A 57,535-nucleotide genomic window follows, 5' to 3' on the forward strand; every position below is an offset into this window, starting at 1 on the left:
GGTGATGGTGGGGAAGTACATTGCGCTGCTGGAATCACAGCTTGGCACCCGTTTGCTGGAGCGCAATACGCGGCGTCAAAGCCTGACCGACGCCGGACGGGTCTATTATGACGAGGCGAAGCGGGTGCTGGAGCAGGTGTCGATTGCCGAAAGCGCGGTGGAACGCCTGCGTGCCGCGCCGGCCGGCACCCTGCGCGTGACGGCACCCACCTCGTTTGGCGGCTGCGTTATCGCGCCGCTGACCGCCACCTTTTTGCAGCGCTACCCGGCAGTGCGTATCGAACTGGATCTCACCAACCGAATGGTGGATCTGGTGGAAGAGGGGGTCGATCTGGCCATTCGCATTGGTGATATCCGCAATGACGATCTGGTGGCGAAATACCTGTGCCCTTACAACATGGTGATCTGCGCGTCGCCGGATTATCTGGCGCGCCACGGTACGCCGCAAACGCCTGCCGATCTGGTGGACCATCTCTGTCTTTCCCACACGGTATGGACCGCGCGTAACGAATGGCGGCTGCCGGGTGTGGAGGGCGAGGTGCGCTGGAAGCGTGATGCCGTTTTACGCTGCAACGACGGCTACGGCTTACGTATGGCGGCGCGCGCCGGGGCGGGGCTGCTGCTGCAGCCGGAGGTGCTGGTGGCGGAAGAGCTGGCAAGCGGCAGACTGGTTCGGGTTCTGGAGCCGTTTACACCCGCGCCGAGACCGGTGCATTTACTGTGGCGTCAGGATTTACGTCCCCTCCCGAAGCTAACGGAATTTATTGCTCATATTCTGCTAAGATTGGGCACAATATAAAAAAGAAGGTAATCAAAGAATGTCTGCAAACAAACTCGCCAGCAGCGCGCAGGGCCTGCAATCTTCCGCCATCCGTGAATTATTAAAACATAGCAAAATGGCAGGCGTCATTTCGCTGGGTGGGGGTATTCCTAACCCGGCCTTGTTCGATCACGAAGGTCTGAAAATGGCCGCTGATGCCGTACTGTCGCAGCATTTTGGTGAAGCCTTCCAGTATGGTCTGACCGAGGGTGTGCCGGGACTGCGGGAAGAGATTCTGCGCATCTGCGAAGGGCGCGGGATCCGCTGTAAAGCGGATGACGTGGTCGTGACCTCCGGTTCACAACAATCCCTCGACGTGCTGGCGCGCGCGTTAATTAATCCAGGCGATACCGTCGTCGTCGAACGCCCAACCTATCTTGCCGCGCTGCAGGTCTTTGGTCTGGCGCAGGCGAATTTCGAATCCGTTGGCACCGATGGCGACGGCATGAAAGTGGATGAACTCGAAGCCCTGGTGGCAAATAAACCCATCAAAGCGGTTTATATTGTGCCGACATTCGGTAATCCAGGTGGCGTTACGCTGTCTGAGGCGCGCCGTAAACAGCTGGTGGAACTCTCGAAGCGCTATGACTTCGTGATTATCGAAGACGATCCGTACAGTGAAATTAATTACACCGATGAAGTTTTCCGCCCGTTAATTGCCCATGCCAACGATATCGGCAACGAAGAGAACGTGGTGTATACCTCAACCTTCTCTAAAATTCTCGCGCCGGGCACCCGTGTGGGCTGGGTGCTGGTACCGGAGTGGCTGAAGCGCGCGGTGGTGAACCTGAAGCAAACCACCGATCTGCACACCAGCACGCTGTCGCAGCTGATGACTTACGAATACCTGAAAACCGGGCGTCTGGCCGGGCAGATCAAAATGATCCGCGAAGCCTACCGTCAGAAGTATCAGACGTTCGCCAACGAACTGGAAGCCGAGCTGGGCGATGTGATGTCGTTCCACAAGCCGAAGGGCGGCATGTTCCTGTGGGCGAATATGAAAAAGGGTAGTAATACCACGCGCTGGCTGGAAAAGACGTTAAGCAACGGCGTAGTATTTGTGCCGGGCGAATTTTTCTACTGCAGTGAGCCAGACCACTCGACGCTGCGTATGTCGTTTGTCACGCCAACGGATGAAGAGCTGAAAGAAGCGGTTCGTCGCCTGAAAAAATCGCTGTAAAAGACCTGCGCATAATGGCGCTCCTGCCGTTATGCGCAATACACGTTTTGTTGAGGTGTATAACCGTACTGGGCCCGGCGGAGTGACGTTATTCCGTCGCATGAGCCAGCGTGCGATCTGAAGCATCGCCGCTGAGGGCCCGCGTGACTTCATGGATCCGCCAGATTTTCCCTTCACGCAGCGTCGCAAACAGGTAAACCTCGATCTCTGCCTGACGACCGTCAGGATACGTGACCGTCACGATATGCCGGTCAGCCAGAAGTTCGTGATGACAGGCTATTTCCGCCACGGTAAAGGCGATCGTGCGAGTCTGCGAGCTGACGTGGCTCAGATGCTGGATAAATCCCCGGTAATCAAGCGTGTGACCGTCCGTAACCTGCTGGTAATCGGGCGTAAAGACCTCTGCCGGATCGATATCGCCGTTGAATAAGCGGGTTAACAGGCACGCCATCTTTTCGCGCTGCGCGGCGTTGTCGGCGTCAGCTATCAGGGATGTGATTATGCTCATTAGGGGCTCCTTATGTGGTTAAGTCGCCATTATCCTTGACAGCAGAAGACGCAGTTTCTGTAATACGCCGATGAATAACGATTTTCGGTCAACATGACATGGTCAGTACTGAAACGCTCCTTCACCCTGGCGGGTACCGAACCCCCTGGCACAGCCACCGTGCAGGCCAGCTGTGGCGCATTACAACGGGTCTGCTGGTGATTGAGTCGCAGCGGGGGCGCTCGGTCGTACCGGCAAAACACATCGGCTGGATCCCGCCTGGTAATCAGCACGCCGCCTTTTCTGAAAGCGCGATAGAAGGCTGCGCCATCTATCTTGACCCCGCCTGCTGTGCAAGGCTTCCCGATGTGCCCGCCCTGTTCGAGCCTGACGATCTTACCCATGCACTGTTTTCCCGCTTAAGCGTTGCAGAAAGCGAGTACGATCCGCGAAAGCTCACCCTGCTGCTGGATGAGCTTGCCGTGGCGCGCCAGGTTCACTTTTCTCTGCCCGTGCCAACGGATCCGCGTCTGAAGAACGTGGTCAGGCATTTGCTGCAGTTTGTCGATGATAACCAGACGGTTGAGGACCATGCCCGCCAGGCGGGGATGAGCGTGCGTACGTTCAACCGTCGGTTTCGTGCCGGGACCGGCATGAACTTCGTTAACTGGCGGCAGCTGGCACGCGTGATGCAGGCAATGGAGTGGCTGGCCGCAGGGAAGCCGGTGGGGTGGATTGCGCTGTCGTGCGGCTACAGCAGCGTCAGCGCATTTATTGAGGTTTTCAGAGCATGGACCGGTAAAACGCCGGGGCAGTGGGCGGTTAAAGAAGTCCCTTTTGGGCGAAGGTAATGCGCGTGGCGAGGCTATGTCAGGGATATTCGATTCTCCTTCTCCCGATTTCTACGTTTTGTTGTAGATTCATCCAGCATTCAGTGCTGGTAGTGGTGTGATCGGTGTTTATTCTCTCTGCCAGTTCTGAGAGACGTAATTTTTCCTGGTTATTCATCATTAACGTTCTGTTTATAAATATAAAATAGGTGCGGTATGATGCCCTCATCCCGGCCCTCTCCCACAGGGAGAGGGAGAAAACCACCTCAACCCAGCAACGCGATTCCAGCCTCCGTCCTCAGCCAGCGCGGGGCTTTTAGCTGGTCGGCAAAATATCCAGTGAGTTCAAAGAGCAAATCCCCCATCACGCGTGCGGATTCGGGCGTGAGCGCGCCACTAATCAACAGTTGGGTAATTTCCTCGCAGTAGCGGCAGAGTTGGTCGGATTCGATGTTGAATACAGGCTCACGTTCGGGAAACCGATCGACGGTGAGACGTTCCTGTAGATGCTCAGGGATAGGCTCCAGCAGCATTGGGCGGAGCAGGGCAAACGTCGAGGCAAGACGACCGCAGAGGGCTATTTTTCTGGCGGGATTGGTCTCTTCCACCAGCGCTTCGCAATAGCGTTGGCAATTGTCGGCAAGATCGATGAAGTCGGTGTGGCAGTCGAAAGGGGTCGTGAAAAGTGCGTTACTGGTGGTCATATGACAGTTTCCATTAAGTGATTATGACACTGCCAGAGAAATGCCAATTTCCCGGGTGGCAGGACTGAACGGAGTTGGCATTACCGGCCTTAATGGACACCGGCGCGTCTTGCGACGCCCCCGCCCAGCCCACCATTGGAATGTAGCCAGACGCACGGCGCAACAAGAGCTGACGCCGCCATTAAGTTTAACCGGGATGCCAATCCCGACGCCAGATTTTGCTGGCGTGGGAGGAACATACGCCCGGTTAACCATAAAAAGAACAAGGTTATCCAGGAGAAATCCAATCCTGCGAGGCGGCTCCAGGAAATGATGTAAGGCGTTTCATCACCGCTCCCTCAGCGCTTCCTTCGCCCGGTTAAACGGCTTAATCATATAATCCAGCACCGTTTTCTCCCCGGTCTTGATATCCACCGTCGCAATCATCCCCGGCACAATTGAGAAGTGCCTGCCTGCTTTATTCACCAGGTAATCCTGGCTGGTGCGGATAAACACCCGGTAATAGAACACTTCCGGCTTGGCTTCGTCCTGGATGGTGTCCGGGGAGATGGTCTCTACCACCCCGTGCAGCCCGCCGTAAATGGCGTAGTCGTAGGCGGTAATTTTGACCAGCGCCTCCTGGTTCGGATGGATAAAGGCGATATCGCGCGGCGAGAGGCGGGTTTCGATCAGCAGGTGATCGTCCACCGGCACGATCTCCATCAGCTCGCCGTTGGGCGGGATCACGCCGCCGATGGTGGTGACCTTGATGTTTTTCACGATCCCGCGCACCGGCGATTTCACCGTCAGGCGCGTGACGGAATCCTGACGGCCTTTCAGGATCGCCGAGACCATATCCACCTCCGCGTTGGCTTTCGAGAGCGCCTCGCGCGCCTGAACGTAATACTGCGAGCGCACGTCGGTAAGCTTCAGCTCCAGGTCACTTTTCTGCCGCTGCAGGCGCAGCACCTCTACGTGGCTGGCGGCCCCGGTTTTAACCAGCCGCTGGGTGATCGCCAGCTCCTTATTGGCGAGATCGAGCGCGGCGCGCAGCTCCCGCTGGGTATCCTCAAGCTGCGCGCGGCGGGAGTTGTAGAGCCGCGTTTCGTCGGCAATCAGCTCCGGCCATTCCTTCAGCGAAGGGGGGAACTTCAACGGCAGATCGTTCACCTCGGCATACAGGCGCGCGCTGGAGGCCAGCGAGGCGCGGTAGCGTGCCGCACTTTCGCCGACGTTTGATTCTGAACGCGTGGGATCAAGGCGCGCCAGCACCTGTCCGGCCTGCACCTGATCGCCCTCGTGAACGTTCAGCTCGGTGAGGATCCCCCCGTCCAGCGACTGTAAAACCTGCTCGCGCGAGCTGGGGATCACTTTGCCGGTACCGGTTGAGACCTCATCCAGCATGCCAAACCAGGCCCAGATCCCGAGGACAATAAACAGCAGCAGAGAGAGGATCACGATTCGTCGCGCGCCGCTGTAGCCGCTTTCGGAACCGAGCGCATTATCCAGATCGTCCATTGCCGCGGCATCACGCTGACTGATTTTCATTTTTCCACTCCCTTGCGGCGGCTGCCTGCTGTTGTTGCATGCGGCTGTTGTTCAGCGCCTGCGCTTTCGGGGCATCCATCACCAGCATGCCCTCCTTGAGCACCACCACCCGCTCGACCAGTTCCAGCACCGGCACGCGATGGGTCGCGACGATCAGCGTACGGTGGCCGAGCCAGGCGCTCAGACGCTGGATAAATTCCCGTTCGGTATGCTCATCCAGCGAGGCGGTGGGTTCGTCCATCAGCACGATATTCGGGTCGCGCAGCAGCATGCGCGCCAGCAGGATCGACTGCCGCTGGCCGCCGGAGAGCCCCACGCCGTTCTCCATGATCGGATAGTCCAGCCCCTTCGGCAGCTTCTGCACAAAGCTCGCCGCGCCGGTTAACTCCAGCGCGGCGAAAATCTCGTCGTCGGTGGCGCGCGGCATGCCGAGGGTGATGTTTTCCCGCAGGGTGCCGTAAAACAGCCGCGCGTTCTGGGTCATAAAGCCGACGTTGCGCCGGACGTCGGCGACATCGAGGTGCGGCAGGCTGAGGTTGTCGAGCCGCAGCTCGCCGCCGGCCAGATCCATCCCGCCCGCCATCGCCTGCAGCAGGGTTGATTTGCCCGCGCCGTTACGCCCGAGGATCGCCACTTTCTCGCCCGGCTTGATCTCCAGACGGTTGATGCGCAGCGCCATGCGCGGATCCTCCGGGTGATAGCGAAACTGCGCCTGCTCGAACAGGTAGTGACCGCGCAGCACATCCTGGCGGATCGGCGTCTCCTCGCGCTGGTTCTCGGTCGGCAACTGCATAATGCTGTCCAGCCCCTCTTTTGCCGCTTTCACCTGCTGCCAGCGGGCCAGCACGCCGCACAGCGTCGCCATGGGGGCGATCATGCGCGAGGCCAGCATCGAGGCGGCGACCACCGAACCGGTGGTCAGCGTGCCGTCGATCACCATCGGCGCGCCGACCACGATCACGGCGGCGTAAACCAGACTCTGGATGGTCATCCCCCAGCTGATCAGGTTCTGTGTCAGCTCGCGGGTGCGCAGGCCAGATTCCGCGGTGATCTGGATATAGCTGTTCCACTGCTGCAAAAAGCGGTTTTCCGCCTGCATCAGCTTGATGTCTTCCAGCCCCTGCACGCTCTCCACCAGCACCGCGTTGCGCAGGGTCGATTCATGGGCGGATTGTTTCGCCAGCTCCGCCAGCTTCTTCTGCAGCAGCAGACCGGGCAGAACCATGATCACCGCCGCCACCGGGGCGATCCACGCCAGCTGCGGGGCGATAATCGCCAGCACCACCACAAACAGTAAGAAGAAGGGCAGATCGACAATCGTCGAGATGGTGGAGGAGGTGACCATCTCGCGGATCTGCTCCAGCTCGCGCAGCTGGGAGATAAAGCTCCCGGTAGAGCGCGGGATGGCGCTGTTGCGCAGCCGCAGGGCGTGGCCGAACACGCGATCCGAGACGCGCAGATCCGAGCGCTTGCCCAGCAGATCCATAATGTGCCCGCGCGCCACGCGCAGCACGAAGCCGAACAGGGTGGCGATCAGCACCCCGATGGTCAGCACGTACAGCGTCGGGTAGGACTGGGCGGGGATCACCCGGTCGTACACCTGCATGGAAAAGACAATCCCGGAGAGCGACAGCACGTTGATAAACAGCGCGGCGAGCATCACCCAGCTGTAGGGGCGCAGGTCGCGCATCACCAGCCTGTAGAGCCAGTCCGGGCGGTATTTTGAGATATAGGCGTCCACGCGGCTGTCCTTCAGCGCTGCCAGCGGACGCAGGGCGATGACGTGGCGGATGGCGGGCAGCATCGCCGTCATCGACAAACGGTTGGTGTAGGTCTGCTCGTCAAAGAAGCTGACCTCCAGCGTATCGTCGCCGTCGAAATGTTCGATTACCCCGACCCTGCCGTCGTTTAGCGCCACCACCACCGGCAGACGCCAGCTGTTGATCGACTGCTGGCTGGCGGTAAGCAGCTGAAACGACAGCCCCGCCTCGCGGGCGAGCTGGGTGAGGGCGGGCACCATCGGTTTGCCTTTCAGCCACGGTGCGCCTGCCAGCAGCGCGCCGGGAGAGCAGGCGACGCGGTAGCGCGTGGCAATAAAGCCAAAGGCCTGCGCCCACTGGGCCAGGGCGTCATCCGTCATGGGTTCAGCTTGCGGCATATCACGCTCTTTCATGGCTGGATCTCCACGGTCTGGATGGTGCGGTTATCAAGATCGAACGCATGGCGCAACTGCCCGGTGTTGTAGAGGCAGTTGAGCTGCAGCTGATGCAGCTGGCCAAGGGTCTGTTGCTGGGTGAAACGCGCCTGGTAGACCTCCTGCTCGGCGTTGAGCACATCGAGCAGCGGGCGTGAGCCCAGGTCAAGATACTGCTGCTGATAGAGCTCGCGGGTGCGGGCGCTGAGCGCCTCCTGACGACCCTGGATCTGCAGGGTGCTGAGCAGGCTCATCACCTGGCTGCGCGCCTCCAGCAGCTTCTGGCGAACCTCAAGGCGGGTGCGCTGAATGGTGGACTGCGCCGCTTCCACGGCGTGCCCGGCGGCGTTGCGCCGGGCGGTGAGGCCACCACCCTGATAGAGCGGCATCTGCACTTTCACCCACGCGGAGTATTGCGTGCGATCCCGCGTTTCGTTACCCGCGTAGTGGTCGTTGAGGTAGTGACGCACTTCCGGCTCCAGCGAGACGGTCGGGGTCATCTGGGCGTTGGCGTAGTCGAGGTTGGCCTGGGCGACGTTCGCCTGCGCCCAGGCCGCTAACACCGCTGGCACCAGACGATCGTCCGGCTCGGCGATGTCACAGCTGCGGGCCAGCTTTTGCGGAAAATCGTTCCCCACCTCGTTGAGGGAGTTCCAGCCGAGAAAACTCATCAGCGTGGCGCGGGCGCTGTCGAGGCTGGCCTGGTACTGCATCAGCTGGGCGCGGGCGCCTTCGATACGGGCATCGGTCTGCACCACGTCAGAGAGCGAGGTGGCCCCTTCGTCGTTACGCAGTCGGGTCAGCTTGCCAATCGAGGAGAGGGCGTCGAGCTGCTCTTTGGCGGTGTCGACCATCTGCTGCCAGGTTTGCACTTCCACCATGGCGATGGCGGTATCGTGGGCGATGGTGTCGATGCTCACCAGTACGTTGGCCTGCTGCTGGGCAACCCCGGCGTTTTCGGCACGCACCTGGCTTGCCACCTTGCCAAAGTCGTACAGCATCTGGGAGAGGGAGAGCACCAGCGATGGCGTGAAGCCGTTATCATCGCCGTCATGGGTATAGCCGTTGTCCATTCCGGCGTTAATTTGCGGGTAGTATTTCGATTTGGCGACGTCCACCTCTTCGCTCTGCTGGTAGAGCTTTCCCACCGCTTCACTGATGGCCGGGTGCCAGGTGACGGCGCGGTTGACGGCATCGCCAAGCTGCAGCGTGCCGGGGGCGGCATTGCCCACCACAGGCGCCACGCGGCCATTCAGGGAGGGGAGTTCCTGCGTTTCGCGAAGTTGTCCGGTATTGATCATCGCCGCCGGATTAGCGGAGAGTGCGGGCACAGATATCAGGCAGCACGAGAGCCACCAGTAAGGCATCATCTTTCCCATGTCATGTCCCTAATAAAAAATAAGTACAGCTTTATTGTTTATGCCCGGGCGCAGTGCGCCCGGGTCAGGTACTGCAGGTGCTATCAGGTCACGATGTGTTGCTGGTTAACTAACTCGTCGTAGGTGGTCTGGACGTTATCCAGCGTCACGAGCGTGGTATTGGTATAGGTACTTCCTGTACCGTCACGGTCGATGGAGATCACGGTACTGCCATTGCTGTTCGTCACATGCAGGTAATTACCAAGCGTTGACGCACTGCCGTTCCAGCCCACCAGCAGATCGCCGATGTCAATTTTGTCTCCCTGGGCCAGCGAGAAGTTGGTCCAGTGATCGCCGGCGGTACTGCTGACGTTACCCGCGGTGGCGTTGCCTGCGGTGCTGTTCAGCACCTGATAAATCAGCGTATCGCCGTACGCGGTGCCGGTAATGACATCGTTATGCTCAGAACTGACGAACTGCGGCGCCATATTGATGGTCAGCGTGGCGTTGTCCGTATTGCCGTTGGCATCGGTGAGGGTGTAGTTGAAGACCTCCTTCGACGTGATGGTTGAGAGCGACACCCCGCTGTTGAGGGTGTAGGTGTAGTGGCCGTCTGCGCCAATCGCCAGCGTGCCGTAATGACCCGTGACGTTGACCAGCGTGCTGCCGGTGTAAGGATCCAGCGTGGTGATGGTGCCGTCGTAGCCGGTAATGGTCACGCGGGTATCAACCGACTGCAGCTGATCCATCGCCCCGGCGGAATCTGTGCCGTCGAAGATATTGCCGTCAACGGTGTGGCCGCTGGTGGAGTCGAACTGGGTCAGCGAGTAGGTGGTACCGTTCACGCTCGGGGTGATGGTGATATTGCCCACGCTCAGCCCCGGTACGCTGCCGGTATAGCTCAGCGTATAGGTCCCGGCGTTCAGATCCAGCCCGGTCAGGGGAACGTCAATACTGCCGCCCAGCAGTGAGCCACCGCTGAAGGAGCCGGTGCGGATAACACCGTTGGCATCACTGATCGTCCAGTTCACCGTCAGCCCGCCCAGCGCCAGCAGTGAAGCAACGTCAAAGTGCAGCGACGCGCTATGCAGGGCGGTGTTCGGATCCACCACAAAGGTCCCGCTTCCGCTGCCCGTGGTGGTACCTAACAACGAGGTGGTCCAGCTGGCGCTGCCGACGGTGGTGTCAGAGTAGGCCGAGGTATGGTGTACCGACGTGACACTCATCTCGGTGCTGACATCGTTCACCGCATCCATTGCCCGCGCGGTTGGGGTAATGTTGAGCGATCCCGTATCTTTCGCGCCGTTTGGTCCAGTGATGGTATAGACGAATGTATCCGGCGTGCTGATATGGTCCGCACCCACGCCGCTTCGCAGGGTGTAGGTGTACTGGCCGGACGAATCAATGGTCAGCGTGCCGTATTCTCCCTGAATGTCGGTTGTTCCACTGCTGTTAACCGCCACACCGTTCACTTCCGTCACCACCGTGCCATCCGGCACCGGATCGTTCGCCAGCACATCCCCCGTGGTGCTCTCTCCGATACTGGAGACGCTGTAGACATGATCCTCCAGCACGCTCAGGGTGTAGGCCGTCAGCGCGGTGATCCCTGCCGCCGTATTGAGCAGGAACAAGTACTCCCCGCCAGGCAGGTTCAGCGTCAGCTGGGAGGAGGTGCCGCCCAGCAGCGGCGCACGCAGCCAGCCCGGCTCAACGCGCATCTGCTCGAAGGTCTGGGTCGCATTGTTGAACTTATAGACGTACAGGTCGAACACCGAGGCCAGGGCTACGCCCCCCACGGAGGCCTGAATCGTCATGGTGCGGGTCGTCCCTTCCTCCACAGTGTAGATGATCGGGTTGGTCATATCGTCCAGCAGGTTCAGCCCCAGCGTGTTGCCGAGATTGATCCCCACCAGGGTAAAGCCGCTTTGCGACGAGGTGCCGTTGTCGATGGCCTGGACGGTGGTGTCGAAGGTCAGGGAAGCCGCGTCGTCTACGGCGACAATGCCATTCGCCACGCTGCCCGCACCGAGCGACAGCACGAGGTTCGCCGACGCGCTGACACCGTTATGGGTGATGGTGTAGGTGAAGCTCTCCGTGCGGCCAATGACGGCTGCACTGGTGTCGGTGAGGTTGTAGGTGTAGCTGCCGTCGCGGTTGATGGTTAGCGTACCGTACTGCCCCTGAATCACCGTGCCGTCGGCGTTGACGCTGGTGGTGACCCCCAGCGCGTTGGTGACGGCGGAGACGGTGGTACCTGCCGGGGCGTTGTCGCTGCCTGCGGTAGGATCGGTATCCAGGATCACGTTACCGTCCAGGCTGGTGTCGCCCGTGACGGTACCGGCACTGGTCTCTTTCACCGCCACATCCAGACTGGTGTACGAGCCGGTTGCCAGCAGGTTGGTGTTGTAGCTCAGCACGCGATACTGGCCATCAGCCAGCCCGGTCAGGTTCAGCGACACGCCGGTGGCCCCAAGGGTCAGCAGGTCGGCGAACTGCGGTTGTCCGGTATCCACGACGGTGGTCCAGGTGCCGTTGACGCTGTCGAAACGCTGCACCACCAGCTCCAGGGTGTTGAGCAGCGAAAGCACGGCCCCCGTGGCGTTGGCATTCACCACAATATCCGCACTGCCGCCACTGCCCACGTTGAACTCAACCTGGGCAGTATCGTTGCCCAGCAGGGTCAGCACGTTGCCCACGGCGCCCACCAGCAGGAAGCCGTAGTCGCTGTACTGGCTGTTGGTGACGGTGGCGGTGGTGCTGAGCTCCAGCTCTTCAACGTTATTGCTGGCAGAGAGCGGCACTACCGGCGCAAGGACCGAGCCCGGCTGCGAGGTGTTACCCGCCGCATCGGTGGCGGTGATCTGCAGGGTCTGGCCTTCGGTCTGCTTGTTGAGGAAGGTGTAGCTGTAGGCGCCATTGCTGTCTGCGGTGGTGGTCACCGTTGACCCGTCCGCGAGGCGGATGGTGACGGTGCTGCCCGCTTCGGCCGTACCGGTCAATACGCTGCCGTCAGCGTTAAAGGTCCCGGCAGGCGCGGTTGGTGCCGTCACGTCGACGATAACGGTTGTCGGGAGCGAGATCGGGCTGGTGCCGGCTGAGTTGGTTGCCGTGGCGGTAAAGGCGTGTGAGCCCTCGCTTAATGCCGGGGTCGTAAAACTCCAGTTACCGCTGGCATCGGCCACAACCGTACCCATCGACACGCCGTTGTTATACAGCGTGACGGTGGCGTTCGGCTGTGCGGTGCCGCTCAGGGTTGGCGTGGTGTCATCGGTGGTTTTGCCGTTGGTCAGCCCTCCGGTAACGCTACCGACGTTATCGTCAATGTTGGCGATAACCGGTGCGTTCGGAATGTTGGTTGATGGCGCAACCACCGAGGCGCTGACGCCAGCGTTACCGGCCTTATCGGTCGCGTAGACCAGCAGCGCTTCACCGTTGGTCTGCGCCGGGGTGAGGGTAGCGCTAAAGTTGCCGTTACCGTCTGCCGTCGCGGTACCGAGCACCGTGCCGGTACCGCTGGTGATGGTGACGGTGCTGCCCGCTTCCGCGGTACCGGTGACCTGGGTTCCGTTAGCGATCACCTGCAGGCTGGTCGGTGCACCCGGTGCCGTCAGGTCAACCAGGATTGTGGTCACGGTTGATGGCGCGCTGGTATTGCCCGCGGCATCGGTGGCGGTGGCGGTGAAGCTGTGCGAACCTTCCGTCAGCGTGGTGGTGGTCTGCGTCAGCGTCCAGTTGCCGTTGGCATCGGCGGTGACCGTGCCCACCAGCGTGGTACCGTCGTAGATACGCACCGTCGCATTGGCTTCGGCGGTACCGCTCAACGTTGGTCGGGTGTCGTTGGTCGGGTTATTGCCCGTCACCGGCCCGGTAACGCTGCCCACGTCGTCTACAATCGCGCTGATGACCGGTGCGGCTGGCGCGGTGGCATCCACGTTGATCACATACCCGGTGGTAGGTGCGCTGGCGTTGCCCGCCGCATCGGTGGCGGTGAACGTCAGGCTGTGCTGACCATCGCTGAGCGCCGGTGACGGAGTAAAGCTCCAGTTACCGCCGGTGGCGACAACGCTGCCAATCTGCACGCCATTATCGAAGATTTTCACCGTCGCGCCCGCTTCCGCCGTCCCGGTGAGGGTTGGCTGCGCGTCGTTGGTCAATCCACCATTGGCGACAGGCGTAGCGGCATTGCCGACATCATCCACAATGCTGCTCAGCACCGGCTGCGCAGGCGGCGTGGTGTCGATGGTCAGGTTGAAGGTTGCTGACGGCGCGCTGGTGTTACCTGCCGCATCCGTCGCCTGAGCCGTAAAGCTATGTGGACCGGTTGCCAGCGTGGTGGTCAGCAGAATGCTCCAGTTTCCGCTGGCATCCGCGGTACCGGTGCCCACCAGCGTCGTTCCTTCATAAATATTCACCGTGGCAAACGGCTCGCTGGTACCAACGAGACGCGGAATGGTGTCGTCGGTGCTTTGTCCGGAGCTGACCGGGCCGGTGATCGTGCCCACGTCATCAACCGCCTGGCTGATAACCGGCGCGTTCGGCGCAGTGGTATCCACCACCAGCGTAAAGTCAGGCGATGCGGGGCTGACGTTGCCCGCCGCATCGGTGGCCGTGACGGTCCAGGTGTGGCTGCCATTCGCCAGCGCAGTGGACGGGGTAAAGCTCCACGCGCCGCTGCCGTCAGCCTGGGCGGTGCCGACCTGCTGGCCGTCCTGATAGACCGTGATGGTCGCGTTGGCCGCGGCTGTGCCGTTAAGGGTTGGGGTGGTGTCGTCCGTGCTCTGCCCGGAGGAGAGCGGTGTCTGAACGCTGCCCACGTTATCGCTCGCGGTCAAAATGGACGGCGCTGTCGGGGCGGAGGTATCCACCGTCAGGTTAATCGGTGCCGACGTGCTGCCGGTATTGCCTGCTGCATCGGTGGCGTTGAAGGTAATGGCATGTGGTCCTTCGGTGAGCGCCGTGCCCGGGGTGAAGGTCCAGTTCCCCTGAGCATTGACGACCGCGGTGCCAATCTCGCTGCCATCAACAATGATGTGCACCGTGGCACCGACTTCGCCCGTGCCGTTGAAGGTGGGTTTCGTGTCGTTGGTGCTGCTGCCGCTGGTGAGCGTCCCGGTGACCGGACCGACATCGTCAATCACGCTGGTGACCACCGGCGCGGAAGGACCGGCGGTATCAACCGTGAAGACGAAGACCGGCGAGTTGGCTGAGACGTTACCGGCGGCATCGCTGGCGTTGATGCGAATGTTATAGCTGCCATCTCCCAGCGCCGGACTAGGGGTAAAGCTCCAGTTGCCGTTGCTGTCTACCGGTGCGGTACCGATCTCCACGCCATTGTTCAGAATGTGGATGGTACTGCCGACGGCGCCTGTCCCGCTGAGCGTTGGCGTCGTGTCATTGGTGACCTGGCCGGTGGTGAGATTACCGACGACCCCGCCCGCCACGTTGTCGCTGACGGTTTCCAGCACGGGGACCGATGGCGCCGTGAGGTCAACCACCACGCTCCAGGCGTTTGACGACAGGCTGATGTTACCCTGCGGATCGGTGGCCTTGACGGTGAAGCTGTGTGGCCCTTCGACGAGGGCGGTCTCAGGCGTAAAGCTCCACGCGCCGGTACCGTCCGCCGTGACGACGCCAATCTGCGTATTGCCATCGAAGATGGTCACCACGCTGTTCGCTTCCGCCGTACCGGAGAGGGTAGGGGTTGCATCGTTGGTGGTATTGCCGCTGACCACGGTCGTGGCGGTGTTGCCGACATCATCGGTGACGTTAACAATCACCGGGGTGGTGGAGCTGGTGTCAACCACGATGGTGAAGCCTGCCGATGGTGCACTCTGGTTGCCCGCCGGATCGGTCTCACGGATGGTGAGGACGTTATTGCCCTCCGCCAGTGCGGACGGCGTGAAGCTCCAGTTACCCGTCTGGCCGACCACGGTGGTGCCCAGCAGGGTGCCGTTGCTGTAAATGGAGATGGTATCGCCCGCCGTGCCGCTACCGGTAAGGGTTGGGCGGTTGTCATTGGTGGTCTGCCCGTTTGTCAGTGGGCCGGTGCCAGGGCTGACATCATCAATAACCGCGCCAATAACAGGCGCGTCGGGCGCGGTGAGATCAACGGTGACGGTCGCCGCCGGCGAACGTCCGCTGGTTTCTCCATTCAGCGTGGCGGTGACCTCAAAGGTGTGCGCTCCTTCACCCAGCGGCAGAGCTGGCGTATAGGTCCAGTTGCCGTTTGCATCGGCGGTCACGGTTGGCAGCAGAACCTGCACACCGTCCTGGTAGACGGTAATTATGCTGCCTGGCTCTGCTGTCCCGACAAGGGTCGGCGTCGTGTCGTTGGTGGTTTTGTCTTTCACATCGCCCGTGACCGGGGCCGTATCGTCGTTGATGACCGTAATGACGGGCACGTCCGGGAGATTCGGCAGCGTACCAGTGACGGTATAGGAGGCTTCAGGGCTGAGATTACCTGCGGCATCCGTGGCGGTGATGGTCAGCGCCGCGCCGTCCTGCTGGGCCGGGCTGAGCGCCACGGAGAAGTTGCCGCCTGAGACTACCCCGGTACCGATCACGTTACCGCTGGCGTCTTTGACGATAATGGTGGCGCCCTCTTCGCCGGTACCGGTCAGCGGCGTCCCCTGTGCGGCCACGTTGATATTGTCCGGCGCTGCCGGAAGCACGGTATCCACCGTAACGGCAAGCGGTGCAGAGTCTCCGGAAGGGTTACCCGCCGGGTCGACCGACGAGACGGTAAAGCTGTGTGGGCCTTCCGCCAGCGTGGTGTCGGCGGTCCAGCTCCAGGTACCGTCCGGCTGGACGGTGACCTGGACTGTGGATGGCGTACCGTCCACGCTGACAATCACGGTGGTGCCCGGCTCGCCGGTGCCGTTGAGGGTTGGCGTACCGTCGCGGGTGTAGAGCGTCCCGTTGGTGAGCTGGCTGTCTTCAACGCTGTTAATCAGCGGGATCTCAGGATCAGTGGTATCGACGGTGACGGTATAGACCGGGCTGAGTGCGCTGACGTTACCCGCTGCGTCAACTGCCGCAACGGTGATGTTCAGCGGGCCATCCGTCTGCGTGGGCAGGGTCAAAGACCATTCGCCGTTAACCACTACCACGCGTCCAAGCTCGACGCCGTTGTTGTAGACGATCACCGTTTCACCCGTCACACCGGTTCCGCCGACGGTTGGCGTGGTATCGGTAGTAAAACCGCCATTCGGCTCACCGGCGACGGCGCTAATCACCGGGGTATCCGGTGCGAGGGTATCGACAGTGATGGTGATCCCCGTAGAAGGGTCAGAGACGTTACCCGCCTCGTCGGTGGCGGTAGCGGTAAATTCGTGGCTGCCCTCGTCAATGGCGCTTTCAGGACGCCAGCTCCAGTTACCGTTGCCGTCTACCGTGACCGTACCCACGGCGGTTGGCGTGCCGCCATCAACGCTGTCGTAAATGGTAATCACGTCATTCGGCGTGCCGGTGCCACTCAGTACCGGACGCGGATCGTTGATGGTTTCGCCATCGGCCACCGGGCCGGTTATCTGGCTGACGCTGTCGGTAATCACCGGGACCGCTGGCGCAGCCGGTGCGTCGGTGTCGATGGTGATGGTCACCGGCTGGGACGGGGCGCTTTCGTTGCCCGCGCCGTCCTTGTTGGTGACGGTCAGGGTAATGTCGTAGGTGCCGTTGGGCAGGTCGGTGGAGGGTGTCCAGCTCCAGTTGCCGTCGCCGTCCACCACGGCGTCACCGATTTTGTCGGTGCCGTTGTAAATCGTGACCGTATCGCCCGGATTACCGGTACCGCTCAGCGTCGGCGTGGTATCACGGGTGGTTTCCCCCGGGTTCAGCGACGTGGGTGCTGAGCCATCCGGGTTAACGGTGATGGCTGGCGTGTCTGGTGTGGCCGGTGCGACGGTATCAATCACCAGCTCGAACGGATCCGAAATCGAGGTATTCCCGGCGGCATCTGTGGCATGGATCGTCAGCGAATGCGGACCGTCGGTGAGCGGCGTGGTAGGGGTAAAGCTCCAGCCGCCGCTGCCGTCGAGCGTTGCGGTGCCGAGCAGCGTGGTGCCGTCATACACGGTGATGACCGTGCCATCCGGGGCGCTGCCCTGAAGTAACGGCTGGGTGTCATCCGTGGTATCGCCGCTGTTGAGCGGGCCTTTAACGTCTCCGGCGTCGTCGGTGACGGTTGCCAGCGTCGCGACCGGCGGTGGGGTGGTATCAACGGTAAAGGTAAATCCACCGGATATCGGGCTGGTGTTACCGGCGACGTCGGTGGCGATCGCGGTCAGGGTATGCGTGCCGTCGCCAACCGGTGTGGTGGGCGTAAAGGTCCATGCGCCGCTGTTACCGACTACCGCCGTGCCGATATCGACGCCATCCAGACGGATGGTGATCGTTGAGCCGGGTTCGCCGGTACCGTTGAGCGTCGGCGTTGCGTCATTAGTGGTTTCGTTGACATCCAGCGGGCCGGTGCGCCCAGGCACATTATCCACAAGCTGGGTGATGGCGGGTGCGTCAGGCGCCGTTCCATCAATGGTAATGGTCCAGGCATTTGATACGTTACCGTTGCTTGATGTCGCCGTCAGTACATGGGCACCTTCGGCCAGCGGGGTGGATGGCGTAAAGGTCCACTGGCCGGATGATGGAACAACAACCGTGCCGAGGACGTCGCCGCCGCTATGGATGGTGATGGTCGAGCCGGGCTCCGCCGTGCCGTTCAGGGTAGGGGTGCGGTCATTGGTGATCCCATTCTGGCTGATGGGGCCTGTGACGCCGGGTTCATCATCCACCACAGAGAGGATATCCGGTGTCGTGTCCGGTGCGGTGAGGGTCGCCGCTGGACTCTGGTTGCCCGCCGCGTCAGTGGCTACCACCGAAAGCTGCTCGCCGTTTGTTTGGGCAGGTGAAAGGGTTGCAACAAAGTTACCGTTGCCGTCAGTGGTGGCGCGGCCAATCACGTCGCCGTTGCTGTTGGTGATGACGATTTTGCTGCCTGGCTCGGCGGTGCCGGTAACCTGGGTTCCCACCGGGTTAATGGCAATAACGGGCAGCGCCGGTGGCGTGGTATCCACGGTAAAGTTCACCGGCTGCGATTCTGCGCTCTGGTTACCCGCCGCATCGGTTTGTTTAATGGTGATCGAGTGCGGGCCTTCCGCGAGCGGGTTGTCTGGCCGGAGGCTCCATGTGCCGTTGGGCAGCACGGTGGTTTGCCCTATCAGCACGCCGTTGTCATAGACCAGGATTGTGCCGCCAGGCTCTCCTCGTCCCGCCAGAAGCGGTTCAGAGGAGTCGGTGAACTGGCCAGCGGTAATCGCCCCTTTAATGGCCCCGGTCTCATCGCTCAGTACAATCGCCGTTGGCGCTGCCGGAGGGGTGAGATCCACGGTGAGGGTGAAGACCGGAGAGACTGGCCCGGTGTTGCCGGCGGCATCGGTTGCCCGAACGGTAAACTGGTGGGTGCTTTCACCAAGATTGACCGGTGGGGTGAAGGACCATGTGCCGTTACTGGACACCACCGCAGTGCCAATAGCGACAGAGCCATCGTAAATGGTTACGGTGGAGCCGGCTTCTGCGGTACCCGAGAGCTGAGGACGCGGATCGTTAGTGCTGCCCCCGCTGTTTACCGTCCCTTTACCGGGGTCAATATCGTCCGTTGCGCTGGTGATGGTTGGGGCTCCGGGCGCAACCGTATCGACAACAAAACTGACGGCTGCGGATGCCGGGCTGGTATTGCCTGCCGCGTCGGTCGCGGTTGTGGTAATGGTGTGGCTGCCGTTGGCAAGATCGGTGGTGGGGGTAAAGCTCCAGCTACCTTTGGCATCTACCTGGGTGGTGCCAATCGGCTTGCCGTTATCGTAAAAGGTGATGGTGCTGCCTGGCTCGCCGATGCCGCTGAAGGTCGGGCGGGGATCATCGGTACGCTCGCCGTTTTCCAGCGGGCCAGCCTTACTGCCGACATCGTCATTCACCAGCAGAATATCTGGAGCATCCGGGACGGTGATGTCCGGTGCGGTCACGGTTGTGCCCGGGCTGGTATTCCCCGAGGGATCCGTTGCGGTGGCGGTGATTTGTTCGCCGTTGGTCAGCGGCGTGCCCAGGTCGATGGTGAATTTACCGTCGCTGCCGGTTTTGCCGGTGCCGATGACGTTGCCGTCGGCGTCTTTCAGCGTGATGGTACTGCCAGGCTCGGCGGTACCGGAGACGGTTTTACCATCCGGCGAGAACTGAAGGCCGGACGGCGCATTCGGCGGAGTGGTATCCGGATCGGAAGGGTTTGTCGGCGTGCCGGGGTTGCTGCCGTTGTCATCATCGTCATCCCCACCGCCGCCGCCTCCGGTGCTTGCCGCCGCCGCGATGCCACCTGCGGCGACAATGCCACCCAGTACCCATGGCCAGATGGCGGCGCCACCGGCATCACTGCCGGATGCGGCAAGCAGGACGTCCGTGGAGGCGATGGATTCATAGGTGGCGGCCCCGGCGGGATCCTGAATCCACCATAGCGCCCCTTCGCTGTCCTGCAGGACCAGTTGGCTCGCCCCCTGAGCATCGGTGACGTAGAAATTTTTAATGGTAATCACCTCGCCGGAGTGGAGCGTGATCACCAGATCGTTACCGCTGCGGGCGAAATCGGCGACATTGGCTCGCTCAACCTTAAGCTCAACGATAGAGGTGTGGCTCAGCGTAACCTGGGTGCCTTCTGATGTGGTTTCAACGCCCGTAAGTTTCGATATAACAGAGATTTGGCTCATTTAGTGATGACTCCAGCAGAGTTGTCGTTAACGGCGAGCAAGACGAGCCATCTCTGTGAAGGGTAAAGCGCGCCCCCGGCGGAGTGACTGTTATTTAAACAGTACTCACCGTATTTTTTTCAGCGCGAACGATGCCCGCCAGAATAGAGAGTGGCAACATCAGAGCGGATCTATTTATTTAAGAAAAATTATCAACAATGTGATTTTGTCTTTTATATAACCTTGTAATTAATAGAGGAATTAATCCGGGACGGTATGAAAATGATATAGTCAGAAAAGTCTGGATATGCAAATTAAGCTTCTGTAAATACGGATGGAGAATGTGATGTAGGTATTGGTTTATAGATGATGAATAGGGTTTTAGATGCATAATGCTTTGTTTTAAATGAATTATTTTTATTTTTGAGAACGTGATTTTTGAGCATGAATAATGCTGATAAAAAATTGGTAGGTGAATTTTATTATCTTATTTCAACGGGGGTTGTTTATGGTGGCTTAATTGCGGTTTAAGATAGGGTAACGTTTTTGATGTAAGATATATTATATTTTTACAGGGTTTAAAAATATTCTTTTATATGCGTCATTTTCTGCTAATGAGAAAAATAATTCCAGGACGGGAGGGTTGTAAAATAACCACAGTTATATTGCTAATAAATACGCCACAGGCATGATTTTGTTGCTGTAAAAAAAATCAGCGGGAAAGTGAATAAAAAGCGCCGCCCACGCGTTTACTCACGTAATCTCTCATACCCAGGAGCGTTGTATGAACACCCCCTCTCTTCGTCTGATCCCGGTGCTACTTTTTTCACTGTACGCGCCGCTGGCGTTGGCCATGGGCGATAATAGTACCGAGAGCAAAACACCCGACTGTCCTTCCGGACAGGTGTATGACAGCGCAACCCAGAAATGCGTGCCCGACAAGAGCAGCAGCCTCAGCGATAAGGACAAAACTGACTATGCGTATCATCTCGCTAAAAAAGGCGAGTACCAGGCGGCGCTGAATCTTCTTGATTCGCTGAAAAACGGCAACACCGCGGAAGCATGGAATTATCGCGGGTATGCCACCCGTAAACTTGGCCGCACGGACGAAGGGATTGGTTATTACCAGCGTGCGCTCGCTATCGCCCCCGATTATGCGCAAGCCCGGGAGTATCTCGGCGAGGCGTGGATGGTGAAAGGACGGCCCGATCTGGCAAAAGAGCAGTTGAAAGTGATTGCCGGTATTTGCGGCCAGACCTGTGAGGAGTACCGCGATCTGCAGGCCGCCATTAACGGGCAACCGGGATCCTGACGTTCTCGTGGAGGGAAAACATATCGCTACCAGTGAGGTTCGCCAGCAGTTAGCCGCGCATCTGTCGCGCCTCTGGCGCTATGGGCTGGTGTTGTCGCGAAACCGGGATATCGCTGAAGAACTGGTTCAGTCCACCTGCGTACGTGCGCTGGAAAAGAGCCGTCAGTACACCCCTGGCACGCGTATCGACAGGTGGCTTTTCGCGATCCTGCACTCCATCTGGATCTCCGAGTTGCGGGCGCGGCACGTCCGTCAGGGGCAGGGATTTGTCGCCAGTGATGAACTTATCGCTCCGGACACCCGTGAACAGGATGAGACGCGTCTGCACTACCTGAAGGTGATGCAGCGCGTCAATGCGCTCCCCGAAGCCCAGCGCAACACCGTTTTTTTGGTTTATGTCGAAGGCTTTACCTATCAGGAAGCAGCGGACACCCTGGCGGTGCCGGTTGGTACCGTGATGAGCCGTCTGGCAACGGCGCGGGCGACGCTGGCAAAGTCGAATGACGCACCGCCCCCGGCGAAGGAGAAACGCTCTTGAACGCGCACCGTTTTACACCGCCCTATAATGACGAGGCTATCGTGGCATGGATAGATGGCGAGATGTCTCCTGCCGACGCAAAGCAATTTGCCGCCCGGCTCAAAAGCGATGCCCGGCTCTCAGCGCGCACTGCTGAGCTGATGAAAAGCAACCAGGACTATGCCCGGGCGTTTACCGCCATGCTGGACGACGCTCCGCTGGCGAAGATGCAGGCCCGGCTGGATGCCCTTCCCGAACCGCCATCCGTGACGTCAGCGGGGGTGAGCAGACGAGCTCTGATTGCGGCGTCGCTCAGTTTTCTGCTGGTGGGCGCAGGAGTCGGGCGCTGGCTGAGCCCGGCCACCGGGGCTGTGGATGAGAACGCCCATATTCGCGACCTCGAAGCACAATACATGTCCCTTTACAGCGCCGAGACGCTGCTGGATATGGACAGCGCTCTGCCTGTGCTTCAACGCGGGCTGCAGCGGGCAGCACAGGATATTGGCCTGCAGCTGCAGGCATCACAGCTTATCCTGCGCGGGGCTGAGCTTAAGATGGTGCGTATGCTGCGCTATGAAACCACCTCGATTGCACAAATCGCCTGGATCCATGCCGACTTCGGCCCGATGGCGCTTTGCATCTCCCCGACAGGACAGGCGACGACGGCCGCGCTTCAACAGGAGCAACGGCACGATATGAACCTGGCGTGGTGGCATCACGCGGGGTATCAGTTTGTCCTGATTGGCCGTAATCCGCCGTCGCAGTTGCAAATAAACGCTGAGCAACTGCAACGCCAGCTGTCATAACGACGGAACCGCGCTGGCCTGGATCGCAATGGCGATGGCAATGCGATCATCAACGACCAGCGCAAATTTATCCATGCCGTAGGCGGCACGGGAGATAGCCGTTGTGGCATCCAGCGTGAGGAGGTGCGCGTGCGCATCCTTGACGACGGCCTCCAGAATCACCGGCCGGGAAAGGGCCCTGACGGTCAGCGTGCCAAATACCCTGTACCGTCCCGATCCCTGAGCGACCACGCGAGAGCTGGTAAAATCGATGGTGGGATAGCGCTCAGCTTCAAAGAACATATCGCTTTTCAGCTGCCAGGTGAGCAGGCTGTTTGAGGCCACAAGGGTCGCTACCGGGACGGTGACGTGAATACGATCGTCAAGGTCATTATCCGGGTTAAGGGTAACGTCACCCGTGACGCCGCTGAATCTGGCCCACGAGAGGATGCCACCGAAAGCATTCCACGATAGCCGGATGGCGGTGTTGTCGGTGTCGATGGTATAGCGCTGTGGGGCGGCCAAAGCCCACGGGCAGACTAAAACAAGCAGTATTGCCAGGCGTCGTAGCATTTCAGGATCTCTTTTAGGGTGGCAGGGAGTAAACGCGCCACCCTGAAGATCTATTCGATGTTATGCGTCAGGTTGTTTTCACGATATCCACCGAGATTTCAACGCCGTGGCTTTCTGGTACGATTTCTACGTGGTTCATGATAGGTCCCCCCTGTAACAAGTTTAGTCTTCAGGAGGCTGAGCGGAGGGGAATAAAAAAGGCCGCGTGTGCGGCCTTTCGAAGGGATTACTCAGTGACTTTCTTTTCCAGCTCGTTGGCGCCTTCTTTGGCTTTGTTCCAGCCTTTCTCGGTGCCTTCTTTGGTGGCATTCCAGCCTTTCTCAGCGCCTTCTTTGGTGGCATTCCACCCTTTTTCAGTGCCTTCTTTGGTTTTATGCCACGCTTTCTGGGAGTCTTCGCTGACCTTGCTGCCAAAGCTTTCGCTTTTACCTTCCGCAGCATGTTTCTGTTTCAGCTTCAGCTCTTCACCTTTGTTCTGCTCTTCGTGCAGTTTTTGCTTCGCCTCGTTGGCGTTAGCCTTCGCCGCGGCGACGGTATCATCAGTTGCATGTGTGGTCGCAGCAAATACTGGAGAAGCCAGCAGAAAGGCAGATAAAGCGATAATTGTTTTTTTCATAATATCCTCATTTAACGTTATCGGTTATGAGCGTGATTCAGCATGTCACAGACGAAGCGGGGTGGCTTTAGGAAAAAACTGTAATGAGATCAACGTACCTAAACGTAGGGTCAATGGATTGAGGATTATCCAAACGATAAAAAGCCTGTTTCAGCGAGGGCGGCGAGGGTCAGGAGAATAAAGAGAATGACGACGATGGGTCTGTACATGTTTGGGTTCCTTCCGGGTTGAGCGGCTATTCCATAGCGCTGGGGGGAGTGCTTTTTAATTTTTCATAGGGGAGGGACGGTGTCGTTGATGTTTGTCAATGTGATGGGGAAATAAGAATACAGAATAACGCCGGGATTGCGCTGTATGGGCGTTCAGGGTTTTATCTGAGGGAGATTTTGGTGGGGGGAATTTAAAGACTTCTTACAATCCTTTATCCAGCTCAGCGGATAGCCTGTTAAGTTCGTTACTAATATGTTTGCGCCGTTGTTTTAACAGTACCCGGGCTGGAATGATGCGCTCGATAATTGTCGGCTTTCTGTTCAAATACGCTGTCACAAGCCGTGTGATGTCTTCCTCTGACCAACCTTCCATCACCGGCGTTGGGTTGTACAGCAGATTAGCCTGTAGGGCAGGGGCGACTTCCTCATCCACAATTCTGAAGATCGCTTCCCGGTTTAATCCGGATCTCTTCAGCACCTCTGCCATCCATTGATAGTCATACTCCTGGAGTTCGCGCCCGGTAAAAAGTTCTGATAAGGCGTGCCAGACGGGGACGCGGGCGATCAACTCCACATCAGTTGAGGTGAGTATTCTGTTAAATAATGGCTTCAACTTATGTTTTCCTGGGAAGGTGTGGCAGAAATCGCTATGTATTTTTTCAGGCCTGACTCCCGTTTCACACCTTTCGGGTCGGAAACAAAAGGGAGTCGCAAGCGAGGTGAGTCTGATACTTCCACTGTCCAGATATAATCCCCAATAAACCTGAAATTCACGCTATCGTCAGTGATCTGGAGGTCAGCAAAACGTCCTGTCGAGTACTCATTACCTAAACGAACAACTTCTTTAAGCCCGTCATGCACGTCGATAAGGGCAATGGTCAACGATTCCTCGAAAATGACATCGTCTGTCAGAAACAGGATGTAGCGCTGGTCATTCACCTGAACCGCTGTTTCCAGTACGTGCCCGGGAACGAGAATACCTGTGCTTTTGCCATTGAGCACGACCTCACACTGAGCCTGGGTTAACTCGTTCGCTTCGCGGGTTAATATCAGAGAGAGTGATTGAACCTGCTGCATCATTAATTCCGGGTATGTTTTCATGTCTGGTCTGGAAGCGTTATATGGCTGTGGGTTTGCTAAGAAGAAAACATAAGCTTTTGGTGGTTTACTGGCAAACAAATTTGTCTGGTTGTAAAGCCTCCTGAATTTATTACCGGGCAGCAGGTCAGGGTGTTGTGGGGCAGGCTACCTGCTGACGCGCGATATCTGTTGCTTCAACTGGGTGAACTGCCCGGGTAATTCAGGAATAAACAGGCAGGAGGACACCATAAACTACCGGCAAGTTGGCCGTTTTTTTACTCAGGTCACGGTATAATGGCTTTGATTATAAAGAGGGGGATTAGCGTGATGATAACTGAAGATGTATTGCTTAGATCGGGCTTCACAAAACAGGAGTTGCAACAGCTTAAACGCCATGCAGCTTCTCAACATATAACATTGGAACTTTTGCTCCCTGCGCTTTCAAATCGTTTCAAAGGGATTGTCATTCTTTCAGTTATGCTTATCGTTATGTTCATCCTGGCGGTGTGCTTCGCTTCCCCGGAAAATATCATCTCATTAGGCGTTGCTGTAGTGTTTATTATTGGTATCTTTTGCTGGATGACTCCACTGAAATTAGCTTATAAAGCCTGGTGTTTAAAGAAGGAGCATTAATCTTTTATCTTCCTTTTTTCATGGGGCAATTTACAGGTGCAACTAATTTCGCAGGGTTTGTGCATTCCGCGCTCTTATCACTGAATATAATTGTTACACCCATTGGCCTGAGTGACTATATAGGCCCTTCAATGCAGTTAGTTGTTGGCGTATTACCCGCCTCTGTCTGATGAGACTGAAGTAAAACGTAGACTAAACAAATATGCTCAGATTGCGGTAAAAGTTCACAATGCAATAAAAATATGGTTAAGTGAATTGCAGCGTTACGTCAGGCTGACACCAAAATGGATAAGAGAATATGGATATATATCTGAACCCGCACAGGTCTATTAATTACTATGCTGCCATGGCGCAGATAGAAGCAAACTCTCTGTGGAACATAGCAACGCAGGTTGCCAGCGCACATTTTAAAGATGGCCTGACCCGTATCCGGTTTCTTGATGAAATCAAGGCATTTATTAATGCTCAGCGTAACGGTATCCACCAGGCCAGGAATGATGATGTATGCAAAGAGTGCATTGCGAATTTAAAAGCCGAACGCGACATCCTTAAGGTTCAGGACAGAATGTTACGCACGGGGGAGGCTTATCTGGCTGCTGCCGTAAAACTTTATGAAGATAATGGGAAAATCGTCGGGTACGTGATTAGCGGCGTTGGAATTGTTCTGGGCGGCATTCAGATTGTGGGCGGTGCAATGATGGCGGTTGGTTCAGCCAGCACCGGGAATATCCTCGGTGTAATTGCAGGAGCAACGCTGATCTTTCATGGAACCAGTAATCTAATGGAAAATATTGATAAGCTAACGGGAGTACCAAATCCAGGTAATATTGCTCAGAATGCGTATATGGGCGCTGCAGAGTTTCTCGGATTTGAGCGTAAGACAGGCATGTTAGCCTGGCAAGGGATGAATATGGTGACATCAATGTATGGAATATTTCGCCCCATGCTCAAGCCAGAAAGTTGGCGGCTGTACGACTGGTTATCGACGGACTTTTACCGCAAAGTCTCAACGATGACACGGCCAGCGCTGGCTATTGAAGTTGGAAAATCAGCCCATAAAATTTATACGATGGGAAAAACGTATAATAGCGATGAACAAGCGTTTGTTCGTTAGGCAGAAAGGAGGATTACCCCTCCTTGCGTAAAAATTTCACCGCCTTCCATGAGACAGACAGCGGTGCCATTCCCAGTATAAAAAGAGATAAAACGATAATGATTGCGAAATAAATCCAACCATTATCATAATCATTAGTGATAGTTGCATAGGTAGCAAAAAACAGTAAACCAATGACAATAAACCAGGACGTGTAGAAGCGTCTTTTTAGCTCAACTAAAAGTGAATGCAGAGTCCGATCTTTACGTTTCGGATCTTCAAGTACGGCACGCAAAGCCGTAATATTTTTATCAGTAAACCCGTATGAACGAAGTTTCGCTTCCTGTTGCGCGTCTATCACCCTTCACTCCTGAACGTTGAATGCTCCTGCCTAAATTATATAAAACAATAACAGTTATGGCTGAGCAAAAACAGATTCAACACTCGCTGAAGTGATGAATCACGATATCGTGCCTGCAGTCAGACAAAGCTCACTGCGTGACTGGCAGCCAGAACATAACTATACCCTTCATATCTAAGAGATTGCTTTATGGCTACGCGAGCAAACTCCTCAGGGACAAGACTGTTCCTGCAAAAATATCTGGCCCTTATTTAAAGAGCTCGATATTCTGTAATGCTTTGTCTTTTTTGTGAACAGGAAAAAGTATGCTAAGTACATTACCCGATTTACACAGAAGTTTTGCAGAGCAACTCAAGCTTAAATTTCAGGCTGATTCGCGAATTCACTCTCTTCTCGCTGGCGGCTCGCTTGTTCATGGCGGGTTCGATAATTACTCCGATCTCGATTTTGTTGTTGTGGTAGACCCTCTCTGCTATGACGAAATCATGGCGCAGCGTATTGAGTTCGCCGGAACACTGGGGCATCTGCTGCATGCCTTTACCGGGGAACATGTCGGAGAGCCACGTCTGCTTATATGCCTGTATGGTCCTGAACTCCTCCATGTCGATCTGAAATTTGTCACACTGGACATGCTCACTCAACGCGTTGAGGAGCCTGCAGTGTTATTTACCCGCGATCACCTGGCTCTGGAACAACAACTGGCAAAATATAGTGCTCAATGGCCTGACATGACGCCGGAGTGGTTTGAGTCCCGAGCCTGGATCTGGCTTCATTATGCGGCGGTGAAACTGGGAAGGGGCGAACTTTTTGAAGCGATTGGCATGCTGTCATTCTTCCGCGAGCAAGTGTTGGGACCTATGCTGTGCCGTCGGGCAAATCTACCGCAACGTGGGGTTCGCCGCATTGAATTCCATGGCCTTGATCCCGATGGCCTGCTGATTTCCACGCTGGCAACACACGATCGTGACTCCGTCAGCATTGCCATCAGAAAGGCTATTGACGCTTATATCAATCTGCGGGCTGATGCGCTGCCGAAAAATATCGCAGACGATGCGGCGCGGTGGGCGGTTCTTGCCATGCTGAAAGCCTGAACCCGACCTCGAAAGGTTTCGGTCTGATTCGCCCCGGGTTCAGACGACGTTTGCTAAAAAAATGGTCGTCTGAATTTCGGTTGTGACGTTCTTGCTGACTGCTTAGATTCATTTTCAATCTATCGAGAGGATATGGATATGAACTTTGCAGAACTCCACAACCAGCATGAGCCGCTTCTTATCGCTAATGTCTGGGATGCCGCCAGTGCTGTCGCAGCGCAAGAAGCAGGTTATCAGGCATTGGGAACGTCCAGCGCAGCAATCGCGTCCACACTGGGATATGAAGACGGGCAGGGAATGCCATTTGATGCGCTATTTTATATGGTCACCCGTATCCAGGCTGTCAGCAAGCTGCCATTGAGCGTTGACATGGAAGCAGGGTACGGTGATTCAGCCGAAGAGATAACAGCCAATCTCAGGCGCCTTGCTCAGACAGGCGTCGCAGGCGTTAATCTTGAAGACAGCAGCGTCATAAATGGGGTGCGTCAGCTTGACGATGCTTCTGATTTTTCCGGTACCCTGAGAACAGTAAGCGATGTGCTGAGAAGCGAAAATCATAGCCTGTTTCTGAACATCCGGACTGACACGTACCTGCTCGGGCATGCAGAAGCGTTGCAGGAGACGATATTACGGGGTCAAAGCTATAACGCTGCAGGTGCTGACGGCCTTTTTGTGCCCTGTCTGACGTCAGAGAAAGACATCAGCCTCATTGCAGAGGCAACGGGTCTGCCTCTTAATGTCATGTGTATGCCCGACCTTTCGTCATTCGACAGGCTGAAGCTGGCCGGAGTAAGCCGCATTTCCATGGGCAATTTTGTGCATTCAGCCATGCAGTCAACGCTGACTGATGTCATGTATGCGATCCGATCTCGTCAGACGTTTGAAGGACTTTTTGGTGATGAAAATAACCGATAAGAATTTATGTGATATCTGGTATCAGGCATTACTTGAACGTGCTTCAGAATATACTGGCGTGTTTTTTGTCGGCGTCAAAACCACTGGCGTGTTCTGCATTTCGGTATGTCGGGCGCGAAAGCCCAAACGTGAAAATGTCGAATTTTATAAAGATGCCAAATCTGCCCTTGCGGCCGGTTTTCGACCCTGTAAGGTCTGCAGACCCGCTGAGAATGCGCACAGCGCGCCATTATTTGTTGAACAGGCGCTTGCGCTTGTCAGGCGCGATATTAAATCCCGTGTTGCAGACGCGGAGCTTCGCCAGCATGGAATCAGTCCGGAGCGGGTAAGACGCTGGTTTCTTCAACATCACGGCATCACTTTTCAGGCTTTCCAACGAATGCAGCGGGTGAACGTTGCTCTGCAGGAGCTCAAAAGCGGACGAACGGCGACTGACGTTGCGCTGGACAACGGCTATGAATCCCTGAGCGGGTTTGGTTATACCTACAAGCGGCTTACTGGTGCAGCGCCGACTCAGGCAACCCAGGTGATAGTCATTCACCGTTTTACCACGACGCTTGGGCCGATGTTTGTCTGTGCGACAGAGCGGGGAGTCTGTCTACTGGAGTTTACCGATCGCAGGATGTTAGAAACAGAGTTTCGCGATATTCAGCGTTTATTTAACGCCAGAATCGTCACCGGAGAAAACAGCCATACCCGGCAGACAGTAAAGGAAATCAGCGAGTATTTTGCCGGAACGCGCCGACAGTTTGCTCTCTCTGTAGATGCCCCCGGAAGTGATTTTCAACAATCCGTCTGGCGCGAGCTGCGTGCAGTTCCCTATGGACAGACCTCACACTATCAGGCCATGTCGCTACGGATGAATAAGCCAAATGCTGTGCGCGCCGTCGCTGCTGCCAATGGTGCAAACCGAATTGCGATTGTGATCCCTTGTCACAGGATTATTGGAAAAGATGGCGCGATGACAGGTTATGGAGGTGGTATTTCTCGAAAAGAATGGCTCATTGAGCATGAGAGGAATAACGTTTAATGGCGTGATGCTCCAGTGTAGGCGGGAAATTTTTTGGACTTTGCGGGACAAATTGAGGGCGCAAAAAAGCCCGCAGGGCTTGCGCCGTGCGGGCTTTCAGGACTTCATCAGTCGACTCTGGTGATCGCCGATGGAGAATTTTGGTGGGCTGGCGGAGTCTGAATAAACTAATCAACTTTATGTTTTTATTGGTAATTTATCAATTCAACTTTCATTGGTATACCTAAGCGTATACCAATGGCGATTTGTTGCATTGTTTCCTGTGGTTAAGCAAACCTGTTTTTTGAATGGAACACATCAAAAAAGAGTTTTTTTGCATTTAACTGTTCACACTGTTCACCTCGGTTTTTTTCTTTTTTAATATCATAATGATAAGTGGTGAATGGTTGGTGAAGAGTGAACAGTCGACTCTTCACCTTTGTGATTTGTACTGGTTCTGGATGCGCTCGTTTAGGCGATGCGCGGGGGGGGGATAAAAAGTTTTTTTGGGTTTGACTGTTCACACTGTTCACCTTTTGTATTTTATCAATAATTTCATAGAGATAAGTGGTGAATATACGGTGAAGGGTGAACAGTAGATTGTTCACCCTTCACGGCAGAAAATATAAATTGCAGGTAAGAAAGGCTATCCTGGCGCAGATGAATTAGTGTTGTGTTTTGATATTAAGCAAAGCTTTCTCAATTCTGGCTAGATTTTCAGCAATCTTTTTCTCATTACTGTTATCTGAGGCATCCACCCTGGCCAACGATAACAATTCAATATAACTTTCATTAGTAATATTTTTTGCGAAAGGGTTCTTGCTATTAGCTTTACGGAAAGTTGTAGTTACTCTAATTTTGTGGTCACCTAAAATCTTCTTCGAATCAGCGAAATTTCCAAGCCTCAATATCCTGCATGAACCAGGTGCAAGAAATGGTATGCCTGAAACCAATGCACCTTTCGTTAACGCACTATACTCACCATTAGGCAGTGAATTCTTAAAGGTATTTTCATTAAAACTGAAGGTTACATCTTTTGCAGCACTTTTACCTATATTCTTAATTACAATATTTAAAACAGTTTTGACTTCATTGTTTTGTTCAAGGTAAACAATGACGTCTGGGTAGGTGCTCTCTTTGTAAACAAGGTAACTGATACATGATGAGCCAACGGCAACTAGCATTGTTAATATATTTATTAATAACCCACTGGTCTGAAAGTAATCCATTTTCTACCTCTCGAAAAACAGATGAAATATTCGACCATTATACACATCTCGTAAATCGCTATGTTGGTAGTTAACGTAACAGACCGGCTATAGCCGGTCTGAGTTAGGTTATGTCGCTGCGGGTTCGTCGCACTTCGGCAGCCAGTCGCCGTAGCTTTCTTCTTTCAGAGACAGGTTAGTCTGTATCCCCTGCTTTGTGTGCCGCTTCTCATAATTCAGGCCGTACTCTTTCAGCATCATGGGCAGCCCCAGCCCGAACATTTTCAGGCTGAGCACGTTCCTGTACCCGTTAGCCTCCATATAGGCCAGATACGCGTGATAGAGATATTTACGGTAATTACGCGGGACGATGCTGGCATTACCCATAAACATCCCGTTGGTCTGCGGCAGCATTTCCAGATAGCCGCAAAAATCAAACGTCGGGTCTGCGTCGCGCTTGATGCTGAGCGCCTCGTCGGAGTTCTGCTGCGACTGGAGCAGTGCGCGCGCGGCCATCGGGTCGCTGAATTTCTGCATAAGCTGGCGCACGATGACGGCCAGCTCGCGCGCAATTTTATCCCTGAGCTGCGGGTCGCGTTCTTCCGGGGCAATCTGCTCCGGGAAGTGAATAATCACCCGGCGACGTGACACACCGCCGCTGCGGTCGGTGAAGCGCATCGGGTTGTTATTCACGGCCAGAATCACAGCCGGAATATGCGTTGAGTACGGATTCTGGTATTTCGGGTCAACTGAAACTGCATCGCCGCCGGTGATGGCCTTCAGCCCTGCACCGTCACCGCTCCATTTTTCCTGGTCAGGCAGACGGATAAGCGAGAAGCCAATCAGGGATGCACGCTTGCGCGGGTCTTCCAGCGTATCGATATCAGCCGACGTGGCGTTATCCTCTCCGGCGAGCAGGGTCGCGATTTCGGCCAGAATACTTTTCCCGCTCCCGCCGGGACCGGTGACTTCGAGAAAGAGCTGCCAGTCGTAGCGGTTCGCCAGCACCATAAACAGCGCAGCGAGTATCACGTCGCGCTTTTCCGGTCTGCCACCGGCAGCACGGTCGAGCCAGCGCCAGAAATCCGGGGCGTGGGTTTCCAGCGTTTCTCCCTCTACCGGCGGGGTAAAATCGACATCACAGAGTGTGCGCAGCCAGTGCGATTTATGGTGTGGGCTGAAAGTACCCGTGGCGGTATCGAGTACTCCGTTACGAAAGCCAATCAGACGGCGTGCCGGTGCGGCCTGCTGCGGAATAATCAGTTTCAGGGTCTCCACCACTGAGGCAATTTTCCCGGACGAGAACGGTGCGCGCAGACGCTGGAACAACCCGGCCACGTCGCGGGCAAAATCCGACGGCGGAATGATTTTCCATATCCCGGCCTCATAGCGGGACAGGAGCTGGCCGTTTGCATCCACGGCCAGCGCTTCGCCGTAATGCTCATGCACCCGCATTGCCTTTTCACTGGTGCTCATGGCGGTAAATTCCGCCTCGCTCATGGTGTCGAACGGACTTTGTACCGGTGGCCGGATGGCATCATAAATCGCTTTTCGGGTAGCCTCCCCGCCATTCTGCATAAACGCATCATTCCAGTCACCAAACACCGGCGGCAGGGCAACAACACCCTCACAGGTTTCTGCGGCCGCTGCGGCTTTGTTCTGGCCGTCGCCGTTAAGGTCACGGTCAGCAGCGAGCACAATCTGACAGGCCGGGTGTTTCTGACGGGCAAGGCTCGCCAGAGAAAGGAGGTTCACGGACGACAGTGCCACCATGACGGTTTCGCCGGTCAGGTGATGCACGGTGAGCGCGGTTGCATAGCCCTCCGCAATCCACAGGCGTTTTCCGGCCTGTTTTTTTCCTTCGATGGTGTGACACGCTCCTTTTACCGTCCCGCCTTTCAGGGTGCGTTTGAGACCGTCAGAATTAATAATCTGAATGTTAACCAGTGCGCCGGTATCGTCATACAGCGGGACAACCACATCACCGGCGCGGAACGTCACGCCGCCGGTTTTGTGTGTGGCCGACAGTACCGGACATTCCCGGTCAGGGAAGCCCTTGCGGGTCAGATAGGCGTTGCCACTGGCCGTGCGGGTTTTCTCCATCAGTCTGACGGCCAGCGCGGCGGCCGCTTTACGGTCAGCTTCGGTTTCAGCCTCTGCGGCCGCAATCACTTCCGGGGCAACCGGCGGCAGGTTGCCGGTCACGGCGTTCACCTTCCCGGCAGCCTCTGATGCGGTTACGTCGAACACTTTCTCTACCAGCTTAAGACCGTCACCCGCACCGCACTGGTTACAGAACCATGTGCCGCGCCCCTCTTTATCGTCAAAGCGGAAGCGGTCAGAGCCGCCGCACACCGGACAGGCCTGATGGCGGTTTTTAATGACCTTCACACCCAGCGCCGGGAGAATGCGCGGCCAGTGGCCGCACGCCTGTTTTACGGTTTCCGTTACGTTCATTTTCATCGTTATTTTCTCCCTCAGTGCATAACAGGCGATGTGATATGACGGGCACAGAGTTCATCCATCACGGCGAGTCCCAGAAAAGACAGCGACGGGGTGGCCTTGAGCGGTCCGGCTTCCATTAAATCCTCCAGCAGCGCACAGGCAATCTGGCGGCCTTTTTCCTCACCGTGCTGGCGCAGATAGAAGCCCTCCAGCTCGTCGGCGATGGCGCTTTCCAGCGCATCAAGGGTGAGGTGTTCGTAGCGGTGCTGACGCTCGCATACTGTCAGCCATGCACAGGCTACGGCGCGACGATAGAGCGCGGCGCGTAATACGGGTGAAAGAGGCTTTTTCATACGTTGTCCTCCCCGGTCAGCCAGCGCTTTTTGCAGCGCTCGACCACGCCGTCGAGCTGGGCGGTCATGAGGTAAATCACGGAGGTGAGCTGCAACTGCTGCGCCGGGTCGCGACAAACGGAGGTTGAGTCCTGCACCTTCATCAGCTCGTCAACGAGCTGGCCGAGATTACGCATATGCTCAAGGCACTCGATATCATGAGGGGTGATAAGGGTCTGTTTCATGGTCGCACCTCCGTAACCGGCAGGCGGCCAGCGAACGACAGAATGTAATCACGAACGAGGGACAGGCGTGCGGCGTGTTCATCACCGGCAACGGTGCGGAGCATACAGATACGGGGTTTACGGTCTGCGCGACGAACGGCGGCAAACACAAAGACAAACTGCGGATGTGACGGGGTGAGGGTCGTAGCCATAATGGCAACCTCCATTGAGTAGCGGTTAACGCCACCACCGGAGCTGCTAATCTCATGGGTGGTAGCCCGGACGGGGTTAGCAGTACCGGCCTCAATGGACACCGGCCAGCCCGAAGGCTGCCCCGCCCGGACCACCATTATCTGACAGGGGCCACGGTGTAAGCACCACAGCCCGAAAAATGGGTGTGCCTGAGCGATGACACAAAAAAACACGCATGGCGCGTGCTGTGTCGCCATTGAGTTACACGGGCTGCTAATCCCGGCTGCCGATTTTGCGACAGCGGAAAAACTATACCTGGAAACGGCGACAGGAAGCAAGCCAGAAAAAGGGGCGGTTTGCTGAACGGTCATCATCATGCGTCACAGCCCCGGTTGCGCTCGGCAATGCGATCTGCCATCCACGCGGTGATTTCAGACTGCACCCACGCCACGTTTTTTCCGCCGAGGGAGATTTGTTTCGGGAAAGCCTCCCGGCTGATGAGGTCGTAAATGGTCGACCGGGACAGACCGCACAGATGCATCACTTCGGGCAGGCGGATAAAGCGTTCCTGAACGGCATCAGAGACCGGCATCATCGGGGCGGCAGGGGCAGAAGACGGTGAAGAAAAAGCGGTGTGCATCGGGCTACCTCATAAAGTCCATACTGTGCCGGTCGTGTCCGTCCGGCCTCGGGTAGCTCTCTATTTTGTGAATATTTACCCTCAGGGCAACAAGTCTTTTAAGGGTGATTTTGCATTCATTTCGTTGATTTTTCAGTATGTCAAAGCTTTGGCAAATGATGGCAATTGATGGAAAAACCATGATTACTTTTACTGATTAAACTCTCCTGTATTGACCGGAATAAAATATATAAGCCCTGAGATAAGCCAGAACGGCAGGTGAACAGTGGTGAACAGACGGTGAACAGTCAGACCTGCAACTGTTCACCCTTTAACTTACTGTATTATTTATACTTTTATTTATGGTGAACAGTGGTGAACAGTTATCAGTAAAAAAACAAACGATGAGTAAGGTTTTGCTGAGACCTTTCTCTGGCAAGCCGGGTTTTGAGTGCTGTTTGTGCCAGAACTGCCACAACTGCAATGAATCGAGATGTTGTGTGATGAAGGGCAGAATCATTTCAGGTTGAACACACGGAGAGCCTGAACATGAAACCCGAAACAGTCATTACCGCCCTGCAGAATGTAGCCGCTCAACAGTCAGCAGAGAGCAGCCAGCGCATCACCGACAAGCTGAGCGCATTCACTGCGGCCAGAGACACGCACGCGGCCAGCATGCAGGAACTGAAAGAGATTGATACGTCCATTGAACGCTGTAAGCAGGAGCGGCAGACCGCCCTCAGTGAGAGTGCAGAGGCGGAGCAGGACTGGCGCAGTCGCTTCCGCACCCTGCGCGGCAATCTCACCCCTGAAATGAAAGCTGAGCACAGCAGGCGTATCGCCAGTCGCGAGCTGGCCGACGAGTTCACCGGCCTGATTGCGGAGCTGGAAACTGACCGGACACGCGCCATGCTGAATGCCTGCTCGACCGCCAGTAAATACCTGTCAGCGCATGATGATGCCTTTACCACTTATGCCGGTGCGGAATGGGCTCAGGCGGTCAACACGCTCCCCGCCGTGCTCATTCGTGCTTTCCTGCTGCGCATTCGCGCCCTCGAAATGCAGGGTGACAGTGCACCCCAGTCCGTGGCCGTCGGCGAGTTGCGCGATGCGCTGAGCCGTCAGGGCAGCCTGTATCACTTCGATATGAAGCAGGAGCCGGTATTGTCTGTGATGGGCATGCACCGGCCGCAGATTAACGGTGTGGATATGGAGCTGTTACGCAGCCCGGCGAAGAGAATGATGCTCGCCAGAAAACTGGCTGATAATGGCGAGACAAAAGCGGAGGTATAAGCATGTTTCACTGCCCGTTCTGCAAAACCAGTGCGCACGCCCGCACCAGTCGCTATCTGTCTGAGAACGTCAAACAGCGCTATCACCAGTGCGTGAACGTCGAGTGCTCGGCGACCTTCCGTACGCTTGAATCCGTTGACGGGATTATCCGTTCACCGGTTACTGAGCCGGTTACCCCTGTACCCGCACCGGCGGCCACCGTTAACCGTGCCGGTGCGTGAGCACGGCCAGACATCAGGAGAGACATACGTGACCACACTGACGCTACAGAAAGCCTTTGAGGCCTGTCAGGCAAATAAATCCGCCTGGCTGCAACGCCGGGATGAACTGAAGCAGGCCGAACAGGCATACCGCGAACAGCTTGCCGGTAACGGCCACAGCGGCCGGAGCCTGCAAACCCTGCGCGAAATTATCGACGTGAAAAAGTGGGAAATAAATCAGGCTGCCGGGCGTTATATCCGCTCGCATGAGGAGGTGCAGCGAATCAGCATCCGTAACCGTCTGAATGATTTTATGCAGGCACATGGCGCGGAGCTGGCCGCCGCCCTTGCCCCGGAGCTGATGAATTATTCCGGGCAGCATTCCGCCATTCAGCGCTGCGCCATGCAGCACTCACTCGACTATCTGCGTGAGGCGCTGCTGGTCTGGCTGACCGCCGGTGAAAAAATTAATTATTCGGCGCAGGATAATGACATTTTAACGCCCATCGGATTCAGGCCTGACGCGGCTTCGTGCGATGATAATCGTGAAAAATTCACACCTGCACAGAACCTGAATTACACCCGCCGACGCGCAGAGCTGGCCGCGCAGTAGTCCTTTCAAAAATTCCCGAAAAACCCGCCTTTTTCCCCTAAAAAGCCATGCATGCATAAGGTGCATGGTTTTGCATGCGTTTTACCGATACTGGAACCCCCGCCAGCGCCAGTACTGGCGCGCCCTGAGGCCGGTCATGCACCTGCATTAAAAGCGCCCCCTTAAGCGGGCAGGCGGGGCGGGGAGAGCATTGCGCGCAGAGCCGCGGAGTTGAATTAATATTAATTTTTTAGTGGGATTTTTTTGAGGTGTAATAGTGTGCATCTATGTTAATAAAAAAGTTTTAGAAGTTAATGCAGGGCGTGACCCCTGCATCAGTTTGTGAATTACTGCTCAAGATCACTTGAATAGTATTTGTGAGGTTTGTGGGCTTTGTTAATATTTATTTTTCCCGACTTTTCAAGGACTCGGCTCCCCCAAATTGCAACCTTCTGCACCGTACAGCCTACAGAGTCTGCAATATCTCTTGCTGTCATAGCTTCATGCTCACTTAATTGAGATATTAATCCTAAGATTTTAATCTCTACTTCAGCGAAATTTCCCTCGGTCATCGGTGCATCTTGATGAATAATTTCGATTAGAACTGTGTCATCATCAAAGCAGCGTTTGACTTTTGATCTTATAACATCATTCTCATCATAAATTTTATTACAGGAAGAACATCTGTAACTTTTTTGCTTGGTTTTTAGAAAATAGGCATCAAAGCCAGATAAGACCGGGTCGTAAATAAATCTTATTGGTGTGTAATCATCTTTTTTATTTGCGTACTTAATGTTGTACTCAGTGCAGACATCATAGTCAAGAGAATAGAGATTATAACTACCACCATGTTTTGAAGCGATGTTTTCGGAAATGAAATGTAGCAAAAAGTTCTCGCATAAAATATTTAAGTACTCTTTTCTAGTGGGGTCTATCATTAAGTGGCTGGCGGCTCTGTTAGGAAATTTGTTTTTTTCTGTAATTGCTTTTTCTAATATTTTATTCCATAGATCCATGTAGAATCCAGGTATGAGTTTTTGTTTTACACCACCAATGAATTGTTTTTGATATGTTTTTCTTGCACAGGTGATTCCATAGTTTATTTCTGCGAGACCAATTCGATAATCAGTTGAATTGGTTTGAGCTTGGGAAAAAGCGTTTTGTAAAATTATTCCAAGTGTCCTTGATACGCCGATGGTTTCTCGTGTTAAACGAGTCATTATTTCGGTTGTGTCACCTTTGAATATTGAACCTATTGTCATTGAAGAACAGAATTTTTCAATTCTCTTTTGTATCAGTTCAGTAACGAAGATTTGCATTTTATTCATGGCTGCTATAGCACCATTAAATCGCTCAGAATATTCGTTAAAATCAAGAGGTATAGGAAAAATATCCCTCCCAATGATAACTTTTTCTCCAAAATTAAAACGGTCTGTAATTACACCAAGTTTAAAGAACATACCTACTTTTGAACCAAGAAATAATTTCAAAAGCGCACTGAATTTCAATTGTGAGTCTAGGCTTAGGTCAGAATATTCATCTATAAATACATAGATAGCATCAATGCCAGCTTTTGTCTTAATTTCATTTATTTTATTGAGGAAGTCCTGGGCATTTAATCCTTTTACTGTTGTGAATTTAATGCTTTCATTGTTTTCAGTAGCGCCACCTACTTTTGCTGATATTTTTGCGCTGGTTGGGCTTAGTTCGCCGGAAAGTTCATGTGAGCCGGTTTTTTTAATTGCTAAGGAGCTGTCAATAACCTTTGATTTACTTAATGTTATTCCCTGAACAAGTACTTTCTCTATATAGTCAAGTTCATTTAAAGTTTGATGCTGTTTTCTGAAGTTACTTAGAAAGTTGTCGTCAAACATTAAAGAAAGTTGGTTTTTAAGAGCGGAAATAATTTGTCTAATAAAATGAATTTCGAGTAAGGAAAGTTCGTTCTCAGAGTCGAATATATCATTGCAAGTACTAAGATCTATATATATAGGTAGGGTTTTTACGTTTCCGAGTAAGGATTTAGATGTAGGTTTAGGTATTATTGTTTTAAGGCATTCATAGTAACCACGAAGTAAATTTGTTGTTTTCCCCGTGCCTCGCCTGCCAGATATAAAACTATCTTGTTTATGAAGAAGGTTGTTCAATATTCCAAATGAATCAATGAAGTAGCCCTCTAATTGATCAAGCTCAGATATTTTTTCTAAGGTAATATAGTCTGCTCGAAGTATTGAGTTGAAAGCATTATTGATTTGTTGCTTTTGCTGTGCGTCCATGTTTCCTCTCCAAAGCTAAATGTTATTAAGAACAACCTTGCCCCACCATTCCATGAGATCTCTTCTCTGGGAAAGGTAAGTTGAACGATTGTAAGCTCTTCTTACCTCGTTCTTGTCGGTATGAGCCAATGCAGCTTCAATGACATCAGAATTAAAGCAAGCTTCATTCATAGCAGTACTAGCTATGGATCTCAACCCATGAGCCACTAGCTTACCTCCATAACCGATCCTTTTTAAAGCAGCATTAGCCGTCTGGCTATTCATTGGTTGCTTTGGGTCATTCCTGCTCGGAAAAACGTGCTCTCGATTGGCACTAATAGGTTTCATCACTTCGAGAATCTCTAATGCCTGAGTTGAGAGAGGAACTATGTGCTCACGTTTCGCCTTCATCCGTTCGGCTGGAATAGTCCAAAGCTTTGCATCTTGATCGATTTCTGCCCAACGAGCACCGGAGGCCTCAGAAGGGCGCACAAGCGTCAGGAGTTGCCATTCAATAAGGCAGCGAGTCGAAACAGACAGATTTGACATAACTAAAGAACGCATTAGCTTCGGCAATTCTTCTGGCCGCAGTGTCGGCATATTTTGTTTTTTGGGCTTCTCAAAGGCCATTCCAACACCTGATGCTGGATTGGCATCAATCAGACCAGTGTTTACGGCATAAACCATTATCTCGTTAATGCGCTGCACCAGTCGACGTACAGTCTCAAGTGCCCCACGAGCTTTGATTGGTTCAAGCGCTTCAACCAATGTACGGGCTTTGATTTGCTGAACGGGGATCTCACCGATAGCAGGGAATACATCTTTCTCCAGTGAACGCCAAATGTCTTTTGCGTAATCAGAGGTAACGCTTTTGCTTTTGAGCTGGAACCAGTTAGCGGCGACCGTTGAAAAAATACTGTCCAAAGCGATTTGCTGCTGTTCCTCTGCAACTTCGGCCTGAATTTGTGGGTCAATTCCGTTGGCTAACAAGGCAAGGTAATCCGCTCTTAACCCTCGGGCGTCAGCAAGTGAAAGGGCGGGGAAAGCACCTAGCCCCATCATTGTCCGCTGTTTTGTCGCCGGACGTTGATAGCGGAAACGCCAGAGCTTTTTCCCGCTGGTTTTCACTATCAGGAAAAGGCCATCGCCATCATGCAGCGTCAGATCCTTCTCTAACGCTTTAGCGCGCTGAACTTCGGTGTTGGTCAGGGGACGTGTTGTCCGTGCCACTATGGCTGCTCCTTCATGAATTGGTATACGCTTTTAGGTATACATCCTACCGTATACCTAAGCGTATACCAATAATCACCGGATTTAGCTGGATGTTCTCGGACAATGATAGACACAAAAAAGCCCGCAGGGCTTGTGCCATGCGGGCTTTCTGTACTTCACCGGACGCATCCGGATCATTATTTGGTGGAGCTGGCGGGAGTTGAACCCGCGTCCGAAATTTCTACATCCTCGGTACTACATGCTTAGTTTGTCTTTACATTCGCACGCCAGCTGCGGACAGACACGCCACTAACGAACTAGCCTGATTAGTTTTAACGCTTCAACCCCAGGCAGGGCTTCCACGCGATCTCTTTTGGGTTTGACCTCTCTTTGATCCCCGTCTTAAGAGCGGAAGCTAGGGAGAGAGGGCTCAGAGCAGGTTATTAAGCTGCTAAAGCGTAGTTTTCGTCGTTTGCGACTATTTTTTTGCGGCTTTTAACGAGGCAAACCGCCCCTCGGCATGCACCTTGGGTTTCGCAAATCCCGTCGAATCCAGAATCAGCCCCAATAGTGTTGAACTCAGTATACCAGATTTCACTTCCTGGATACCAGCCCGGAACGCTAACTTATTGAATAGTACAATAAGTGTGCAGAATCAACGTCCTGCGTTTTTCATAATACGTGCTTTGTCGAGCTGCCATTCGCGCTCTTTCAGGTCAGTACGTTTGTCGTGCTGTTTTTTACCTTTAGCGACGCCCACTTTCACTTTGCACCAGGCGTTTTTCCAGTACAGCGACAGTGCGACCACGGTAAACCCTTCACGGTTAATGCGCCCGTAGAGGGATTCCAGTTCACGCTTGTTCAGCAGCAGCTTACGGGTGCGCGTTGGGTCACACACGTAGTGCGAAGAGGCGACGGTCAGCGGCGTAAAGTTGGCACCGAACAGGAAGGCTTCGCCATCTTTCAGGATCACATAGCTATCGCCGATGTTGGCTTTCCCGGCGCGCAGCGATTTTACTTCCCAGCCCTGCAGGGCAAGGCCAGCTTCAAATTCTTCTTCAATGAAATACTCATGGCGAGCACGCTTGTTGAGCGCAATGGTCGCCGAGCCTGGTTTATGTGCTTTTTTCTTCGTCATAAGTGTCGTAAAGCCGTCGGTAATCTGATTTCAAAAAGTCACCTCATTGCGTCCTGTGAGGTCTAACGCGCTATCTTAGCACGAGATGAGGCTTAGCGTTTTTTTAACAGGTGATAAATGTTATTATTTGTCCGTTGTGTGACCATGGGAAAAGCTATGCCTCAGATTAGCCGTACTGCGCTTGTACCTTACAGCGCGGAACAAATGTATCAGTTAGTGAACGATGTTCAGTCCTATCCAGAATTTATTCCGGGATGCACCGGGAGCCGCGTTCTGGAGTCTGGCCCGACGCAGATGACGGCGGCGGTGGATGTCTCCAAAGCGGGGATCAGCAAGACGTTCACCACCCGCAATACGCTGACGAGCAATCAGAGTATTTTGATGCATCTGGTGGATGGTCCGTTTAAGACCCTGATGGGAGGCTGGAAGTTTACGCCGCTGAGCGCTGATGCCTGCCGCATCGAGTTCCATCTGGACTTTGAGTTTACCAATAAGCTGATTGAGCTGGCGTTTGGCCGCATCTTCAAAGAGCTGGCGTCCAATATGGTTCAGGCGTTCACGACCCGCGCCAAAGAGGTATACAGTGTCGCATAAGATAGCGGTGGAAGTGGTCTATGCATTGCCGGAGAAGCAGTATCTGCAGCGCGTGACGCTGGAAGAGGGCGCAACCGTTGAGGCGGCTATCCGCGCCTCTGGCATTCTGGAGCTTCGTCGCGATATCGATCTGGCAAAAAATAAAGTCGGCATTTACAGCCGCCCCGTGAAGCTGGGTGATGTGCTGAAAGAGGGCGACCGGGTGGAGATTTATCGTCCGCTGATTGCCGACCCGAAAGAGCTGCGTCGCCAGCGTGCGGAGAAATCAGGTAAGTAGTGCTTTCTTTCCCCAGTAGTGGCACTGCGCTTACCGGGGCTACGATCCAGTGCGAAATGTCGATACAAAAAAAGGTGCTCATTGAGCACCTTTTTGCATTTCTGACGCCGGATTATTTGGTCAGGGCAGGCTTGTTGTCGATGTTGGTCAACACACCGGCGCTGCTGAAGGTCAGCGTCAGGGTCTGCTGGGTCACATCTTCGTGGCCTGGCTGCTGACGGAATACATAGAACCAGGTGTTGGTGCCGAACGGATCGGACATCATCGGGGTTCCCAGTGCATAAGCGACCTGCTGTTGTGTCATCCCTACACGGATTTTAGACACATCGTTAGGGGTAAGGTAGTTCCCCTGGTTGATGTCAGGACGGTAAACCACTTTCTCCAGAGTGGAACAGCCTGCGGTCAACATCAGAAGAACCGCAGCGGCAGCGGTCAGCGTTTTACAGCGCATAGTGATTTGATTCCTTTTCGGGCCCGAGCAGTACGCGGCTCATATGTAATATGCCGATGATAATAGACCTTGCCCCACTTTGAAACCGGTCTGGCGGCGTTTTTGTTGTTCTGTATGACCCTGAGATCCCGAAAAAGTTTATGCCGCCAGCAGTTCTTTCGCATTCGCGAGCGTATTGCGGGTGACTTCGCTGCCTCCCAGCAGACGAGCCAGCTCCTGCAGACGCGAGCGTTTATCCAGCGGTTTCATGTGCGTTTCGGTCATTTCACCGTCCGTTTCTTTGCTGACGATAAAGTGATGATGACCACAGCCCGCCACCTGCGGCAGGTGGGTGACGCACATCACCTGCGTTGATTCGCCCAGCTGGCGCAGCAGTTTACCCACCACCGCGGCTGTCGGGCCGCTGATCCCCACATCCACTTCATCGAAAATCAGCGCCGGGGTTTCCATTTTACGGGCGGTGATAACCTGGATCGCCAGAGCAATACGGGAGAGCTCACCGCCGGATGCCACTTTGGAAATAGGCTGTAACGGCTGGCCTGGGTTGGTGGTGACACGGAACTCGATGCGATCCGCGCCTTCCGCCGTCAGGGAGTTCTCTTCGAAGCGAACATCAATCGTGAATACGCCGTGTGGCATCGCCAGCGAATGCATGCTGTCGGTGATGTGCTGGCTGAGTTCCTGTGCATAGTGCTGACGAACATCATGCAGCTGTTTCGCCGTAGTCAGCGCCTGCTGATGGTGCTGGTTTACCGCCAGAGTCAGCGTTTCCAGTGAATCAGCCTGATCGTCGAGTTGCTGCTGTTCATCAAGGAGAGACTGATAGAACGCAGGCAACTCTTCCGGCGTGACGTGGTGCTTGCGCGCCAGCGAAATCTGACGGGAAATGCGCTGTTCCAGCTCAAACAGACGGTTGGGGTCGAGATCCAGACGTTCACAGTAGTGGCGCAGTTCATCACCGGCTTCAGAGATTTGAATCGCCGCTTCTTCCAGCATATCCAGTACGCCAGACAGTTTGCTGTCCATGCCCGCCAGCTCGGTAACAAGCTGACGCACGTTATACAGCTGGCTTTGCAGATTAACGTCTTCGCCATCTGCCAGTAAGGTGAGGGCGTTCTGGCTGGTAGAGAGCAGATGGCCACTGTTGGCCAGACGCTTGTACTCTTCGTCAATGAGTTCGAACTCACCCGCCTGCGGATTAAACTCGTTCAGTTCTTTGAGCTGATACTCCAGCAGTTCGGCGCGTGCGGCACGCTCCTGGCTTTGCTGCTGGTGCTGAGCCAGCTCGCGGCAGCTCTGGTGCCACTGGCGATAGTGTTCTGCCATCAACTGAGTAAGTGCATACTCACCTGCATAGCCATCGAGCAGCGATTTTTGCTGCTCCGGCTTAACCAACTGCTGATGCGCGTGCTGACCATGGATCTGAATAAGCAACTGGCCCAGCTCGCGAAGCTGAGAAAGCGGTACCGCCGTACCGTTGATAAAACCGCGTGAACGACCGTCGCTGCTGATAACGCGACGAAGTAAACACTCACGTCCATCTTCAAGCTGGTTTTCTTCGAGCCAGCGCAGGGCCGCAGGGGTGTCTTTTAGGGAGAAGCGAGCGCAGAGGTCAGCACGGTTGGCGCCCATGCGCACCATGTCACCCTCAGCACGCCCGCCAAGGCACAAGCCGAGGGCATCAATGGCAATGGATTTACCCGCACCGGTTTCCCCGGTGATCGCCGTCATGCCGCTGTGGAAATCGATCTCAAGCTCACGAACAATGGCAAAGTTGCTGATGGTCAGTTGTGCCAGCATAATTGTTTTCCTGTATGAAAAACCATAACTGTGTTTTCATACAGTATAAACTGGTTTTTTATACAGTAAAGTGCTGGATGCAAAATCAGAACAATTTTTTTGACCAGCCAAGCTTCGAGCTTAATGTATTGAAATAGCTGTAATCTTTCGGGTGAATAAGGTTCAGGTGGTAATCACACCGACGAATCAGTACATCTTCACCTTCCTGAATAGGCAATGCGATCTGGCTGTCGCAGCTGATCTCCAGGTCATTACGGCGGTGCGAGAAACGCAGGCGGATGGTGCTGCTGCCGTTAATCACCAGCGGGCGGGCAGAAAGGGTGTGCGGGAACATCGGCACCAGCGTAATGGCATCCAGCGAAGGCGTCAGGATTGGTCCTCCCGCGGAAAGCGAATAGGCGGTCGAGCCCGTCGGCGTGGAGATAATCAGCCCGTCAGAGCGCTGGGAGAACGCGAAGATTTCATCGATATACACTTCGAACTCAATCATATGCGCCACTTTGCCGGGGTGAAGCACCACCTCGTTAATGGCGGTACTGATGCGTTTCTGGCAGTCCTGCTGACACACCTGCGCTTCCAGTAAAAAACGTTTTTCGCTGATGTAGTGTCCTTCCAGCACATCGGCCAGCTGCTGCTGCGCGTTGTCCGGGTCGAGGTCGGTCAGAAAACCGAGATTGCCACGGTTGATGCCGATGACTTTTATGTCGTAGCGCGCCAGCGTGCGGGCCGCGCCGAGCATGTTGCCGTCGCCGCCGACCACCACGGCGAGATCCGCCTGCTGTCCAATCTCTGCCAGCGTGCCGGTTTTGACGCTCTTAAGCTGTAGCTCCTGAGCGATCTGCTGCTCAACCATCACCTCATAGCCTTTGCTACACAGCCAGCGATACAACATTTCATGTGTCGTCAATGCCGTAGGGTGACGCGGGTGCCCGACGATCCCAATACACCTGAAATGATTATTCATTTTCTGGAGGTCCTTGTGCCTGATGAATGATGACAATCTCTCTTGTTCCCTTGAATCCAGGAAACTGATCCCCATAATAAGCGAAGTTAGCGAGATGAATGCAGAAAAACGCGGAGAAATTCATGAGTAGTAAAGAACAGAAAACGCCTGAGGGGCAAGCCCCTGAAGAAATTATCACGGAACAGCACGATGACGTTGAGGCTGTAGAGCCAGACGCATCTGCTGAGCAGGTGGACCCGCGCGATGAAAAAATTGCGAATCTGGAAGCCCAACTGGTAGAAGCACAGAATCGCGAACGCGACAGTGTTCTGCGCATCAAGGCGGAAATGGAAAACCTGCGTCGTCGTACCGAACAGGACGTTGAGAAGGCGCATAAGTTTGCGCTGGAGAAATTCGTCAACGAACTGCTGCCGGTAATCGACAGCCTCGATCGCGCGCTGGAAGTGGCTGATAAAGCGAATCCGGACAACGCGGCAATGATCGAAGGTATCGAACTGACGCTGAAATCCATGCTGGACGTGGTGCGTAAGTTCGGCGTGGAAGTGATTGCCGATACCGACGTCCCGCTGGATCCTAACGTACACCAGGCGATTGCGATGGTGGAATCAGAAGACGTTGAAGCCGGTAAAGTGCTGGGCGTGATGCAGAAAGGGTATACCCTGAACGGCCGTACCATCCGTGCTGCGATGGTGACCGTGGCGAAAGCGAAAGCGTAATTTGCCGTCCCGTAGTGCCGGGCGGCGGCTTCGCCTTGCCCGGCCTACAACTTTATTCCGCGATACTTTCGCGCAGTGGTTTAACAGGCAGGACCTTCACCTGCTTAATCATATTGTCCTGCACGTCCAGGATATCAATATCATACTGCTCAATACGCACGCGTGTGCCCGCCGCCGGGATCTCTTCCAGCGCTTCCAGAATCATCCCGTTGATGGTGCGAGCCTCATCTTCCGGCAAATGCCAGTTAAAGGCTTTATTGAGTTCGCGGATGTTCGCGCTGCCGTCAATCAGTACCGAGCCATCGTTTTGTGGCGTGACCTCTTCCGCGAGAGAAGGCGACATTGAGGTGGTAAAGTCCCCGACAATCTCTTCCAGAATATCTTCGACCGTCACCAGCCCCTGAATATCGCCATACTCATCGACCACCAGGCCGACTTTCTTCTTGTTACGCTGGAATTTCACCAGCTGCGTGCTGAGCGGCGTCCCTTCCGGTACGTAGTAAATCTCGTCGGCGGCACGCAGCATCACCTCTTTGGTGAACTCTTTTTTCTCGGTCATCAGGCGATACGCTTCCCGCACGCGCAGCATGCTGATGGCGTCGTCCAGGGAGTCGCGATACAGCACAATGCGTCCGTGCGGGGAGTGGGTCAGCTGGCGGACGATGGCCTTCCAGTCGTCGTTAATATCAATCCCGACGATTTCGTTACGCGGCACCATAATGTCGTTAACGCTGACCTTTTCCAGATCCAGCACCGACAGGAGCATGTCCTGATTGCGGCGTGAAATCTGCGAGCGGGATTCGTTCACGATGGTGCGCAGCTCGTCTTTGCTGAGTGCACTGCTGATGGCGACGTCGGCTTTGATGCCGACCATGCGCATCAGGATACGGGTGACCATATTCAACAGCCAGACCAGCGGCATCATCAGGATCAGCAGCGGTGCCAGCAGGAAACTGCTCGGGTAAGCCACTTTTTCCGGGTAAAGCGCAGCGATGGTTTTGGGCAGCACTTCCGCAAACACCAGCACCACAAAGGTCAGGACGCCGGTGGCAATCGCGACCCCGGCGTTGCCGTACAGGCGCATCCCAACGATGGTGCCCAGCGCAGAGGCGAGGATATTGACGAGGTTGTTACCGATAAGCACCAGGCTTATCAGGCGATCCGGTTTACGGAGCAGTTTTTCAACGCGACGTGCGGCGCGGTTACCCTGTTTAGCACGATGACGTAACCGGTAGCGGTTTAAGGTCATCATGCCGGTTTCCGAGCCAGAGAAATAGGCGGAGATGACCACCATGACGATCAGCGTAACGATCAGCGTGGTGGTAGAGATGTGTTCCAGGGGGAACTCCTTTGTTACTTAGCCAGCAAATTGCTGTATGAAGCGGCTACCGAAATAGGCAAGGGTGAGAATGCCCGCACCCGCGACGTTGAACCAGACCACGCGACGACCGCGCCAGCCTTCATGATAATGGCCCCATAACAGGACAATATAGACAAACCACGCGATGATGGAGAGAACCGCTTTGTCGATATTCTCCACGCTGAACAGGTTTTTCATATAAAACAGGCCGGTGCAGAGCGTTAAGGTCAGCAGCACGACACCCACCTGGGTGATGTGGAACATCTTACGCTCAATGACCATCAGCGGCGGCATCTCATGGTTAAACGCCAGCTTTTTATTTTTCAGCTGGTAGTCAATCCAGGCAAGTTGCATGGCGTAGAGCGCGGCAATGATCAGCGTTGCGTAAGAGAACAGCGACAGGCCGATGTGTACCAGCATGCCCGGCGTGGCTTCCAGATGCGTAATGAACTCATTGGGCATAAAGGTGGCTAAGGCCAGATTGATCAGCGCGAAGGCATAAACAATGGGCAGCAACAGCCAGCCGCGATTCTTCGAGGCAACAATTGTCATCACCGTACAGATCATCAGGCTGACCAGCGAGCCGACATTCAGCACGCTCAGGTTTTGCACGCTGCCGTCACCGGGAATGATGCGTGATTCCAGCGCAAAAGCGTGACTAATCAGTGCGATCACCGCCGACAGAATAGCCATGCGCCGCCAGCCGCTGTTTTTTTGCAGCAGTCCGGGAATGATCAGCGCAAGGCTGACAGAGTAGGCAACAAGGGCGATCAGTGCGAAAACAGGCATATAGGCATCGACAGTTGTCTTAATAAGAAAGAGAAGCAGTATAACGTTACGTGACGCCTGCTCCAACCGTTGCATAACAACAAAGGCGCCTTCATGTTATACTCCGGCAAAATTCTGTGTATGTGTCGCTCATGGCGGCCCAACGTTTCTACTCAGGCGAGAGACAATGTTTGATAATTTAACCGATCGTTTGTCGCGCACGCTGCGCAACATCAGCGGCCGCGGACGCCTTACCGAAGACAACATCAAGGAAACGCTGCGCGAAGTGCGCATGGCGCTGCTGGAAGCAGACGTCGCGTTGCCGGTTGTTCGTGATTTTATCAACCGCGTTAAAGAGAAGGCGGTTGGTCACGAAGTTAACAAGAGCCTGACCCCGGGGCAGGAGTTCGTCAAAATCGTTCGTAACGAACTGGTTTCGGCGATGGGCGAAGAGAACCAGGTTCTGAACCTGGCGGCTCAGCCTCCGGCCGTGGTGCTGATGGCGGGCCTGCAGGGTGCGGGTAAAACCACCAGCGTTGGTAAGCTGGGTAAATTCCTGCGCGAGAAGCACAAGAAAAAGGTGCTGGTGGTTTCTGCGGACGTTTATCGCCCGGCGGCAATCAAACAGCTGGAGACCCTGGCGCAGCAGGTTGGCGTCGATTTCTTCCCGTCCGACGTGGCCCAGAAACCTGTCGACATCGTCAATGCCGCGCTGAAAGAAGCGAAGCTTAAATTCTACGACGTGCTGCTGGTGGATACCGCCGGTCGTCTGCACGTTGATGAAGCGATGATGGACGAGATCAAACAGGTGCATGCCTCTATCAACCCGGTAGAGACCCTGTTTGTGGTTGACGCCATGACCGGTCAGGATGCGGCGAACACCGCGAAAGCGTTCAACGAAGCCCTGCCGTTAACTGGCGTGGTGTTGACCAAAGTGGACGGTGACGCCCGCGGCGGTGCGGCGCTTTCTATTCGTCATATCACCGGTAAGCCGATCAAATTCCTCGGCGTGGGCGAAAAAACCGAAGCGCTGGAGCCGTTCCACCCGGACCGTATTGCCTCCCGTATCCTCGGCATGGGTGACGTGCTGTCGCTGATTGAAGATATCGAGAGTAAAGTTGACCGCGCCCAGGCCGAGAAGCTGGCCAGCAAGCTGAAAAAAGGCGACGGTTTCGATCTGACCGACTTCCTTGAGCAGCTGCGTCAGATGAAAAACATGGGCGGTATGGCAAGCCTGATGGGCAAACTGCCGGGCATGGGCCAAATCCCAGACAACGTAAAAGCGCAGATGGATGACAAGGTGCTGGTGCGTATGGAGGCGATCATCAACTCGATGACCCTCAAAGAGCGTGCTAACCCTGACATCATCAAAGGTTCCCGTAAGCGCCGTATCGCAGCCGGTTGCGGCATGCAGGTGCAGGACGTTAACCGCCTTCTGAAACAGTTCGACGACATGCAGCGCATGATGAAGAAAATGAAGAAGGGCGGCATGGCCAAGATGATGCGTGGCATGAAAGGGATGATGCCGCCAGGATTCCCTGGCCGATAAATCGTGTTTAATGCTCAGTATCAAGATGCTGATTGCATTTTCCCCAGAAATCAGTAAAATTTTCGGGCTTTTAATATGACACCCGGGCTCCGTTCCTCGATGGGGCCCGGTTGTTTTATTCACACAAGAGGATGTTATGGTAACTATTCGTTTAGCACGTCACGGCGCTAAAAAGCGTCCGTTCTACCAGGTTGTTGTGACTGACAGCCGTAATGCACGCAACGGTCGCTTCATCGAGCGCGTTGGTTTCTTCAACCCACTGGCCGCTGGCGCAGAAGAAGAAACTCGTCTGGATCTGGATCGTATCGCTCACTGGGTTGGCCAGGGCGCGACTGTTTCCGATCGCGTTGCTACGCTGATCAAAGCAGCAAACAAAGCAGCTTAATCTGTCACGGTGGTCATGATGAGCAATAAAGCACCTGTTGAACCGATCGTATTGGGCAAAATGGGTTCTTGCTACGGTATCCGTGGTTGGCTCAGAGTGTTTTCCTCCACTGAAGACGCTGATAGCATTTTTAATTACCAGCCCTGGTTTATCCAGAAAGCCGGTAAGTGGGAAGAGGTCGAGCTGGAAAGCTGGCGTCACCACAATCAGGACATCATCATCAAGCTGAAAGGCGTTGACGATCGTGATGCCGCGAATGCGCTGACTAATTGTGAAATTGTCGTGGATTCGTCGCAGTTGCCGGAGCTTGAAGAAGGCGACTATTACTGGAAAGACCTTATGGGTTGCCAGGTAGTCACCACTGAAGGCTACAGCCTGGGGAAAGTCATCGACATGATGGAAACCGGGTCCAATGACGTTCTCGTCATTAAGGCAAACCTGAAAGATGCATTTGGCATCAAGGAGCGGTTGGTTCCGTTCCTCGATGGACAGGTTATCAAGAAAGTCGATCTCGCTACTCAAACGATTGAAGTAGATTGGGATCCTGGTTTTTAAATTCTCCGGATAAACGGTAAAAGACGGCGCTATGTGGATTGGCATAATTAGCCTGTTTCCTGAAATGTTCCGCGCGATTACCGATTACGGGGTAACTGGCCGGGCAGTAAAGAATGGCCTGCTGAGCATCCAGAGCTGGAGTCCTCGTGACTTCACGCATGACCGGCACCGTACCGTGGACGATCGTCCTTACGGCGGCGGACCGGGGATGCTAATGATGGTGCAACCCTTACGGGACGCCATTCACACAGCAAAAGCCGCGGCAGGTGAAGGCGCAAAGGTGATTTATCTGTCACCTCAGGGACGCAAGCTTGATCAAGCGGGCGTCAGCGAACTGGCGACGAATCAAAAACTGATTCTGGTCTGTGGTCGCTACGAAGGGATAGATGAGCGCGTAATTCAAACCGAAATTGACGAAGAATGGTCTATCGGCGATTACGTTCTCAGTGGTGGTGAGTTACCAGCGATGACGCTGATTGACTCTGTCGCCCGGTTCATTCCGGGTGTACTGGGCCATGAAGCTTCGGCAACGGAAGATTCCTTTGCCGATGGGTTGCTGGACTGTCCACACTATACCCGTCCTGAAGTGTTAGAAGGGATGGAAGTCCCGGCAGTGTTACTGTCTGGAAACCATGCTGAGATACGTCGCTGGCGTTTGAAGCAGTCGCTGGGCCGAACCTGGCTTAGAAGACCTGAACTTCTGGAAAACCTGGCTCTGACTGAAGAGCAAGCAAAGTTGCTGGCCGAGTTCAAAACTGAACACGCGCACCAGCAGCATGAACATGATGGGAATGCGTAATACGCTCCCGAATATCAGTTTACCCAGGATAAGAGATTAAATTATGAGCAACATTATTAAGCAACTTGAACAAGAGCAGATGAAGCAGGACGTACCTTCCTTCCGTCCAGGTGACACCGTGGAAGTGAAAGTATGGGTTGTTGAAGGTTCCAAAAAACGTCTGCAGGCATTCGAGGGCGTGGTTATCGCTATTCGTAACCGCGGTCTGCACTCTGCATTCACTGTTCGTAAAATTTCCAACGGCGAAGGCGTTGAGCGTGTCTTCCAGACTCACTCTCCGGTAGTTGACAGCATTGCTGTTAAACGTCGTGGTGCTGTACGTAAAGCTAAACTGTACTACCTGCGTGAGCGTACTGGTAAGTCTGCTCGTATTAAAGAGCGTCTGAACTAAGATTCGCTTAAGCGACATCCTGTTAGAAAGGGCTGGCCGAAAGGCTGGCCCTTTTTTTTATCCCATCGCATCTCTCGTGTTAACCCTTTCGTCATAAATCATTTACAATGCTGGCCTCTTCCGTGGAGGGTAAGTGATTAACGTACTGCATCAGCATAACTGGAAACGCGCAGCGGCATTGACCGCGCTGTTTGCGATCCTGCTGATCGTGATCGCACCGCTTATCTCCGTCTCGCTGCAAAAAGATCCCATGAGTGCCATGCCGGGGATGCACCATGACATGAGCATGATGTCGATGGATGAGCACCACGGCGATATGCCGCACAGCATGCCGGTTGACCATGCGGAAGCCTGTGGCTACTGCGTGCTATTAGCCCACGTGCCGGGCATGATACTCGCGCTGATTGTGCTGCTCAGTGTCGTGCTGCACAGGCTACGTGTGAAGCCGCCGCGTCAGGCGGTCAGCCACTGGCATTTTTTCCCCTGGCTTTATCCCGATACCCGCGCGCCGCCGCGGCAGTCTGCTTTTTCCCTTTAAAAATATCGATAACTTTTTGCCTTAAAAAGGAAAAGTATGACTACCTGCACTCCGCGCGCGGCATGGGGAAACCTGCTGCGTCGACTCCATTTCTATGTCGGGCTGTTTGTCGGCCCGTTTATCTTCTTCGCCGCGCTGACCGGTACGCTGTACGTGGCGACACCGCAGCTGGAAAATATTCTGTACCGGCACGCGCTCCATACGGATTCCGTGGGGGAACTACAACCGCTGGCGGAGCAGATCGCCGTGGCGGAAAAAAACATCGGCACCAGTCTGCGTTTACACGCCGTGCGTCCTGGCCTGGTTGCGGGTGAAACCACCCGTGTAATGTTTGCCGACCCGTCGCTTGGCCCATCGGAAACCCGCGCTGTTTTTATCGATCCCGTCACTCTTGCGGTGCGTGGCGATATGACGGTGTATGGTACCAGCGGAATTTTACCGTTACGCCAGACCATTGATTATCTGCATACGTCACTGATGCTGGGTAACGTTGGTCGGATCTACAGCGAGCTGGCCGCCTCGTGGATGTGGGTCGCCGCGCTGGGCGGGATTGCGCTGTGGTTTTATACCCGGCCAAAACGTCGGATCAACAATCGTTTTCAGAACCGGCGTCGCCTGCATGTCACGCTGGGCTGGGTGCTGCTGGGGGGAATGTTGCTGTTCTCTGCGACGGGCCTGACGTGGTCTCAGTGGGCGGGCGGCAACGTGGATAAACTTCGTGCGCAGATGAACTGGCTAACCCCACAGGTGAACACCACGCTTTCGGGTGCCCCCGTCACGATGGAGGAACACGCTGAACATCGCGGACATCATGGTGGCATGATGATGCCCGACGTGACGATAGATCTGACCCGGTTTGATGGCGTATTGCACGCTGCCCGTCAGGCAGGGATTGATGCGAATAAACTCGAAATCCGCCCGGCGAAAAGCGCTGACCAGGCATGGACCGTGACGGAAATTGACCGCAGCTGGCCGACCCAGGTGGATGCGGTTGCTGTGGATCCGAATTCCATGCAAATTCTGGACAGAACCCGCTTTGAGAATTTCCCGCTAATGGCAAAGCTGACCCGCTGGGGCGTGGATTTCCATATGGGGATCTTGTTCGGCCTGGCGAACCAGTTGCTGCTTATCGCATTTGGCCTGGCGCTGTGTGTGCTGATTGTCTGGGGATACCGGATGTGGTGGATGCGTCGCCCGGCGCAATCGACGGCGGATCCGCTTCAGACGCTTTGTCAGTGCTGGCTGGCGCTCCCGGGATGGGGAAAAGTCGTCACGGTGGTGGTCAGCGTAGTGCTGGGGCTGGCATTGCCGGTGATGGGCGCGAGCCTGGCGCTGTTTATTCTGGTCGACTGGCTGCGCTGGCGAGCGGCAGCCGGCGTGTCGCTCGCACAATCATCCGTTAAATAAGGCTATGGCGTGCTGATGACCACCGCGACCCGACGGTTTTCAGCACGCCCTTGCGCCGTACTGTTGCTGGAAACCGGATATTTTTTACCTAATCCCTGCGTGGTGAGGTTGCTGCGCGGGATATTGGCGCCTTTGGCCCAGACGTCAGCCACTGCATTGGCACGTTTTAACGACAGCGCTTCGTTGTAGCTCTCTTCACCGTAATTATCGGTGTGTCCATCCATGCGCGCGTGTTTCAGGCCGGTAGCCGCCAGGCGAGATGCCATGGTGCGGATCTGCGCTTCACTTTCCGGGCGCAGTCTGGCGTCATTTTTATCAAACAGGATTGTATCTGACAGGCCCAGAGACCAGTCGCCATTCAGCTCGTTAAAACCGTATGACTTCATCGCCGCAATTTGCTCAGGGGTGAATTTACCTTCAGGTGGTGACTGGCAACCTGCCAGCACTATCGAAGCGAGAAATAACGGCGCGAAGTATCGCTTTAACATATCGTATCCTTTCTAAGTTATTGCTTTTGTACGCTGGTTTTTATCCTGGTACATGTTGCGGTCGGCTTGCTCCAGTAATGCTTCCACAGAGGCACTTTCCCACGCCAGAGCAAAGCCAATGCTAAGTGACATCGTTGCTGTCTGCCCGTTATGCAGATCGAACGGGCGCATAAACTGCTGCGACAGCGCAGCACAAATCTGTTGAACCTCTGCGGCAGACTGAACGCCGTACAGCACCATCGCAAACTCGTCACCGCCAAGGCGGTATGACTGATGACGCTTATCGCCAAATTCGACCATCCTGCTGGCGACTTCAATCAGCACGCAATCGCCTGCCGCATGTCCCCAGGTGTCATTAATAAACTTGAAATTATCGCCGTCGAGGAACAGTAGGGCAGAGTTGGTTTTCGCGGAGGTGTCGTTCATTAATGCCGCGATGCTGCTACGAAACGCAGCCCGATTGGCAAGGCCGGTCAGCGGATCGTGCATGGCGGTACGCAGCAGTTGGGCGTTTTTGGCCTGCAGCTTCAGCTGCCACTCTTCCATCTCATCCAGCAGGCTGTTGAAGTCCTCGCCGAACTGGTGGAATTCTTCGATACGGCCATCCTTCACCCGGCGGGAGAAGTTGCGGTTGGTGCGTACGTCATGAACGACGTCGGTGATATTTTGCAACGCCGTCACCATGCCCTGGTGCAGGGAGTGGGTAATCGTGAGCGCAACGGCGGTAGCAAAAAGAATACAGCCGGTGAGAACGGCGAACGACAGCCAGATGAAATGACTGATCAGATTGTCGCGCGCGGTGAGGCGGATTTCGCCGATCGCATTGCCGTTATGCATGATGGGCTGTGCAACCGGATTGGGGAACAGCCAGCGGCTAACCAGCGCGCCCAGCGTGTCGTTATTATCCTCCGGGTTCCAGGACCAGTAAGCAAATCGCTTTTTATGTACGTTGATAACCTCAGCTACGGCAAACTGGCCCTGTTTACCCAGGGTCGCAAGCGTTTCGTTGGCTGCCAGCGCATCGTTAAAGACCAGTGAGGCTTCAAGGCTGTGGCTCATTGTTGCGCCGGTTAATTCGAGGTTTTTTTGCGCGTATTGCTTTAATGTCACCACGGAAGCAAAACAGAGCAGCAGCCAAATTAACGTCATGGTGATGATGACGCTTATCATGCTGATTCGTCGCAACGTGCTTTTAAACGTTGGACGTGGTGTTGAAGTGAATTCTTTATCCATGCTGCTTATTCCGTGCGAGCATTAATACATCCGGATTGACGCGTACACCACTGCGCGTTAATGCATCCAGATTGACGGAAAATCTGACCTGGTTGTGATCGATTATCAGGCAAAATGCACTGCCAATAACACATTCCGGATTCTGCTCTGAGATTAATAGCAATGCTCTGCCCTGATACTGGCTTATTAATTCAAGTTGTTTTGCCGGCGATTCAGTCCCGAAATAAATAGCATCGCACGTCGCGGACAGGGCTTCCTGATCGTTATGCACAATAACGGGAGTATAAGGTAACTCGCTTTGCCCCTCTTCACGGCTAAGTGCTTGCGTGTAGTGAGATGAGGCATAAACACAGAGTTTAGGTTGCCCGGAAAGTGACGGCCATCGGGTGTAGCTCACAATACCCGACACAATCGAACGCACCGATTTATCGGTTTCTGTGAACGTGCCTGCCGTCGCTGGGCCCACCATAAAGAACAGCATTAGCACCAGAGTGAGTCGGAACAAAGAGATCAAGAATGAATTTCTCACCAGAATCCGCCACACCGCTCTGGAAATAGATGTCCTTAAGAGTTGTCGGCAGAATACCATTGTTTATCAAAGCCGTCATTATGTCAGAAATATCCTGCGTTCGACCTAAGCTAAATCCTACAGTGACTCTATTCCGGCACAGAGAACCGGCTTAATTTAGCCTGCTGGCGCGCATACTTTCATCCATTCCTTGTTGCCATGATTCATGAAGCTTTGCTGCATTTTCGGCGGTATCACAACTGGCAGGGAAAGATTTGCCTGCTAATCCCCAGGCGTGAATAAATCCTTCTTCACACACTTTCTTCTGACCGTCGGCGTAGCCACGAAGATATTCACTACGATCAACATGCGGGTCGTTAAAACTATCGGCCAGCGTCTGATTATCTTTAACCGGCAGGCCATTCATGGCGTCTTCTTTACCCGCGTCGAACCAACTGGGACTGGTCCAGTCGGGCTGGAAGGTGTAAGGATTGATCTGGCAGCCCGATAAAAACAGCGACAACAGCATAAGAGCGATTGAACGCATAGCCATTCTCCTTTTTTCTTCAGCATAGCCTGGCCAAAGAAAGTATGGCTGTAATTTTATCTTTACGATTTCAGTGGCTGATTTTTGCAGTGAAATGGCTTTTGTAAAGTAAAATGTACGTATTTTGGATTGAAATCTTTACTTGTTGTGGTATCGTTGTTTCACCTCTTCGAGGAAAACAACTATCGCAAACGAGCTTTACAGGATCGCCATCATGCAAAAAGACGCGCTGAACAACGTACATATCACTGACGAACAGGTTTTGATTACTCCGGATCAACTGAAAGCGGAGTTCCCGCTGAGTGTCGCGCAGGAGGCTCAAATTGAGCATTCGCGCCAGACCATTTCTGACATTATCGCTGGCCGCGATCCGCGCCTGCTGGTGGTATGTGGTCCTTGCTCCATTCACGATCCTGAGACCGCCATTGAATACGCTCGTCGATTTAAAGCATTAGCGGAGGAGGTCAGCGATAGCCT

Annotated in this window: 55 protein-coding genes and 1 other RNA gene (2 of these 56 only partly in view); 25 read left to right on the forward strand and 31 right to left on the reverse strand. The window is 54.7% G+C overall.

Features of this window, described 5'->3' with window-relative positions; all coding sequences use genetic code 11:
- Together ACTJJI_RS18580 and ACTJJI_RS18585 are read left to right on the forward strand one after the other, a co-directional pair.
- Positions 1-799: the 3' portion of a LysR family transcriptional regulator gene (locus ACTJJI_RS18580; RefSeq protein ID WP_046888501.1), read on the forward strand. 89 nt of this gene lie to the left of the window's left edge; 799 of the gene's 888 nt are visible here — the last part of the coding sequence; its start codon lies off the left edge, out of view; the stop codon is at positions 797-799.
- Positions 800-818: 19 nt separating this feature from the next.
- Positions 819-2,000, forward strand: a complete 1,182-nt coding sequence (locus ACTJJI_RS18585; RefSeq protein ID WP_440655139.1) for a PLP-dependent aminotransferase family protein — start codon at positions 819-821, stop codon at positions 1,998-2,000.
- Between the two features lie 88 nt (positions 2,001-2,088).
- On the opposite strand, the gene ACTJJI_RS18590 is transcribed toward ACTJJI_RS18585, so the two are convergent.
- Positions 2,089-2,508 carry a nuclear transport factor 2 family protein gene (locus ACTJJI_RS18590; protein WP_014832984.1) on the reverse strand — a complete coding sequence of 140 codons (420 nt, stop codon included), beginning with the start codon at positions 2,506-2,508 and terminating at the stop codon, positions 2,089-2,091.
- 98 nt (positions 2,509-2,606) lie between these two features.
- Between ACTJJI_RS18590 and ACTJJI_RS18595 the strand changes: the two genes are divergently transcribed.
- Positions 2,607-3,338: a helix-turn-helix domain-containing protein gene (locus ACTJJI_RS18595; RefSeq protein ID WP_194515797.1), complete on the forward strand. Its 732-nt coding sequence runs from the start codon at positions 2,607-2,609 to the stop codon at positions 3,336-3,338.
- Positions 3,339-3,583: 245 nt separating this feature from the next.
- Here the strand turns inward: ACTJJI_RS18595 and ACTJJI_RS18600 are convergent, their stop codons facing one another.
- From ACTJJI_RS18600 to ACTJJI_RS18620, 5 genes are all read right to left on the reverse strand, one after another.
- Positions 3,584-4,021 (reverse strand): hypothetical protein, encoded by a 438-nt coding sequence (locus ACTJJI_RS18600; RefSeq protein WP_368529750.1) that lies wholly within the window; start codon positions 4,019-4,021, stop codon positions 3,584-3,586.
- A 327-nt stretch (positions 4,022-4,348) separates the two neighbouring features.
- The gene (locus ACTJJI_RS18605; protein ID WP_125366275.1) at positions 4,349-5,518 is read right to left on the reverse strand and encodes an HlyD family efflux transporter periplasmic adaptor subunit; all 1,170 of its coding nucleotides are present in this window, start codon (positions 5,516-5,518) and stop codon (positions 4,349-4,351) included.
- 10 nt (positions 5,519-5,528) lie between these two features.
- The gene (locus ACTJJI_RS18610; protein WP_203461485.1) at positions 5,529-7,721 is read right to left on the reverse strand and encodes a type I secretion system permease/ATPase; all 2,193 of its coding nucleotides are present in this window, start codon (positions 7,719-7,721) and stop codon (positions 5,529-5,531) included.
- Complete coding sequence (locus ACTJJI_RS18615; protein WP_440655142.1) at positions 7,718-9,121, reverse strand: TolC family outer membrane protein; 1,404 nt, start codon at positions 9,119-9,121, stop codon at positions 7,718-7,720. The genes ACTJJI_RS18610 and ACTJJI_RS18615 overlap by 4 nt, the downstream gene beginning before the upstream one ends.
- An 83-nt stretch (positions 9,122-9,204) precedes the next feature.
- The gene (locus ACTJJI_RS18620; protein ID WP_440655144.1) at positions 9,205-19,845 is read right to left on the reverse strand and encodes a BapA/Bap/LapF family large adhesin; all 10,641 of its coding nucleotides are present in this window, start codon (positions 19,843-19,845) and stop codon (positions 9,205-9,207) included.
- Between the two features lie 763 nt (positions 19,846-20,608).
- Here ACTJJI_RS18620 and ACTJJI_RS18625 point away from each other — a divergent pair.
- From ACTJJI_RS18625 to ACTJJI_RS18635, 3 genes are read left to right on the forward strand one after another with little or no spacing between them, the layout of a single operon-like run.
- Complete coding sequence (locus tag ACTJJI_RS18625) at positions 20,609-21,136, forward strand: tetratricopeptide repeat protein (protein WP_014832974.1); 528 nt, start codon at positions 20,609-20,611, stop codon at positions 21,134-21,136.
- Positions 21,137-21,143: 7 nt separating this feature from the next.
- Positions 21,144-21,674, forward strand: a complete 531-nt coding sequence (locus tag ACTJJI_RS18630) for an RNA polymerase sigma factor (protein ID WP_014832973.1) — start codon at positions 21,144-21,146, stop codon at positions 21,672-21,674.
- Positions 21,671-22,459, forward strand: a complete 789-nt coding sequence (locus ACTJJI_RS18635; RefSeq protein ID WP_440655147.1) for an anti-sigma factor family protein — start codon at positions 21,671-21,673, stop codon at positions 22,457-22,459. Before ACTJJI_RS18630 ends, ACTJJI_RS18635 begins: the two co-directional genes overlap by 4 nt.
- Here ACTJJI_RS18635 and ACTJJI_RS18640 read toward each other — a convergent pair.
- The 4 genes from ACTJJI_RS18640 to ACTJJI_RS18655 form a co-directional block, all read right to left on the reverse strand.
- Complete coding sequence (locus ACTJJI_RS18640) at positions 22,454-23,011, reverse strand: YceI family protein (protein WP_153907507.1); 558 nt, start codon at positions 23,009-23,011, stop codon at positions 22,454-22,456. The genes ACTJJI_RS18635 and ACTJJI_RS18640 overlap by 6 nt on opposite strands.
- A gap of 226 nt (positions 23,012-23,237) precedes the next feature.
- Complete coding sequence (locus ACTJJI_RS18645) at positions 23,238-23,627, reverse strand: hypothetical protein (RefSeq protein WP_440655149.1); 390 nt, start codon at positions 23,625-23,627, stop codon at positions 23,238-23,240.
- 411 nt (positions 23,628-24,038) lie between these two features.
- A complete protein-coding gene (locus ACTJJI_RS18650; RefSeq protein WP_440655151.1) occupies positions 24,039-24,449 on the reverse strand; it encodes a DUF7079 family protein in 411 nt (136 codons plus the stop codon).
- On the reverse strand, positions 24,446-24,916 hold the full coding sequence (locus ACTJJI_RS18655) for a hypothetical protein (RefSeq protein ID WP_259331769.1): 471 nt from the start codon (positions 24,914-24,916) through the stop codon (positions 24,446-24,448). Before ACTJJI_RS18655 ends, ACTJJI_RS18650 begins: the two co-directional genes overlap by 4 nt.
- Before the next feature lie 324 nt (positions 24,917-25,240).
- Here ACTJJI_RS18655 and ACTJJI_RS18660 point away from each other — a divergent pair, with 324 nt between their 5' ends.
- A complete protein-coding gene (locus ACTJJI_RS18660; protein ID WP_440655153.1) occupies positions 25,241-25,549 on the forward strand; it encodes a hypothetical protein in 309 nt (102 codons plus the stop codon).
- Between the two features lie 298 nt (positions 25,550-25,847).
- Positions 25,848-26,663: a DUF4225 domain-containing protein gene (locus ACTJJI_RS18665; protein ID WP_083020772.1), complete on the forward strand. Its 816-nt coding sequence runs from the start codon at positions 25,848-25,850 to the stop codon at positions 26,661-26,663.
- A gap of 13 nt (positions 26,664-26,676) precedes the next feature.
- Here the strand turns inward: ACTJJI_RS18665 and ACTJJI_RS18670 are convergent, their stop codons facing one another.
- Positions 26,677-27,003 (reverse strand): hypothetical protein, encoded by a 327-nt coding sequence (locus ACTJJI_RS18670; RefSeq protein ID WP_248060301.1) that lies wholly within the window; start codon positions 27,001-27,003, stop codon positions 26,677-26,679.
- 305 nt (positions 27,004-27,308) lie between these two features.
- Between ACTJJI_RS18670 and ACTJJI_RS18675 the strand changes: the two genes are divergently transcribed.
- The 3 genes from ACTJJI_RS18675 to ACTJJI_RS18685 all read left to right on the forward strand — a co-directional run bounded on the left by ACTJJI_RS18675 (position 27,309) and on the right by ACTJJI_RS18685 (position 30,039).
- On the forward strand, positions 27,309-28,094 hold the full coding sequence (locus ACTJJI_RS18675) for a nucleotidyltransferase domain-containing protein (RefSeq protein WP_163280869.1): 786 nt from the start codon (positions 27,309-27,311) through the stop codon (positions 28,092-28,094).
- Positions 28,095-28,232: 138 nt separating this feature from the next.
- Positions 28,233-29,009: an isocitrate lyase/PEP mutase family protein gene (locus tag ACTJJI_RS18680; RefSeq protein ID WP_163280870.1), complete on the forward strand. Its 777-nt coding sequence runs from the start codon at positions 28,233-28,235 to the stop codon at positions 29,007-29,009.
- Positions 28,993-30,039: a bifunctional transcriptional activator/DNA repair enzyme AdaA gene (locus ACTJJI_RS18685; protein WP_440655157.1), complete on the forward strand. Its 1,047-nt coding sequence runs from the start codon at positions 28,993-28,995 to the stop codon at positions 30,037-30,039. The genes ACTJJI_RS18680 and ACTJJI_RS18685 overlap by 17 nt, the downstream gene beginning before the upstream one ends.
- A 266-nt stretch (positions 30,040-30,305) precedes the next feature.
- On the opposite strand, the gene ACTJJI_RS18690 is transcribed toward ACTJJI_RS18685, so the two are convergent.
- From ACTJJI_RS18690 to ACTJJI_RS18720, 7 genes are all read right to left on the reverse strand, one after another.
- On the reverse strand, positions 30,306-30,542 hold the full coding sequence (locus tag ACTJJI_RS18690) for a hypothetical protein (protein WP_440655159.1): 237 nt from the start codon (positions 30,540-30,542) through the stop codon (positions 30,306-30,308).
- Positions 30,543-30,683: 141 nt separating this feature from the next.
- Entirely contained in the window at positions 30,684-31,247 is a 564-nt protein-coding gene (locus ACTJJI_RS18695) for a hypothetical protein (RefSeq protein ID WP_180251396.1), read from the reverse strand.
- A gap of 108 nt (positions 31,248-31,355) precedes the next feature.
- Complete coding sequence (locus tag ACTJJI_RS18700; RefSeq protein WP_440655161.1) at positions 31,356-33,689, reverse strand: primase-helicase zinc-binding domain-containing protein; 2,334 nt, start codon at positions 33,687-33,689, stop codon at positions 31,356-31,358.
- A gap of 14 nt (positions 33,690-33,703) precedes the next feature.
- Positions 33,704-34,024: a DUF5375 domain-containing protein gene (locus tag ACTJJI_RS18705; protein WP_032983270.1), complete on the reverse strand. Its 321-nt coding sequence runs from the start codon at positions 34,022-34,024 to the stop codon at positions 33,704-33,706.
- Positions 34,021-34,248 (reverse strand): hypothetical protein, encoded by a 228-nt coding sequence (locus ACTJJI_RS18710; RefSeq protein WP_032983269.1) that lies wholly within the window; start codon positions 34,246-34,248, stop codon positions 34,021-34,023. The genes ACTJJI_RS18705 and ACTJJI_RS18710 overlap by 4 nt, the downstream gene beginning before the upstream one ends.
- On the reverse strand, positions 34,245-34,796 hold the full coding sequence (locus ACTJJI_RS18715) for a host cell division inhibitor Icd-like protein (protein ID WP_064151147.1): 552 nt from the start codon (positions 34,794-34,796) through the stop codon (positions 34,245-34,247). Before ACTJJI_RS18715 ends, ACTJJI_RS18710 begins: the two co-directional genes overlap by 4 nt.
- Positions 34,793-35,059: a helix-turn-helix transcriptional regulator gene (locus tag ACTJJI_RS18720; protein WP_440655164.1), complete on the reverse strand. Its 267-nt coding sequence runs from the start codon at positions 35,057-35,059 to the stop codon at positions 34,793-34,795. The genes ACTJJI_RS18715 and ACTJJI_RS18720 overlap by 4 nt, the downstream gene beginning before the upstream one ends.
- 528 nt (positions 35,060-35,587) lie before the next feature.
- Here ACTJJI_RS18720 and ACTJJI_RS18725 point away from each other — a divergent pair.
- From ACTJJI_RS18725 to ACTJJI_RS18735, 3 genes are read left to right on the forward strand one after another with little or no spacing between them, the layout of a single operon-like run.
- On the forward strand, positions 35,588-36,331 hold the full coding sequence (locus ACTJJI_RS18725; protein WP_440655166.1) for a capsid protein: 744 nt from the start codon (positions 35,588-35,590) through the stop codon (positions 36,329-36,331).
- A 2-nt stretch (positions 36,332-36,333) separates the two neighbouring features.
- A complete protein-coding gene (locus ACTJJI_RS18730) occupies positions 36,334-36,552 on the forward strand; it encodes an ogr/Delta-like zinc finger family protein (protein ID WP_013095389.1) in 219 nt (72 codons plus the stop codon).
- A gap of 28 nt (positions 36,553-36,580) precedes the next feature.
- Complete coding sequence (locus ACTJJI_RS18735) at positions 36,581-37,144, forward strand: phage polarity suppression protein (RefSeq protein WP_440655168.1); 564 nt, start codon at positions 36,581-36,583, stop codon at positions 37,142-37,144.
- Between the two features lie 326 nt (positions 37,145-37,470).
- Here the strand turns inward: ACTJJI_RS18735 and ACTJJI_RS18740 are convergent, their stop codons facing one another.
- The 4 genes from ACTJJI_RS18740 to smpB all read right to left on the reverse strand — a co-directional run bounded on the left by ACTJJI_RS18740 (position 37,471) and on the right by smpB (position 41,728).
- Positions 37,471-39,399 (reverse strand): ORC-CDC6 family AAA ATPase, encoded by a 1,929-nt coding sequence (locus ACTJJI_RS18740; protein ID WP_440655170.1) that lies wholly within the window; start codon positions 39,397-39,399, stop codon positions 37,471-37,473.
- A gap of 15 nt (positions 39,400-39,414) precedes the next feature.
- Entirely contained in the window at positions 39,415-40,608 is a 1,194-nt protein-coding gene (locus tag ACTJJI_RS18745) for an integrase domain-containing protein (RefSeq protein ID WP_440655172.1), read from the reverse strand.
- 184 nt (positions 40,609-40,792) lie between these two features.
- Positions 40,793-41,156, reverse strand: a transfer-messenger RNA (tmRNA) gene (gene ssrA, locus ACTJJI_RS18750).
- Between the two features lie 89 nt (positions 41,157-41,245).
- A complete protein-coding gene (smpB, locus tag ACTJJI_RS18755) occupies positions 41,246-41,728 on the reverse strand; it encodes an SsrA-binding protein SmpB (RefSeq protein WP_008502505.1) in 483 nt (160 codons plus the stop codon).
- Positions 41,729-41,884: 156 nt separating this feature from the next.
- Between smpB and ACTJJI_RS18760 the strand changes: the two genes are divergently transcribed.
- Entirely contained in the window at positions 41,885-42,322 is a 438-nt protein-coding gene (locus ACTJJI_RS18760) for a type II toxin-antitoxin system RatA family toxin (protein ID WP_014832955.1), read from the forward strand.
- Positions 42,312-42,599, forward strand: coding sequence for an RnfH family protein (locus ACTJJI_RS18765; RefSeq protein WP_003863119.1), 288 nt, complete (start codon positions 42,312-42,314; stop codon positions 42,597-42,599). Before ACTJJI_RS18760 ends, ACTJJI_RS18765 begins: the two co-directional genes overlap by 11 nt.
- Before the next feature lie 112 nt (positions 42,600-42,711).
- On the opposite strand, the gene bamE is transcribed toward ACTJJI_RS18765, so the two are convergent.
- From bamE to nadK, 3 genes are all read right to left on the reverse strand, one after another.
- A complete protein-coding gene (bamE, locus tag ACTJJI_RS18770; RefSeq protein ID WP_003863121.1) occupies positions 42,712-43,050 on the reverse strand; it encodes an outer membrane protein assembly factor BamE in 339 nt (112 codons plus the stop codon).
- Between the two features lie 138 nt (positions 43,051-43,188).
- Entirely contained in the window at positions 43,189-44,850 is a 1,662-nt protein-coding gene (recN, locus tag ACTJJI_RS18775) for a DNA repair protein RecN (protein WP_046889734.1), read from the reverse strand.
- An 85-nt stretch (positions 44,851-44,935) separates the two neighbouring features.
- Positions 44,936-45,814 (reverse strand): NAD(+) kinase, encoded by an 879-nt coding sequence (gene nadK / locus ACTJJI_RS18780; RefSeq protein WP_013098356.1) that lies wholly within the window; start codon positions 45,812-45,814, stop codon positions 44,936-44,938.
- Positions 45,815-45,936: 122 nt separating this feature from the next.
- On the opposite strand from nadK, the gene grpE reads away from it, so the two are divergent.
- On the forward strand, positions 45,937-46,530 hold the full coding sequence (gene grpE / locus ACTJJI_RS18785) for a nucleotide exchange factor GrpE (protein WP_014832953.1): 594 nt from the start codon (positions 45,937-45,939) through the stop codon (positions 46,528-46,530).
- Positions 46,531-46,582: 52 nt separating this feature from the next.
- Here the strand turns inward: grpE and ACTJJI_RS18790 are convergent, their stop codons facing one another.
- Positions 46,583-47,869: an HlyC/CorC family transporter gene (locus ACTJJI_RS18790; RefSeq protein WP_043951683.1), complete on the reverse strand. Its 1,287-nt coding sequence runs from the start codon at positions 47,867-47,869 to the stop codon at positions 46,583-46,585.
- Positions 47,870-47,887: 18 nt separating this feature from the next.
- Complete coding sequence (locus ACTJJI_RS18795) at positions 47,888-48,679, reverse strand: cytochrome C assembly family protein (protein ID WP_014832951.1); 792 nt, start codon at positions 48,677-48,679, stop codon at positions 47,888-47,890.
- Between the two features lie 166 nt (positions 48,680-48,845).
- Between ACTJJI_RS18795 and ffh the strand changes: the two genes are divergently transcribed.
- The 7 genes from ffh to ACTJJI_RS18830 all read left to right on the forward strand — a co-directional run bounded on the left by ffh (position 48,846) and on the right by ACTJJI_RS18830 (position 54,282).
- Entirely contained in the window at positions 48,846-50,207 is a 1,362-nt protein-coding gene (gene ffh, locus ACTJJI_RS18800; RefSeq protein ID WP_013098351.1) for a signal recognition particle protein, read from the forward strand.
- A 136-nt stretch (positions 50,208-50,343) separates the two neighbouring features.
- The gene (gene rpsP / locus ACTJJI_RS18805; protein ID WP_003863133.1) at positions 50,344-50,592 is read left to right on the forward strand and encodes a 30S ribosomal protein S16; all 249 of its coding nucleotides are present in this window, start codon (positions 50,344-50,346) and stop codon (positions 50,590-50,592) included.
- A gap of 15 nt (positions 50,593-50,607) precedes the next feature.
- Positions 50,608-51,147 (forward strand): ribosome maturation factor RimM, encoded by a 540-nt coding sequence (gene rimM / locus ACTJJI_RS18810; protein ID WP_043951682.1) that lies wholly within the window; start codon positions 50,608-50,610, stop codon positions 51,145-51,147.
- A 31-nt stretch (positions 51,148-51,178) separates the two neighbouring features.
- Positions 51,179-51,946 (forward strand): tRNA (guanosine(37)-N1)-methyltransferase TrmD, encoded by a 768-nt coding sequence (trmD, locus tag ACTJJI_RS18815; RefSeq protein WP_014832949.1) that lies wholly within the window; start codon positions 51,179-51,181, stop codon positions 51,944-51,946.
- Positions 51,947-51,989: 43 nt separating this feature from the next.
- Positions 51,990-52,337, forward strand: coding sequence for a 50S ribosomal protein L19 (rplS, locus tag ACTJJI_RS18820; protein ID WP_002914145.1), 348 nt, complete (start codon positions 51,990-51,992; stop codon positions 52,335-52,337).
- Positions 52,338-52,470: 133 nt separating this feature from the next.
- Positions 52,471-52,875: a DUF2946 domain-containing protein gene (locus ACTJJI_RS18825; RefSeq protein ID WP_050861020.1), complete on the forward strand. Its 405-nt coding sequence runs from the start codon at positions 52,471-52,473 to the stop codon at positions 52,873-52,875.
- 36 nt (positions 52,876-52,911) lie between these two features.
- On the forward strand, positions 52,912-54,282 hold the full coding sequence (locus tag ACTJJI_RS18830) for a PepSY-associated TM helix domain-containing protein (protein WP_440655181.1): 1,371 nt from the start codon (positions 52,912-52,914) through the stop codon (positions 54,280-54,282).
- Positions 54,283-54,284: 2 nt separating this feature from the next.
- Here ACTJJI_RS18830 and ACTJJI_RS18835 read toward each other — a convergent pair whose 3' ends face one another.
- The 4 genes from ACTJJI_RS18835 to ACTJJI_RS18850 form a co-directional block, all read right to left on the reverse strand.
- Entirely contained in the window at positions 54,285-54,770 is a 486-nt protein-coding gene (locus ACTJJI_RS18835) for an OmpA family protein (RefSeq protein ID WP_014832946.1), read from the reverse strand.
- Between the two features lie 12 nt (positions 54,771-54,782).
- Complete coding sequence (gene dgcN, locus ACTJJI_RS18840) at positions 54,783-56,003, reverse strand: diguanylate cyclase DgcN (protein WP_014832945.1); 1,221 nt, start codon at positions 56,001-56,003, stop codon at positions 54,783-54,785.
- Positions 55,996-56,484, reverse strand: a complete 489-nt coding sequence (locus ACTJJI_RS18845) for a YfiR family protein (RefSeq protein WP_074163165.1) — start codon at positions 56,482-56,484, stop codon at positions 55,996-55,998. The genes dgcN and ACTJJI_RS18845 overlap by 8 nt, the downstream gene beginning before the upstream one ends.
- A gap of 199 nt (positions 56,485-56,683) precedes the next feature.
- Positions 56,684-57,058, reverse strand: coding sequence for a DUF2799 domain-containing protein (locus ACTJJI_RS18850; protein ID WP_063411445.1), 375 nt, complete (start codon positions 57,056-57,058; stop codon positions 56,684-56,686).
- Between the two features lie 214 nt (positions 57,059-57,272).
- Between ACTJJI_RS18850 and aroF the strand changes: the two genes are divergently transcribed.
- Positions 57,273-57,535 carry the 5' portion of a 3-deoxy-7-phosphoheptulonate synthase AroF gene (gene aroF / locus ACTJJI_RS18855; RefSeq protein WP_440655184.1) on the forward strand. It continues 808 nt past the right edge of the window, so only the first 263 of its 1,071 coding nucleotides appear in the window; its start codon is at positions 57,273-57,275; the stop codon falls past the right edge of the window.

The sequence above is a fragment of the Enterobacter sp. 22466 genome (assembly GCF_052044775.1).
In the GTDB taxonomy this organism is placed as follows: Bacteria; Pseudomonadota; Gammaproteobacteria; order Enterobacterales; family Enterobacteriaceae; genus Enterobacter; species Enterobacter dissolvens.

Coding starts and splice junctions, on each gene's coding strand:
- ACTJJI_RS18730 (WP_013095389.1), top strand. CDS start 36,334: ATGTTTCACTGCCCGTTCTGCAAAACCAGTGCGCACGCCCGCACCAGT.
- ACTJJI_RS18835 (WP_014832946.1), bottom strand. CDS start 54,770: ATGTTAAAGCGATACTTCGCGCCGTTATTTCTCGCTTCGATAGTGCTG.
- ACTJJI_RS18725 (WP_440655166.1), top strand. CDS start 35,588: ATGAAACCCGAAACAGTCATTACCGCCCTGCAGAATGTAGCCGCTCAA.
- ACTJJI_RS18705 (WP_032983270.1), bottom strand. CDS start 34,024: ATGAAAAAGCCTCTTTCACCCGTATTACGCGCCGCGCTCTATCGTCGC.
- ACTJJI_RS18605 (WP_125366275.1), bottom strand. CDS start 5,518: ATGGACGATCTGGATAATGCGCTCGGTTCCGAAAGCGGCTACAGCGGC.
- ACTJJI_RS18740 (WP_440655170.1), bottom strand. CDS start 39,399: ATGGACGCACAGCAAAAGCAACAAATCAATAATGCTTTCAACTCAATA.
- ACTJJI_RS18720 (WP_440655164.1), bottom strand. CDS start 35,059: ATGCACACCGCTTTTTCTTCACCGTCTTCTGCCCCTGCCGCCCCGATG.
- ACTJJI_RS18600 (WP_368529750.1), bottom strand. CDS start 4,021: ATGACCACCAGTAACGCACTTTTCACGACCCCTTTCGACTGCCACACC.
- ACTJJI_RS18830 (WP_440655181.1), top strand. CDS start 52,912: ATGACTACCTGCACTCCGCGCGCGGCATGGGGAAACCTGCTGCGTCGA.
- recN (WP_046889734.1), bottom strand. CDS start 44,850: ATGCTGGCACAACTGACCATCAGCAACTTTGCCATTGTTCGTGAGCTT.
- rimM (WP_043951682.1), top strand. CDS start 50,608: ATGATGAGCAATAAAGCACCTGTTGAACCGATCGTATTGGGCAAAATG.
- ACTJJI_RS18710 (WP_032983269.1), bottom strand. CDS start 34,248: ATGAAACAGACCCTTATCACCCCTCATGATATCGAGTGCCTTGAGCAT.
- ACTJJI_RS18655 (WP_259331769.1), bottom strand. CDS start 24,916: ATGATGCAGCAGGTTCAATCACTCTCTCTGATATTAACCCGCGAAGCG.
- ACTJJI_RS18665 (WP_083020772.1), top strand. CDS start 25,848: ATGGATATATATCTGAACCCGCACAGGTCTATTAATTACTATGCTGCC.
- ACTJJI_RS18610 (WP_203461485.1), bottom strand. CDS start 7,721: ATGAAAGAGCGTGATATGCCGCAAGCTGAACCCATGACGGATGACGCC.
- smpB (WP_008502505.1), bottom strand. CDS start 41,728: ATGACGAAGAAAAAAGCACATAAACCAGGCTCGGCGACCATTGCGCTC.
- ACTJJI_RS18700 (WP_440655161.1), bottom strand. CDS start 33,689: ATGAAAATGAACGTAACGGAAACCGTAAAACAGGCGTGCGGCCACTGG.
- ACTJJI_RS18845 (WP_074163165.1), bottom strand. CDS start 56,484: ATGCTGTTCTTTATGGTGGGCCCAGCGACGGCAGGCACGTTCACAGAA.
- rpsP (WP_003863133.1), top strand. CDS start 50,344: ATGGTAACTATTCGTTTAGCACGTCACGGCGCTAAAAAGCGTCCGTTC.
- ACTJJI_RS18680 (WP_163280870.1), top strand. CDS start 28,233: ATGAACTTTGCAGAACTCCACAACCAGCATGAGCCGCTTCTTATCGCT.
- ACTJJI_RS18640 (WP_153907507.1), bottom strand. CDS start 23,011: ATGCTACGACGCCTGGCAATACTGCTTGTTTTAGTCTGCCCGTGGGCT.
- rplS (WP_002914145.1), top strand. CDS start 51,990: ATGAGCAACATTATTAAGCAACTTGAACAAGAGCAGATGAAGCAGGAC.
- ACTJJI_RS18590 (WP_014832984.1), bottom strand. CDS start 2,508: ATGAGCATAATCACATCCCTGATAGCTGACGCCGACAACGCCGCGCAG.
- bamE (WP_003863121.1), bottom strand. CDS start 43,050: ATGCGCTGTAAAACGCTGACCGCTGCCGCTGCGGTTCTTCTGATGTTG.
- ACTJJI_RS18695 (WP_180251396.1), bottom strand. CDS start 31,247: ATGGATTACTTTCAGACCAGTGGGTTATTAATAAATATATTAACAATG.
- ACTJJI_RS18675 (WP_163280869.1), top strand. CDS start 27,309: ATGCTAAGTACATTACCCGATTTACACAGAAGTTTTGCAGAGCAACTC.
- trmD (WP_014832949.1), top strand. CDS start 51,179: ATGTGGATTGGCATAATTAGCCTGTTTCCTGAAATGTTCCGCGCGATT.
- nadK (WP_013098356.1), bottom strand. CDS start 45,814: ATGAATAATCATTTCAGGTGTATTGGGATCGTCGGGCACCCGCGTCAC.
- ACTJJI_RS18625 (WP_014832974.1), top strand. CDS start 20,609: ATGAACACCCCCTCTCTTCGTCTGATCCCGGTGCTACTTTTTTCACTG.
- ACTJJI_RS18715 (WP_064151147.1), bottom strand. CDS start 34,796: ATGATGATGACCGTTCAGCAAACCGCCCCTTTTTCTGGCTTGCTTCCT.
- ACTJJI_RS18645 (WP_440655149.1), bottom strand. CDS start 23,627: ATGAAAAAAACAATTATCGCTTTATCTGCCTTTCTGCTGGCTTCTCCA.
- ACTJJI_RS18620 (WP_440655144.1), bottom strand. CDS start 19,845: ATGAGCCAAATCTCTGTTATATCGAAACTTACGGGCGTTGAAACCACA.
- ACTJJI_RS18850 (WP_063411445.1), bottom strand. CDS start 57,058: ATGCGTTCAATCGCTCTTATGCTGTTGTCGCTGTTTTTATCGGGCTGC.
- ACTJJI_RS18760 (WP_014832955.1), top strand. CDS start 41,885: ATGCCTCAGATTAGCCGTACTGCGCTTGTACCTTACAGCGCGGAACAA.
- ACTJJI_RS18595 (WP_194515797.1), top strand. CDS start 2,607: ATGGTCAGTACTGAAACGCTCCTTCACCCTGGCGGGTACCGAACCCCC.
- dgcN (WP_014832945.1), bottom strand. CDS start 56,003: ATGGATAAAGAATTCACTTCAACACCACGTCCAACGTTTAAAAGCACG.
- ACTJJI_RS18615 (WP_440655142.1), bottom strand. CDS start 9,121: ATGGGAAAGATGATGCCTTACTGGTGGCTCTCGTGCTGCCTGATATCT.
- ACTJJI_RS18585 (WP_440655139.1), top strand. CDS start 819: ATGTCTGCAAACAAACTCGCCAGCAGCGCGCAGGGCCTGCAATCTTCC.
- ACTJJI_RS18685 (WP_440655157.1), top strand. CDS start 28,993: ATGAAAATAACCGATAAGAATTTATGTGATATCTGGTATCAGGCATTA.
- ACTJJI_RS18795 (WP_014832951.1), bottom strand. CDS start 48,679: ATGCCTGTTTTCGCACTGATCGCCCTTGTTGCCTACTCTGTCAGCCTT.
- ffh (WP_013098351.1), top strand. CDS start 48,846: ATGTTTGATAATTTAACCGATCGTTTGTCGCGCACGCTGCGCAACATC.
- grpE (WP_014832953.1), top strand. CDS start 45,937: ATGAGTAGTAAAGAACAGAAAACGCCTGAGGGGCAAGCCCCTGAAGAA.